This window comes from Pseudomonas anguilliseptica (assembly GCF_900105355.1).
GTDB lineage: Bacteria > Pseudomonadota > Gammaproteobacteria > Pseudomonadales > Pseudomonadaceae > Aquipseudomonas > Aquipseudomonas anguilliseptica.
On record NZ_FNSC01000001.1, the window covers coordinates 3454719 to 3511245 of the forward strand.

50 protein-coding genes, 3 tRNA genes and 7 pseudogenes (2 of these 60 only partly in view) are annotated in these 56527 nt (G+C 59.8%); 49 read left to right on the forward strand and 11 right to left on the reverse strand.

Translation table 11 applies throughout. The features are described 5' to 3' along the window. The 12 genes from gspE to BLW24_RS16930 form a co-directional block, all read left to right on the forward strand. A protein-coding gene (gene gspE, locus BLW24_RS16875; protein WP_090384453.1) for a type II secretion system ATPase GspE crosses the window boundary here: on the forward strand, positions 1-88 show its end. Its footprint begins 1400 nt before the window's first position; 88 of the gene's 1488 nt are visible here — the last part of the coding sequence; its start codon lies off the left edge, out of view; it ends in the stop codon at positions 86-88. A 13-nt stretch (positions 89-101) separates the two neighbouring features. Next, positions 102-1319: a GspF family T2SS innner membrane protein variant XcpS gene (gene xcpS, locus BLW24_RS16880; RefSeq protein WP_090384459.1), complete on the forward strand. Its 1218-nt coding sequence runs from the start codon at positions 102-104 to the stop codon at positions 1317-1319. Between the two features lie 4 nt (positions 1320-1323). Then, positions 1324-1749: a type II secretion system major pseudopilin GspG gene (gene gspG, locus BLW24_RS16885; RefSeq protein WP_090384467.1), complete on the forward strand. Its 426-nt coding sequence runs from the start codon at positions 1324-1326 to the stop codon at positions 1747-1749. A 5-nt stretch (positions 1750-1754) separates the two neighbouring features. After that, a complete protein-coding gene (gene gspH / locus BLW24_RS16890) occupies positions 1755-2297 on the forward strand; it encodes a type II secretion system minor pseudopilin GspH (protein ID WP_090384470.1) in 543 nt (180 codons plus the stop codon). Then, entirely contained in the window at positions 2294-2683 is a 390-nt protein-coding gene (gene gspI, locus BLW24_RS16895) for a type II secretion system minor pseudopilin GspI (RefSeq protein ID WP_090384473.1), read from the forward strand. The genes gspH and gspI overlap by 4 nt, the downstream gene beginning before the upstream one ends. Then, the gene (gene gspJ, locus BLW24_RS16900; RefSeq protein ID WP_090384476.1) at positions 2680-3375 is read left to right on the forward strand and encodes a type II secretion system minor pseudopilin GspJ; all 696 of its coding nucleotides are present in this window, start codon (positions 2680-2682) and stop codon (positions 3373-3375) included. The genes gspI and gspJ overlap by 4 nt, the downstream gene beginning before the upstream one ends. Continuing rightward, on the forward strand, positions 3372-4337 hold the full coding sequence (gene gspK, locus BLW24_RS16905) for a type II secretion system minor pseudopilin GspK (RefSeq protein WP_090384479.1): 966 nt from the start codon (positions 3372-3374) through the stop codon (positions 4335-4337). The genes gspJ and gspK overlap by 4 nt, the downstream gene beginning before the upstream one ends. Then, positions 4334-5470, forward strand: a complete 1137-nt coding sequence (gene gspL / locus BLW24_RS16910; RefSeq protein WP_090384484.1) for a type II secretion system protein GspL — start codon at positions 4334-4336, stop codon at positions 5468-5470. Before gspK ends, gspL begins: the two co-directional genes overlap by 4 nt. After that, positions 5467-5988 carry a type II secretion system protein M gene (locus BLW24_RS16915; RefSeq protein ID WP_090384488.1) on the forward strand — a complete coding sequence of 174 codons (522 nt, stop codon included), beginning with the start codon at positions 5467-5469 and terminating at the stop codon, positions 5986-5988. The genes gspL and BLW24_RS16915 overlap by 4 nt, the downstream gene beginning before the upstream one ends. A 125-nt stretch (positions 5989-6113) precedes the next feature. Beyond that, positions 6114-6189 (forward strand) — tRNA-Val (locus BLW24_RS16920). Between the two features lie 33 nt (positions 6190-6222). Next, positions 6223-6299: transfer RNA gene (locus BLW24_RS16925), tRNA-Asp, on the forward strand. Positions 6300-6398: 99 nt separating this feature from the next. Beyond that, positions 6399-6475, forward strand: a tRNA-Asp gene (locus BLW24_RS16930). A gap of 285 nt (positions 6476-6760) precedes the next feature. Here BLW24_RS16930 and BLW24_RS16935 read toward each other — a convergent pair. Further along, the gene (locus BLW24_RS16935) at positions 6761-7801 is read right to left on the reverse strand and encodes an AraC family transcriptional regulator (protein WP_420875002.1); all 1041 of its coding nucleotides are present in this window, start codon (positions 7799-7801) and stop codon (positions 6761-6763) included. A gap of 231 nt (positions 7802-8032) precedes the next feature. On the opposite strand from BLW24_RS16935, the gene BLW24_RS16940 reads away from it, so the two are divergent. From BLW24_RS16940 to BLW24_RS26015, 5 genes and pseudogenes are all read left to right on the forward strand, one after another. Beyond that, the gene (locus tag BLW24_RS16940; RefSeq protein ID WP_090384491.1) at positions 8033-10066 is read left to right on the forward strand and encodes an NADPH-dependent 2,4-dienoyl-CoA reductase; all 2034 of its coding nucleotides are present in this window, start codon (positions 8033-8035) and stop codon (positions 10064-10066) included. 128 nt (positions 10067-10194) lie between these two features. Further along, complete coding sequence (locus BLW24_RS16945; RefSeq protein ID WP_347507660.1) at positions 10195-10563, forward strand: nuclear transport factor 2-like protein; 369 nt, start codon at positions 10195-10197, stop codon at positions 10561-10563. Positions 10564-10825: 262 nt separating this feature from the next. Beyond that, positions 10826-12196: a chromosome partitioning protein ParA gene (locus BLW24_RS16950; RefSeq protein ID WP_090384494.1), complete on the forward strand. Its 1371-nt coding sequence runs from the start codon at positions 10826-10828 to the stop codon at positions 12194-12196. 2 nt (positions 12197-12198) lie between these two features. Continuing rightward, a pseudogene (locus tag BLW24_RS26610) lies at positions 12199-12873 on the forward strand (1-aminocyclopropane-1-carboxylate deaminase); the annotation flags it as partial. Then, a pseudogene (locus tag BLW24_RS26015) lies at positions 12861-13034 on the forward strand (cyclic nucleotide-binding domain-containing protein); the annotation flags it as partial. The pseudogenes BLW24_RS26610 and BLW24_RS26015, both read left to right, overlap by 13 nt. 1 nt (position 13035) lies before the next feature. Here BLW24_RS26015 and BLW24_RS16960 read toward each other — a convergent pair. Continuing rightward, positions 13036-13983, reverse strand: coding sequence for a DUF1853 family protein (locus tag BLW24_RS16960; protein ID WP_090384499.1), 948 nt, complete (start codon positions 13981-13983; stop codon positions 13036-13038). A gap of 184 nt (positions 13984-14167) precedes the next feature. Here BLW24_RS16960 and BLW24_RS16965 point away from each other — a divergent pair, with 184 nt between their 5' ends. The 12 genes from BLW24_RS16965 to tnpC all read left to right on the forward strand — a co-directional run bounded on the left by BLW24_RS16965 (position 14168) and on the right by tnpC (position 30530). Beyond that, positions 14168-15055 carry an NAD(+) kinase gene (locus BLW24_RS16965; protein WP_090384504.1) on the forward strand — a complete coding sequence of 296 codons (888 nt, stop codon included), beginning with the start codon at positions 14168-14170 and terminating at the stop codon, positions 15053-15055. Further along, positions 15055-16029: a metallophosphoesterase gene (locus tag BLW24_RS16970; protein ID WP_090384507.1), complete on the forward strand. Its 975-nt coding sequence runs from the start codon at positions 15055-15057 to the stop codon at positions 16027-16029. Before BLW24_RS16965 ends, BLW24_RS16970 begins: the two co-directional genes overlap by 1 nt. After that, entirely contained in the window at positions 16026-16895 is an 870-nt protein-coding gene (locus tag BLW24_RS16975; RefSeq protein WP_090384513.1) for a rhomboid family intramembrane serine protease, read from the forward strand. Before BLW24_RS16970 ends, BLW24_RS16975 begins: the two co-directional genes overlap by 4 nt. Positions 16896-16940: 45 nt before the next feature. Beyond that, complete coding sequence (locus BLW24_RS16980; protein ID WP_090384516.1) at positions 16941-17204, forward strand: YeaC family protein; 264 nt, start codon at positions 16941-16943, stop codon at positions 17202-17204. After that, on the forward strand, positions 17204-18040 hold the full coding sequence (locus tag BLW24_RS16985) for a DUF2797 domain-containing protein (protein ID WP_090384521.1): 837 nt from the start codon (positions 17204-17206) through the stop codon (positions 18038-18040). Before BLW24_RS16980 ends, BLW24_RS16985 begins: the two co-directional genes overlap by 1 nt. Before the next feature lie 55 nt (positions 18041-18095). Then, on the forward strand, positions 18096-20756 hold the full coding sequence (gene pepN / locus BLW24_RS16990; protein ID WP_090384525.1) for an aminopeptidase N: 2661 nt from the start codon (positions 18096-18098) through the stop codon (positions 20754-20756). Between the two features lie 637 nt (positions 20757-21393). Further along, positions 21394-23346, forward strand: coding sequence for a DUF1302 domain-containing protein (locus tag BLW24_RS16995; RefSeq protein ID WP_090384527.1), 1953 nt, complete (start codon positions 21394-21396; stop codon positions 23344-23346). Between the two features lie 66 nt (positions 23347-23412). Then, the gene (locus BLW24_RS17000) at positions 23413-24783 is read left to right on the forward strand and encodes a DUF1329 domain-containing protein (protein ID WP_090384529.1); all 1371 of its coding nucleotides are present in this window, start codon (positions 23413-23415) and stop codon (positions 24781-24783) included. A 195-nt stretch (positions 24784-24978) separates the two neighbouring features. Beyond that, positions 24979-26067: a WD40/YVTN/BNR-like repeat-containing protein gene (locus BLW24_RS17005; RefSeq protein WP_244161185.1), complete on the forward strand. Its 1089-nt coding sequence runs from the start codon at positions 24979-24981 to the stop codon at positions 26065-26067. 15 nt (positions 26068-26082) lie between these two features. Further along, on the forward strand, positions 26083-28437 hold the full coding sequence (locus tag BLW24_RS17010; protein ID WP_090384535.1) for an efflux RND transporter permease subunit: 2355 nt from the start codon (positions 26083-26085) through the stop codon (positions 28435-28437). A gap of 122 nt (positions 28438-28559) precedes the next feature. After that, the gene (tnpB, locus tag BLW24_RS17015) at positions 28560-28955 is read left to right on the forward strand and encodes an IS66 family insertion sequence element accessory protein TnpB (protein WP_244161054.1); all 396 of its coding nucleotides are present in this window, start codon (positions 28560-28562) and stop codon (positions 28953-28955) included. Between the two features lie 18 nt (positions 28956-28973). Continuing rightward, positions 28974-30530, forward strand: coding sequence for an IS66 family transposase (gene tnpC, locus BLW24_RS17020; RefSeq protein WP_090384538.1), 1557 nt, complete (start codon positions 28974-28976; stop codon positions 30528-30530). Between the two features lie 78 nt (positions 30531-30608). Here tnpC and BLW24_RS17025 read toward each other — a convergent pair whose 3' ends face one another. The 6 genes from BLW24_RS17025 to BLW24_RS17050 form a co-directional block, all read right to left on the reverse strand. After that, complete coding sequence (locus BLW24_RS17025; RefSeq protein ID WP_090384542.1) at positions 30609-31082, reverse strand: nuclear transport factor 2 family protein; 474 nt, start codon at positions 31080-31082, stop codon at positions 30609-30611. A 24-nt stretch (positions 31083-31106) separates the two neighbouring features. Further along, complete coding sequence (locus BLW24_RS17030) at positions 31107-31418, reverse strand: cupin domain-containing protein (protein WP_090384544.1); 312 nt, start codon at positions 31416-31418, stop codon at positions 31107-31109. An 11-nt stretch (positions 31419-31429) separates the two neighbouring features. After that, on the reverse strand, positions 31430-33493 hold the full coding sequence (locus BLW24_RS17035) for a pyridoxamine 5'-phosphate oxidase family protein (protein ID WP_090384545.1): 2064 nt from the start codon (positions 33491-33493) through the stop codon (positions 31430-31432). Between the two features lie 55 nt (positions 33494-33548). Beyond that, positions 33549-34178, reverse strand: a complete 630-nt coding sequence (locus BLW24_RS17040) for a glutathione S-transferase family protein (protein ID WP_090384552.1) — start codon at positions 34176-34178, stop codon at positions 33549-33551. Positions 34179-34318: 140 nt separating this feature from the next. Then, entirely contained in the window at positions 34319-35218 is a 900-nt protein-coding gene (locus BLW24_RS17045) for a LysR family transcriptional regulator (protein ID WP_090384557.1), read from the reverse strand. Between the two features lie 3 nt (positions 35219-35221). Then, on the reverse strand, positions 35222-36136 hold the full coding sequence (locus tag BLW24_RS17050) for a LysR family transcriptional regulator (RefSeq protein WP_090387777.1): 915 nt from the start codon (positions 36134-36136) through the stop codon (positions 35222-35224). Between the two features lie 176 nt (positions 36137-36312). On the opposite strand from BLW24_RS17050, the gene BLW24_RS17055 reads away from it, so the two are divergent. Genes BLW24_RS17055 through BLW24_RS17080 form a run of 6 tightly spaced genes read left to right on the forward strand, consistent with a single transcriptional unit; the run spans position 36313 to position 39822 of the window. Next, positions 36313-36813, forward strand: a complete 501-nt coding sequence (locus BLW24_RS17055; protein WP_090384559.1) for a YHS domain-containing (seleno)protein — start codon at positions 36313-36315, stop codon at positions 36811-36813. A 54-nt stretch (positions 36814-36867) separates the two neighbouring features. After that, positions 36868-37365 carry a DoxX family membrane protein gene (locus BLW24_RS17060; RefSeq protein WP_244161186.1) on the forward strand — a complete coding sequence of 166 codons (498 nt, stop codon included), beginning with the start codon at positions 36868-36870 and terminating at the stop codon, positions 37363-37365. Then, complete coding sequence (locus BLW24_RS17065; protein ID WP_090384565.1) at positions 37362-37910, forward strand: glutathione S-transferase family protein; 549 nt, start codon at positions 37362-37364, stop codon at positions 37908-37910. The genes BLW24_RS17060 and BLW24_RS17065 overlap by 4 nt, the downstream gene beginning before the upstream one ends. A 23-nt stretch (positions 37911-37933) precedes the next feature. Continuing rightward, a complete protein-coding gene (locus tag BLW24_RS17070) occupies positions 37934-38221 on the forward strand; it encodes a BufA1 family periplasmic bufferin-type metallophore (RefSeq protein ID WP_090384569.1) in 288 nt (95 codons plus the stop codon). Positions 38222-38224: 3 nt separating this feature from the next. Beyond that, complete coding sequence (bufB, locus tag BLW24_RS17075; RefSeq protein WP_090384573.1) at positions 38225-39094, forward strand: MNIO family bufferin maturase; 870 nt, start codon at positions 38225-38227, stop codon at positions 39092-39094. After that, positions 39091-39822: an HvfC/BufC family peptide modification chaperone gene (locus BLW24_RS17080; protein ID WP_090384580.1), complete on the forward strand. Its 732-nt coding sequence runs from the start codon at positions 39091-39093 to the stop codon at positions 39820-39822. Before bufB ends, BLW24_RS17080 begins: the two co-directional genes overlap by 4 nt. A 164-nt stretch (positions 39823-39986) precedes the next feature. Here the strand turns inward: BLW24_RS17080 and BLW24_RS17085 are convergent, their stop codons facing one another. Further along, a complete protein-coding gene (locus tag BLW24_RS17085; RefSeq protein WP_090384585.1) occupies positions 39987-40244 on the reverse strand; it encodes a hypothetical protein in 258 nt (85 codons plus the stop codon). Positions 40245-40367: 123 nt separating this feature from the next. Between BLW24_RS17085 and BLW24_RS17090 the strand changes: the two genes are divergently transcribed. The 4 genes and pseudogenes from BLW24_RS17090 (at position 40368) to BLW24_RS17105 (ending at position 43552) form a co-directional block, all read left to right on the forward strand. Further along, entirely contained in the window at positions 40368-41348 is a 981-nt protein-coding gene (locus tag BLW24_RS17090) for an IS5 family transposase (protein ID WP_090384589.1), read from the forward strand. 185 nt (positions 41349-41533) lie between these two features. Next, positions 41534-42288 (forward strand): annotated as a pseudogene (locus BLW24_RS17095) (radical SAM protein); the annotation flags it as partial. An 88-nt stretch (positions 42289-42376) separates the two neighbouring features. Beyond that, the gene (locus BLW24_RS17100; RefSeq protein ID WP_090384593.1) at positions 42377-42979 is read left to right on the forward strand and encodes a DUF4823 domain-containing protein; all 603 of its coding nucleotides are present in this window, start codon (positions 42377-42379) and stop codon (positions 42977-42979) included. A 3-nt stretch (positions 42980-42982) separates the two neighbouring features. Then, entirely contained in the window at positions 42983-43552 is a 570-nt protein-coding gene (locus BLW24_RS17105) for a DUF1285 domain-containing protein (RefSeq protein ID WP_090384597.1), read from the forward strand. 68 nt (positions 43553-43620) lie between these two features. On the opposite strand, the gene BLW24_RS17110 is transcribed toward BLW24_RS17105, so the two are convergent. After that, positions 43621-45285, reverse strand: a complete 1665-nt coding sequence (locus tag BLW24_RS17110) for an electron transfer flavoprotein-ubiquinone oxidoreductase (RefSeq protein ID WP_090384600.1) — start codon at positions 45283-45285, stop codon at positions 43621-43623. A 320-nt stretch (positions 45286-45605) separates the two neighbouring features. Here BLW24_RS17110 and BLW24_RS17115 point away from each other — a divergent pair, with 320 nt between their 5' ends. Continuing rightward, positions 45606-46355: an electron transfer flavoprotein subunit beta/FixA family protein gene (locus BLW24_RS17115; RefSeq protein ID WP_090384606.1), complete on the forward strand. Its 750-nt coding sequence runs from the start codon at positions 45606-45608 to the stop codon at positions 46353-46355. Continuing rightward, positions 46356-47285, forward strand: coding sequence for an electron transfer flavoprotein subunit alpha/FixB family protein (locus tag BLW24_RS17120; RefSeq protein WP_090384611.1), 930 nt, complete (start codon positions 46356-46358; stop codon positions 47283-47285). It abuts the gene before it with no gap. Positions 47286-47351: 66 nt separating this feature from the next. Here BLW24_RS17120 and BLW24_RS17125 read toward each other — a convergent pair whose 3' ends face one another. Continuing rightward, positions 47352-48281: an alpha/beta fold hydrolase gene (locus BLW24_RS17125; protein ID WP_090384616.1), complete on the reverse strand. Its 930-nt coding sequence runs from the start codon at positions 48279-48281 to the stop codon at positions 47352-47354. A gap of 112 nt (positions 48282-48393) precedes the next feature. Between BLW24_RS17125 and BLW24_RS17130 the strand changes: the two are divergent. The 8 genes and pseudogenes from BLW24_RS17130 to BLW24_RS17165 all read left to right on the forward strand — a co-directional run. Further along, positions 48394-49222 (forward strand): annotated as a pseudogene (locus BLW24_RS17130) (substrate-binding periplasmic protein). A 9-nt stretch (positions 49223-49231) separates the two neighbouring features. Beyond that, the gene (locus BLW24_RS17135; RefSeq protein ID WP_167360387.1) at positions 49232-49588 is read left to right on the forward strand and encodes a DUF4398 domain-containing protein; all 357 of its coding nucleotides are present in this window, start codon (positions 49232-49234) and stop codon (positions 49586-49588) included. Further along, a pseudogene (locus BLW24_RS17140) lies at positions 49585-50397 on the forward strand (OmpA family protein). Before BLW24_RS17135 ends, BLW24_RS17140 begins: the two are co-directional and overlap by 4 nt. Before the next feature lie 230 nt (positions 50398-50627). Further along, entirely contained in the window at positions 50628-52085 is a 1458-nt protein-coding gene (locus BLW24_RS17145) for an aminotransferase-like domain-containing protein (protein WP_090384622.1), read from the forward strand. A gap of 176 nt (positions 52086-52261) precedes the next feature. Next, a pseudogene (locus BLW24_RS17150) lies at positions 52262-53151 on the forward strand (ABC transporter transmembrane domain-containing protein); the annotation flags it as partial. Positions 53152-53217: 66 nt separating this feature from the next. Then, a complete protein-coding gene (locus BLW24_RS17155; RefSeq protein ID WP_090378610.1) occupies positions 53218-54198 on the forward strand; it encodes an IS5 family transposase in 981 nt (326 codons plus the stop codon). Between the two features lie 143 nt (positions 54199-54341). After that, a pseudogene (locus BLW24_RS17160) lies at positions 54342-55598 on the forward strand (ATP-binding cassette domain-containing protein); the annotation flags it as partial. Then, positions 55595-56527, forward strand: the 5' portion of a protein-coding gene (locus tag BLW24_RS17165; protein WP_090384625.1) for an HlyD family type I secretion periplasmic adaptor subunit. It continues 483 nt past the right edge of the window; only the first 933 of its 1416 coding nucleotides appear in the window; its start codon is at positions 55595-55597; its stop codon lies off the right edge, out of view. The pseudogene BLW24_RS17160 and the gene BLW24_RS17165, both read left to right, overlap by 4 nt.

A 56527-nucleotide genomic window follows, 5' to 3' on the forward strand; every position in this document is an offset into this window, starting at 1 on the left:
CCCGAGCATCCGTGAGGATGGTCGGCGCAAGGTGCTGGAAGGGGCGACCACGGTTGAGGAAGTATTGCGCGTGACTCGCGAAGAATGAGCGGGGAAGAATAATGGCCGCGTTCGAATACCTCGCCCTCGACGGTAAAGGGCGTCAGCAAAAAGGCGTGCTGGAAGCCGATAGCGCGCGCCAGGTGCGGCAGATTCTGCGTGATCGGCAACTGGCGCCGCTGGATGTCAAAGCCACGCGCACCCGTGAAAGTGCAGGAGCAGGCTCGCACTTCAGTTTTGCTCGGGGCATTTCCGCCCGTGATCTGGCGCTGATCACCCGTCAATTGGCGACCCTGGTGCAGGCCGCGCTACCGATTGAGGAAGCCCTGCGCGCGGCGGCCGCCCAGGCCAGTTCGCCGCGCATTCAAAGCATGCTGCTGGCCGTACGCGCACGGGTGCTGGAAGGTCATGACCTGGCCAGCAGCCTGAAAGAATTCCCCTCGGCTTTCCCTGAGCTGTATCGCGCCACCGTGGCGGCGGGTGAGCATGCCGGCCACCTCGGCCCGGTGCTGGAGCAGTTGGCCGACTACACAGAGCAACGCCAGCAGTCGCGGCAGAAAATTCAGCTGGCGCTGCTTTATCCGCTGATTCTGATGTGCGCATCCCTGCTGATCGTCGGTTTCCTGCTCGGTTATGTGGTGCCAGATGTGGTGCGGGTGTTTGTTGACTCCGGGCAAACCCTGCCGGCGCTCACGCGCGGTCTGATTGCCCTGAGTGACTGGGTCAAAGGCTGGGGCTGGCTGGCGGTGGTTGTCGCCATTCTGGGCGTGTTCGCCCTGCGCTGGGCACTGCGTGATGATGCAGTCAAAGCGCGTTGGCATGGTTTTCTACTGCGTATCCCGCTGGTAGGACGCTTGATTCGCGCCACCGACTGCGCACGCTTCGCCTCAACCCTGGCGATTCTGACCCGCAGCGGCGTGCCGCTGGTGGAAGCACTCGGCATCGGCGCGCAGGTGATCGCCAACCGGGTGATTCGCGCTGAGGTGGTGATTGCCGCACAAAAGGTGCGCGAGGGCGGCAGCCTGACCCGCGCCCTGGAGGCCAGCGGCCAATTCCCGCCGATGATGCTGCACATGATCGCCAGCGGCGAACGCTCGGGTGAGCTGGACCAGATGCTGTCGCGTACCGCGCGCAATCAGGAAAACGATTTGGGTGCCCAGGTGGCGCTGCTGGTAGGGCTGTTCGAGCCCTTTATGCTGGTCTTTATGGGGGCGGTGGTGCTGGTAATTGTACTGGCCATTCTGCTGCCGATTCTGTCTCTCAATCAGTTGGTGGGGTAAATAAGTGAATAAGCGTCAAGCAGGTTTCACGCTGATCGAAATCATGGTGGTGGTGGTGATCCTCGGCATCCTCGCCGCATTGGTGGTGCCGCAGGTGATGAGCCGGCCCGATCAGGCCAAGGTCACCGTGGCCAAGGGCGATATCAAGGCTGTAGCGGCCGCGCTGGATATGTACAAGTTGGATAACCATGCCTACCCGAGTACCCAGCAGGGTTTGGAAGCGCTGGTGAAAAAGCCTTCCGGCAATCCGCAGCCGAAGAACTGGAACCGCGACGGTTATCTCAAGCGCCTACCGGTCGATCCGTGGGGCAACGTTTATCAATACCTGGCGCCGGGCACCAAGGGTGCCTTCGACCTGTACTCCCTGGGTGCCGACGGCAAGGAAGGCGGCAGCGATCAGGATACCGATATCGGTAACTGGGACCTCTGATCCCCATGCGCCAGCAACCGAGACAGGCTGGGGGCTTTACCCTGATCGAACTGCTGGTGGTGCTGGTGATTCTCGGCAGCCTGATCGGTATTGCAGTGCTCGGTGTGGGGATCGCCGGGCCTGGGCGCGAGTTGCATAACGAAGCCGAACGGCTGGCCGGATTGATTGGCGTGCTGGCCGAGGAAGCGGTGCTGGATAACCAGGAGTACGGCCTGTTGCTCAGTCGCGAGGCCTATCAGGTACTGCGTTACGATTCGGCGAAACAGAGCTGGCAGGCCTTGTCGGCCAAACCGCATAAGCTGCCGGGCTGGGCCGAGCTGAGTGTCGAACTGGAAGGGGCGGCGCTGGAGCTACCGCTGCCAGAGGGCGAAGAACCCAGCAAAGGCGCACTGACGCCGCAATTGTTGCTGCTGTCGAGCGGGGAAATCAGTCCGTTTCGTTTGCGTCTGGCCGAGCGCCGCGCCGATGGTTTGCGCCTGCAATTGGCAAGCGATGGTTTCCAATTGCCCAAGGTTGAGAGCGAACAGCCGGCGGGGCGCAAACGATGAGGCGCACGGGCGGTTTTACCCTGCTTGAGGTGCTGGTTGCCCTGGCGATTTTCGCCCTGGTCGCCGCCAGCGTACTGACCGCCACCGCGCGGAGCCTGCAAACTGCCTCGCGGTTGGAGGAAAAGACCCTGGCCATGTGGATCGCCGACAATCAGCTGGCGGAGTTGCAGTTGTCGAAGGCCCCGGTCGCCGATGGCCGTGACCAGGGTGAGGTGACTTTCGCCGGGCGGCGCTGGCAGTGGCAAAGCGAGGTGCTGGCTACCAGCGAGGCGGATATGCGCCGCGTCACCCTATGGGTCGCGCCCGCAGAGCAGGGGCGTTTGGGCGGTGATGTACGTGAGCGCGCAGTGGTCAGCCTGACTGGTTTTCTCGGGGTGCTGCCATGAGGGCGGCGCGCGGCTTTACCCTGCTCGAGTTGCTGATTGCTATCGCGATCTTTGCCCTGCTGGGGCTGGGCACCTACCGCATGCTCGACAGCGTGCTGCAAACCGACAAGGTCACCCGTGCCCATGAGCTGCAGCAGCGTGAGCTGGTGCGCGCCATGGCCGCATTCGAACGCGATGTGTTGCAGGTGCAGGGCAGGCCCATGCGTGATCCCTTCGGCGATCCACGCGCTGCTTTGCTCGGAGAGGACCTGGATAGCCCAACTCTGGAACTGACCCGCAGCGGCTGGCGCAATCCGCTGGGGCAACCGCGCTCCGGCCTGCAGCGGGTGCGCTGGCAACTCAGTGGCGAGCAGTGGCAGCGCCACTACTGGACGGTGCTGGATCAGGCGCAGGACAGTCAGCCGCAAGTGCAGCAAGCGCTGGATGGGGTGACCCGACTGCAATTGCGCTATCTGGATCAGGAGGGCAGCTGGCAGACCAGTTGGCCGCCGCAGAGCAACAACCCGGACGATGCACTCAAGCTGTTGCCGCAGGCCGTTGAGCTGGTGCTGGAGCATCGCCGTTATGGCGAGTTGCGCCGTGTGCTGCGCCTGCCCGAAGGCTTGCCGGAGCGACTTAAACAAGCACCCGAGCCGAGCCCTGACGACCCCGCCGAGCCTGGTGGTGATATTCCTGAGGAGCCGCGCAGATGAGTCGGCAGCGTGGCATGGCGCTGATCACCGTCTTACTGGTGGTGGCGGTGGTGACGGTGGTCAGTGCCGGGATTATTGCCCGCCAGCAGCTGTCGATCCGCAGCAGCGCCAATCAGCTGCATGTACGCCAAGCCTGGCATTACGCCCTGGGTGGCGAGACCCTGGCCAAGGCCATTCTGCAGCGCGACCTGCGCGAAGGTGATCCGCGTGCCCCGGTGGATCATCCGGGTGAGGCCTGGGCCAAAGCCCGTGCGCCTTTTGCCCTGGATGAGGGCGGCGCCTTGCGTGTGCAGATCACCGATCTGACAGGGCGTTTCAACCTCAACAGCCTGCTGCGTCAGGGCCAGCCCAATGAGGCCGCCGTGGCGCAATTCCGCCGTCTGCTGCTGGGGCTGCAGATCGAAGCGCCTTACGCCGAGCGCCTGCTCGACTGGTTGGATGCCGATGATCAGCCCAGCGGCGGTTACGGCGCGGAAGACAATCAATACCTGCTGGCGCAGCCGCCTTATCGCGCGGGCAACCGGGAGTTGAAGGATGTCTCCGAGCTGTGCCTGTTGCTGGAAATGACCGAGGCGGATTACCAGCGCCTGTCGCCCTATATCAGCGCCTTGCCGGCGGATGCCACGCTTAACGTCAATACTGCCAGCGCGCGGGTGTTGGCCAGCGTGGCTGAAGGGCTGCCCCTGAGTACCGCCCAGGGTCTGGTCGCCGCGCGGGGCAGTGAGGGCTATCGTGACTTACCGAGCTTTACCGCGCAGCTCAGCGGCTTGCAGGTGCAAAGCCAGGGCCTGGCGGTCGGCAGTCAGTATTTTCAGGTGCTCAGCGAAGTCACAGTGGGTGAGCGCCGTCAGGTTTTACGCAGCACCTTGCAGCGCGCCAGTGATGGTCAGCTGTATGTTCTAGCCCGTGATTTGGGGCAGGGCGGTATGCCGCCGACGCCCGTTGAGGAAGTCGAACCATGAGTCAGACCTATGTATTTCTGCCACCCGCCGCCTGTACCGGCGCGCAGGCGGATCTACCCGTACAGTGGGTGGCCGACGGGGTAAGCGAAACCCTGGCGTTCGGCGAGGCGCAGACGCAGCTTGGTGCCAGCTGGACCCTGGTCCTGCCCGTTGAGGCGGTAACCTCCTGCGCGGTCAATCTGCCTACGCGCAAGGCCCGCTGGTTGCGCCAGGCGCTGCCGTTTGCGGTGGAAGAGCTGCTCGCCGAAGAGGTCGAGCTGATGCACCTGGCGTTGGGAGAGCAATTGGCCGATGGTCGTCATCGTGTGTTTGCCGTGCGCCGCAGCTGGCTGGCCGGCTGGCTGGCGCTGTGCGCTACAGCGCCGCAGGCGATTGTGGTGGATGCCGATCTGCTGCCAGGGCAGGGCACTGCGCTCTTGCCGCTGCACGGCCGCTGGTTGCTGGGCGGCGAGAATGTCACACGGATGGCACTGCAAGCGCAGGATTGGCCGCAGCTGAGCCCCTTGTGTGTGCAGCCGCAGGTTGCCTGGAGTGACCCGCAGCACCCGGCGCCGCAACCGGTGGATGAAAGCACGGAGGTGGCCGATCCCTATGTCTGGCTGGCCCAGCAACCGCTGCGCAACAACCTGGCTCAGGGCGAGTTCGCCGTGCAAAGCAGTAGCGGCCAGTGGCAGCGCTGGCGGCCATTGTTGGGGCTGGTCGGCATGTGGCTGGTGTTGCAGTGGGGCTTCAATCTAGCGCAGGGCTGGCACCTGCAGCGTCAGGCCGATGAATATGCCGCCGCCAGCGCAGCGTTGTACAAGGAGCTGTTCCCGCAAGACAGCAAGCTGGTCAACCTGCGTGCGCAGTTCGATCAGCATCTGCAGGCTGGGGCAGGCAGCGGACAAACCCGCTTGCTCGGCTTGCTTGCTCAGGTCAGCGGCGCGCTGGCTGCCGAGGGCGGGCAGGTGCAGATCAGTCAGGTGGATTTCAGTGAAGTACGTGGCGATCTGGCCATGCAGGTACAGGCTGCCGGCTTTGCCGAACTGGAGCGTCTGCGTGAGCGCTTGCAGGAAAATGGCCTGGCGGTGCAACTGGGCTCGGCCAGTCGGGAAGAGGCAGGCGTCAGCGCGCGTGTGGTGATCGGAGGATGAGTATGGTTTCGCAAGGCAAGGGCTTTACCGCGCAGTTGGATAATTCGCTGTTGCTGCAACGCTGGAGTGCTCTGGCGCCGCGTGAGCAGTTTTCGCTCGGCAGTCTCGGGGCGTTTCTGCTGTTGGTGCTGCTTTATCTGACGCTCTGGCAACCGGCGCAGGAGCGCCTGGCCGCAGCGCGCAGTGCGTTTGAAACGCAGCGCGAGTTGAATGCCTATCTGCATAGTCAGGAGCCGGCGGCGCGCAATGTGGCCAGCAGCCCGCAGCAGGCGATTGATCCGGAGCGCCTGCAAGGCATGGTCACGGCCACGGCCGCGACCCAGGGGCTGACCATTGAGCGCTTGGACAACTCTGGCGATGGCGCCGTGCAGCTCAATCTGCAACCAGCGCCTTTTGCTCAGTTGCTGCGTTGGTTCACTGTGCTGCAGGAGCAGGGTGTGCAAATCGCCGAAGCCGGGCTGGATCGCGCCGAAGACAATAAGGTGGCTGCTCGGCTCAGTCTGCGGGTGGCGCAATAATGGTGCGGAGTGCCCTGTGATAGCACCTGGCAAGGGCAGCGTTTTTTGCACTTTTTTAGAAAAACTTGAAGCAGCGTGTTGACTTAGGTGCGGCCCTTGCGTAAATTTCGCGCCTCGCAAGCAGCGGGTGATTAGCTCAGCTGGGAGAGCATCTGCCTTACAAGCAGAGGGTCGGCGGTTCGATCCCGTCATCACCCACCACTCTTGTGAAACCGGACGAAAGTCCACCGACGCGCAGCGGTAGTTCAGTCGGTTAGAATACCGGCCTGTCACGCCGGGGGTCGCGGGTTCGAGTCCCGTCCGCTGCGCCATATTTTCCAGCCTGGGTTCGCTCAAGTTGAGATGAAAAAGCCCTCAGGGTTGATTCATCAGATGAAGCAAGAGTTCTACGGACGTAAGTCCACCGACATGCAGCGGTAGTTCAGTCGGTTAGAATACCGGCCTGTCACGCCGGGGGGCGCGGGTTCGAGTCCCGTCCGCTGCGCCATATAGGAAGCCCGCTGATAGCAATATCAGCGGGTTTTTTATTGCCTGCCATCTAGGTCTTCACTCCGAAGATGCGCTACGCGACAAACTGTCATCTTGCGTTCATCTGCCTGCTCTAGCTTGATTGGCATGCTCTTTGTTTATGCAATGAGCGGTTGCTGACTTATCGAGTGGGAGGAACAGGCAATGGATGATTATCAGGAAGAGCTGCTGGAAGCGCGCCACTGAGCAGGATGTACCGGAGCGTGACGAAGACGCCACCGAGCTCTGATCCGCTTTAGAACTGTTAGAGCGTCCGGCGCTGTTCGCGGCGATATTCCCCTGGGGTTTGCTGGTTCCAGCGTTTGAACGCACGCTGGAAAGCTTCGGCCGAGGCAAAGCCGAGCAAGTAGGCGATTTCGCCAAAAGCCAGCTCGGTGTCGCGAATATAGGCCATCGCCAGGTCGCGGCGGGTGTCGTTGAGGATGCTGCGAAACTGCGTGCCTTCCTCGGCCAGCTTGCGCCGCAGGGTCCAGGTCGGCAGCTGCAGACGTGCAGCAACTTCCGCTAGGTCGGGCTCGCGGCCATGCAGCAACGGGCCGAGCAGCTGAGTAATGCGCTCGCGCAGGTTGCGGGTGCGAGTCAGCTGCGTCAGTTCCCGTTCACAGATTTCCAGTAGGTGTCGCCAGGTGCTCGGGCAGTGCTCGGGGTTGCGCAGGTTCAGGCTCTGCTGGCTCAGGCGCAACTGGTTATGCTCGCTGGCAAACTCCACCGGGCAGGCAAACAATTCGCCGTACTGCGCCGCGTAATCTGGCGCGGGAAATTCAATCTGCACTTTCTCCACGGGTAGGTTCTGTTGCGCCAGCTTGCTCAGTTGTTGTGTCCAGCTGGCCAGTACCGAGTCGACCACGAAGCGGTTGTAAGCGTTGTACGGGCTGATCGAATAGAAGCGTAGCCAGGCGCCCCGACTGTCTTCGTGCAGGCTCGACTGGCCGCGGTAATTGCTGGCATACAGCGGTTCGAAGCGAATCAGCGCGCGCGCCGCCTCGCGTACTGTTGGTGCCTGTGCCGCAGTAACGCCGGCCAGGCCAACCTGGCTCAGGCGGCTGGTTTGCCCCATCAGCAGGCCCAGGCCAGGCTCACCGCATTGCTGAATGGCGCTATGACCCAAGCGCATATAGCGTGGGATCGACAGCCGCGCGCGTGGTTCGGCCAGGCGCGCGGCATCCAGGCCGTAACTGTCGAGCAGTGGTTGCGGGTCCTGGGCGCAATGGCGCATGGCATCGGCCAGGCTGTCGACAAAACCCACCGACAGATCACCCAGTTTCACCCGTGTGCTTTTCAGCATTGCGTCGTTATCCCCTCTGCGCCCATTCAATGTCTGGCATTTAGATAGGGTCGTCAGGGTAGGTAGGTGTGTGGGTTTTGCCAAGCGTCACTGCTCTTTTTGGTCATTAGGTTGTTACTTTAGGTCATTGAGCTGTTTGGCGCGGCTGATTATCGTCTAGACCATATTCGACCGCGACCCGCTAAGAGGTTGCGGCATCCGTGAAAGCCAACACCCGATGTGGAGATGTCCATGACTGCTCAGTACCCCCACCTGCTGGCCCCGCTTGATCTGGGCTTCACCACCCTGAAGAACCGCACCCTGATGGGTTCGATGCACACCGGGCTGGAAGAAAAACCCAATGGCTTTGAGCGCATGGCAGCCTACTTTGCCGAGCGTGCCCGTGGTGGCGTTGGCCTGATGGTGACGGGCGGTATCGGCCCGAACGATGAGGGTGGCGTGTATTCCGGCGCAGCCAAGCTGACCACACCGGAAGAGGCGGAAAAGCACAAGATCGTCACCCGTGCGGTGCATGAAGCGGACGGAAAAATCTGCATGCAGATCCTGCACGCTGGCCGCTATGCCTACAGCCCGAAATCGGTAGCGCCGAGCGCTATCCAGGCGCCGATCAACCCGTTCAAGCCGAAAGAGCTGGACGAGGAAGGTATCGAGAAGCAGATCCAGGATTTCATCAACTGCTCCGTACTGGCTCAGCAGGCTGAATACGACGGCGTCGAGATTATGGGCTCGGAAGGTTATTTCATTAACCAGTTCCTCGCCGCCCACACCAACCATCGCACCGACCGTTGGGGTGGCAGCTACGAGAACCGCATGCGTCTGCCGGTGGAAATCGTCCGCCGCGTGCGTGAGGCCGTCGGCCCGAATTTCATCATCATCTACCGCCTATCGATGCTCGATCTGGTCGAAGGCGGCAGCACTTGGGACGAGATCGTCCTGCTGGCCAAGGCCATTGAGAAGGCTGGCGCCACGCTGATCAACACCGGTATCGGCTGGCACGAGGCGCGTATCCCGACCATCGCCACCAAGGTGCCGCGTGCGGCTTTCACCAAGGTCACCGCCAAGCTGCGTGGCGAGGTGAGCATTCCGCTGATCACCACTAACCGCATCAATACCCCGGAAGTTGCCGAGCAGGTGCTGGGCGAGGGCGACGCTGACATGGTCTCCATGGCCCGTCCGTTCCTTGCCGACCCGGACTTCGTCAACAAGGCCGCAGAAGGCCGTAGCGATGAAATCAACACCTGCATCGGCTGCAACCAGGCCTGCCTGGATCACACCTTCGGCGGCAAGCTGACCAGCTGCCTGGTCAACCCGCGTGCCTGCCACGAGACCGAGCTGAACTACATTCCGACCACCGCCGTGAAGAAGATCGCCGTGATCGGCGCCGGCCCTGCTGGCCTGTCCGCCGCTACGGTCGCTGCGGAACGCGGTCACAGCGTGACCCTGTTCGATTCGGCCAGCGAGATCGGCGGCCAGTTCAACGTGGCCAAGCGCGTGCCGGGCAAGGAAGAGTTCTTTGAAACCCTGCGCTACTTCAAGCGCAAGCTGGAAACCACCGGTGTCGACCTGCGCCTGAACACCCGTGTGTCGGCTGACGATCTGGCCAAGGGCGGTTATGACGAGATCATCCTGGCCACCGGTATCGCCCCACGTACCCCGGCCATCGAAGGCATCGAACACGCCAAGGTGATCAGCTACCTGGACGCCATCCTGCAGCGCAAGCCGGTCGGCCAGAAGGTTGCGGTGATTGGTGCCGGCGGCATCGGTTTCGACGTCTCCGAGTTCATCACCCACCAGGGCGAAGCGACCAGCCTCAACCGCGAGGAATTCTGGAAGGAGTGGGGCATCGACACCGCTCTGGAGGCTCGCGGTGGCGTGGCGGGCGTGCAGGCCCATTCGCACCCGGCGGCGCGCGAGGTGTTCCTGCTGCAGCGCAAGAAATCCAAGGTCGGCGACGGCTTGGGTAAGACCACTGGCTGGATTCACCGCACCGGCCTGAAGAACAAGAATGTGCAGATGCTCAACTCGGTCGAGTACCTCAAGGTCGACGACGCCGGCCTGCACATCCGCATCGCCGAGGGCGAGCCGCAGGTGCTGCCGGTGGATACCGTGATCGTCTGCGCCGGCCAGGATCCTCTGCGCGAGCTGCAGGACGGCCTGGAAAGCGCTGGGCAGAACGTGCATCTGATCGGTGGTGCAGACGTGGCCGCCGAGCTGGACGCCAAGCGTGCGATCAATCAGGGCTCGCGCCTCGCTGCCGAACTCTAAAGCAACCAGCGCCCCGCCTAGTGCGGGGCGTTTTGTATGTGGCTGACAACAATAAGGAAAAGCCCGTGTCCGAGATCCCTCAACTACAGGCGGCCGCCGCCGCTACGCTCGCGCAATGGCATGCTCTGATGCAAAACAACGACCTGCTCAGCCTGCCGGAATTGCTGCACCCGCAGGCGGTGTTCCGTTCGCCCATGGCGTACAAACCTTATGCTGGGGCGCCCATGGTGTCGCTGATTCTCAATACCGTAAGCAAGGTGTTTGTCGACTTTGCCTATCACCGTGAGTTGGTCAGCGCCGATGGTCTCAATGTGGTGCTGGAATTCAGCGCCAAAGTGGGCGAGCGCGAGCTCAAGGGCATCGACATGATCCGCTTTGATGAAACCGGCAAGATTGTCGATTTTGAAGTGATGGTTCGCCCCATGAGCGGCCTGCAGGCCTTGGGTGAGGAAATGGGTCGACGTCTGGCTCCATTTCTGGCGTCTGCAAAGGCCTGAAGCGTTGCACCAAATCCATCACAGTTTCGCCCTGTGGGCCGGTTTTTAGCGGCTGGCTGGCAGGTTGACAGCCAACCCAGTCACATTGCTGGGCTTGGTTTTTCCCCTAGACTTGCCTGAACAAGGGTATAGCGCCTGCAGCATGGGCCTTGCTTAACCCGTCAGAATGTTGGCAGTCTTGCTATGTGCGCCATTTTTTGCGCAGCATAAACAAGATGAGTCACCGCTGAGCGGAGTCCCGTTTCGGCCTAGAGGAAAAGCGATGAGCATGCAGAACAAGCCGCAGATGGTCGAGGCCGTACTGTTCTTCAGTGAGCGCGGCGGCATATGCAAGCAAATGTTTTTCCCCGAGTTCGAAGCCTTGCTCGACGGCGTGGTGAATATGCCGGAGTTCGCCGACGAGCAGATGCGTGTGGCGTACGTACTGATAAACCCGCGCTTGCTGATCAAGGCGCTGGTGTTTTTCTACCTGGACTTCGACGAAAAGGGCGCGCCGGATTCCGGCTGGAATATTCCTTTGCAGGCCTTGGCCGAGCGGGCTGGGCGCGGGCCTGATCTGGGTGCAGGGCCAATTCGACTGGCGTGCCGCAGTCAATGCCCGGTGTCCTGGCACCAGATGCATCTCTGGGACCCTAGCCTGACTCCCGGCAATAACGATCTGGCGCTGCTGCGTGATGTGGTCAAGCGCAACAGCCTGGGTTTGCTGGCCGAAGACGAGAATGCCCAGGCGGTTGCGCCCGAGCGGCTGCAGATGGCCTCGGAGGATAAGTGGTACGCCCCGGATCCTGCTCAGGAAGAAGCTGCCAAAGCCACGGAAAAGCTTGATCAGGAACAGCGCCTGAAAGCCGCGCAACTGATCAAACAGCAGCGCTTGCGCATCAGCAGCCTGACCCAGCAACACGAAGAAGAACTGGCCAAGTTCAAGTTGGCCAGCGATGAGCAGAGCAAGAACCTGCAGGCGCAAATTCATGGCCTGCATCAGGCCTTGCGTCAGCAAGAAGAACACAACGCTGCGTTGAAGGCGCAGCTGGCGGCTCAGGCGGCGAGTTTCCAGGCCTCCCGTGAGGAGATGACCGAGCAGCTGCGCGCGCTTGAGCATGATGGTCGCAGTGAGAGTGACAGCCTGCGTGTGCAGTTTGAAAGCGAGATGCAGGCCAAGATCGCCTCGGCAGTGGCTGAATACAAAGAGCAGATTGCTATTCGCGATGTCGAGCTGGCTTATCGCGGCGAGCAGGACACGCAAGCGCTGCAGGAGATCAATCGCCTCAAACGTGCTTACGCCGATCTGGCCAGTCAGGGGGGGGATCAGATTCTCGAGCGCCTGGCCAAGCTCGGTGTGGTGTTTGTGGTCTATCACCCCGGAGCGGGTCACCTGACCATCCCGCTGCAGGATATCGCCTCGTATCAGGACAATCCGCTGGCCTATGCCGCGGCCAAGTGCTTTGTCAGCGAAGAGCAGTACCGTCATTGGCTGGCGCATTATCAGCAGCCAAGCTGTGAAGCCTCACTGCCCAGCGGTGAGCGCTGCGCCATCCCAATCGACCGTATTGACACGCCCAGTCGTTTTACCCTGGGCGAGTCCAATTGCTGTGCACGGCACAAGGCCAGTAGCCGTTTGCGTACTGTCAGTTAGCCTTGTCTGTTGCCCTGCCTGACTGGGCGCCCTGTGCCCCTTTGCAGCATCTTTCGCTGGACTGGTCTGCCGTCGCCGGGGTTGAACTGGCGGTATTGCGCCTGGATCTGCTTGACCCGCTGATCAGCGGCAATAAATGGTTCAAACTCTCCGAGCACCTACGCGCCGCAGAAGCCTGTGCTGCCACTGGCGTGATCAGCCTGGGCGGCGCACATTCCAATCATCTGCATGCCCTGGCCGCTGCCGGCAAGCGCTTCAATTTCCAGACCGTTGGGCTTCTGCGTGGCCATCCGCAGCAGACTCAGACGGTGGATGACTTGCTGGCTTTTGGCATGCACCTGCACTGGCTGGGTTATGCGGGCTACCGGGCTCGGCATGCGGCCGACTTCTGGTTGCCCTGGCAGGCGCACTATCCGGGCTTTTATTCGCTGCCCGAGGGTGGTGGTGGCCTACCGGGCGCGCTGGGCTGTATGAGCCTGGTGCAGCAGGTTCGCCAGCAGCTGCCAAACCTCGGTTGGACCGATTACGACGCCTGGTGGCTGGCGGCAGGGACGGGCACCACTCTGGCAGGCCTGTTGCTTGGTGAGGCTGCCGCGCATCCTGTGTATGCAGCGTTGGCGGTACCGGCTGACCATGGTGTCGAGCAGCAGGTGCAGGCGATTGTTCAAACTGCCGGTATGCCAGTGCGGTGTTTCTCCTCTCGCAGCTCGACTACAGCGCCTACGCATTGCGTGATGGTGTGGATGCCTTGCCGGCGATCCAGCGTGATGCGCTGCTGTGTGAAAGTGGCTCGGGCTATCTGGCGCGCTCGGGCGGGCGCACCGAACGCAGCCTGTGAGTTAGCTGGCCGGTTGCGCCGGCCAGTGATCATTCACCAGAAATACCCGCTCGGCTTCCAGCCAGTCATTCTGCGGGCCTTCAATCAGGCGTACGAGCAACTGCGTGTTAGCATCGTTCGGCAGTGCCCTGAGCCATTGATTGAATTGCTCACGCGACCACAAATGCTCCTTCTCAGTCCGCGCTGACGCTAGCCAGGCGTGCCGGGCTAAGGGCTGCCAGTGACCTGGGTTGTGCGTGGCAAAGCGCGTCCAGTCAGTGCGATGCAGCCAGCGCCCACGCAGATGCGCAGAGTTGCCATGTTGCGGGGCGGCATAGGAGGGCTGCAGCCAGGGATAGAACAGATAACCGCCCAGCCACAACGCCGCCTGAGGTTGCTGAATAGCCAGCTCGGTCAACCGCTGCTGGGCTTGAGCGCGGGTGGATAGCGGCAGCTGATGTTGGCCCAGGTGCGCCAGTTTGATATCCAGGCGATCATGGCTGCCCGGGCCGAGCCAGTGTGCCAGCTCTGCGCCACTACAATCCTGTTGGCCGAGGTACAGCTTGATCGCCAGTTCCAGGTGATGCACGCCTTCCTCATCGCGCAGCAGCATATCCAGCTCACCCAGGGTATGCCCCTGCTGCCGGATGGGCAGGTTGGCAGCCGGCACCTCGATACCAGGCGCGGCATGCAGGGCAAATTGCCAGAGGCGTTCGTAGTACAACCCCAGGCGGCGCACTGAGCTTTGGCTTAACCACTGCTGTAGGGCATGGCTGTCGGCATCCAGACTCAGCAGCCAGTCAGCCAGTGCTTCGGGTTGCTGGCTCCAGTTGCTGGCCTTGAGAGGGTGACGCTGTGGCCAGGGTGTCTGCGTCAGCAACGGCGGCGAGAGCAGTGCCCAAGCCAGGTCGCGCACGGCGGGCTGGCGCAACTGCGAGGGCAGGTCGGTGAGTGAGGGGAAGGGCATCATGCTGCGAGCATAGCGCTTCGCGGCTATTTGCGAGCTGCTGCGCGTCGGCCCCTCTGGGTTAAAAGTGATCCCGCAGCTCTTCAATAAACGCTTAAACGCTGTCATGGCAGGTCAGCGGTTTGCCGCTGCCATGGGCTTTCGCCCATAATCCGAGCCACTAGATCCAGAGCCTGGCGGGAGCACCATGGAGCAGTTTCGTAATATCGGCATCATCGGTCGACTGGGCAGCACCCAGGTTCTCGACACCATTCGCCGGCTGAAGAAATTTCTGCTCGCTCGTCACCTGCATGTGATCCTCGAAGACACCATCGCTGAAGTGCTGCCGGGTCATGGCTTGCAGACCTCATCGCGCAAAATTCTCGGCGAAGTATGCGACTTGGTGATCGTGGTCGGCGGTGATGGCAGCATGCTCGGCGCCGCCCGTGCATTGGCGCGGCATAAGGTGCCGGTGCTGGGCGTCAACCGTGGCAGCCTGGGCTTTCTCACCGATATTCGCCCAGATGAGTTGGAAGTGAAGGTGGCCCAGGTGCTCGAAGGGCATTACCTGACCGAAAACCGCTTTCTGCTGGAGGCCGAAGTACGCCGCAATGGCGAGGCCATCGGTCAGGGTGATGCGCTCAACGATGTGGTGCTGCATCCGGGTAAGTCCACGCGGATGATCGAGTTCGAACTGTTTATCAATGGCCAGTTCGTCTGTAGCCAGAAGGCCGACGGCCTGATCGTGGCCACGCCGACCGGCTCTACGGCCTATGCGCTGTCCGCTGGCGGGCCGATCATGCATCCCAAGTTGGATGCCATCGTGATCGTGCCGATGTACCCGCATACGCTGTCCAGTCGGCCGATTGTGGTGGATGGCAACAGCGAGCTGAAAATCGTCGTATCCAAGGATCTGCAGCTGTATCCGCAGGTTTCCTGTGACGGACAGAATCACTTCACCTGTGCCCCCGGCGACACGGTCACCGTGGCCAAGCGGCCGCAGAAGCTGCGCCTGATTCACCCGCTGGACCACAACTATTACGAAGTTTGTCGCAACAAGTTGGGCTGGGGTAGCCGGCTCGGCGGGGGGGCTTGATGCGCCTCGATCCTGCTCGCGGTTACGACCTGATCGGCGACATCCATGGCTGCGCGAAAACCCTGGAGCATCTGCTCAGCACCCTGGGCTATCGCCAGCAGGGTGGTGTGTGGCAGCACCCTAAGCGTATGGCGATCTTTCTGGGTGATCTGGTCGATCGTGGCCCGCGCATCCGTGAAGCATTGCACCTGGTGCGCGATATGGTCGTGGCCGGCCAGGCGCTGTGCATCATGGGTAACCATGAGTTCAATGCGCTGGCCTGGAGCACGCCGGCAGCGCCAGGCAGCGGTAGGCAGTTTGTTCGTGAGCACACGCCACGGCATGCGCGGCTGATCAAGGAAACCCTGGAGCAGTTCGATGCCTATCCGGCGGAGTGGCAGGGATTTCTCGACTGGTTCTACGAGTTGCCGCTGTTTATTGATGCCGGGCATTTCCGCGTGGTGCATGCCTGCTGGGATGCAAGTCTGATTGAACCGCTGCGTGCGCAGTTTGCCGATGGCTGCATCGACGAGCATTTTCTCCAGGCCGCGGCCGTGCACGGCAGCTTTGCCAATACCGCGCTGGATCGACTGTTGCGCGGCACTGATATGCGTCTGCCGCACGGTATGACCCTGACCAGCGATGACGGTTTTACCCGCGCGCATTTCCGTACCAAATTCTGGGAAGAAGACCCGCAAACCTACGGCGACATCGTCTTTCAGCCCGATGCCCTGCCGGAGCTGGCAGCGCAGATACCGCTCAGCGAGATGCAGAAAACCGAATTGCTCAAATACGGTGCCGATCAGCCGCTGTTGTTTGTCGGCCACTACTGGCGCAGCGGCAAACCTGCACCGATTCGCAGCAACCTGGCCTGTCTGGATTACAGCGCCGTCTTGAACGGCAAACTGGTGGCCTATCGGCTTGATCAGGAGACGCGCCTGGATGCCCACAAGTTTGTCTGGGTCGATGTTGAAAGCCCGGAGGCGCGGCCATGAGTGCTGTCGCGGCAATGCGTTTGCCTGAGCATGTCGACCTGAGCGGTTTTATCAGTCTGCTGCAGCGTTTGCAGGTGCCGCACCGGGTTGCGGAAGAGGCGGGTGAGCAGGTGCTCTGGGTGCCCGGCGAGCAATTGGCCGATCAGGTGCGTGAACTCTATGGCCGTTACCCACAAGGCGATACCAAGGTGGGAGTTGAGTCGCTACAGGCTTCAGTCGATGCGGCTCCAAGTTTTGTCCAGCAGTTGAACAGCAGTCGCATGACCGCTGTTGTTCTGGCGCTAAGCTTTATTGCCGCGGCCATCACCTTGCTGGGTGACAATCTGACGGCGGTGAGCTGGCTGAGTTTTGTCGACTACCGCGTGCAGGGCGATTACATCTACTTCAGCTACCTCAGCGACACACTGGCCAGCGGTCAGTGGTGGCGGTTACTGGCGCCGATGCTGATCCATTTCGGTATTCTCCATCTGGCGATGAACAGTCTGTGGTACTGGGAGCTGGGTCGGCGGATCGAGGCGCGTCAGGGTGCCGTGATGCTCTTGGGGCTGACGCTACTGTTTAGCCTCGCGGCCAATTTCGCCCAATACCTGCATGCTGGCCCATCGCTGTTTGGCGGCCTGTCCGGGGTGCTGTATGGCTTACTTGGGCATTGCTGGATCTTCCAGCGCCTGGCACCGACACCCGCCTATAGGCTGCCGCCTGGTGTATTGGTGATGATGCTGGCGTGGCTGCTGATCTGCATGACCGGCGTCTTTGAGCTGCTGCAATTCGGCGCTATTGCCAACGCGGCGCATGTCGGCGGTCTGTTGGCTGGTTGTCTGACCGGACTGCTGGGTGGCGTGCTGGCGCGTCGGCGACACAGTTAGTTGTTGTTCAGGCTGGTAAACTGCCACTTTGCATTTGGAGGCGCCATGTCGTCCTTTCTCGAAGCGATTGAAAACATCACCCCTGAGATCTACCAGAGCCTCAAGCTGGCCGTGGAAATCGGTAAATGGCCCGATGGCCGCAAGCTGACCCAGGAGCAGAAGGAGCTGACCTTGCAGGCGCTGATTGCCTGGGAGATCCACAACCTGCCGGAAGAAGAGCGTATCGGCTATATGGGCCCGCAGGAGTGCAGCTCCAAGTCAGAGCCGATCCCCAATCTGTTGTTCAAGTCCTCGGATACCCTGCACTGATGAGCGAGTTGGCCCGTGGTGCCCTGAGCAAAATGGCGGCGCAGCTGGATGCGCCTGTGCAATACAGCTTTCGCCTAGGCGATGAGTTGTTGCCGGTCAACCCGCTGATCGGCAAGACCCTGCGCCTGGAGTTCCTCTGCGCCATTCACTGCACGCATTGCGGGCGCAAAACCAAGAGCAGCTTCAGTCAGGGCTATTGCTACCCCTGCATGCAGAAGCTGGCGCAGTGCGATGTCTGCATCATGAGCCCCGAGCGTTGCCACTATGAGGCCGGCACCTGTCGCGAGCCGAGCTGGGGCGAGCAGTTCTGCATGACCGATCATGTGGTCTACCTGGCCAACTCCAGCGGTGTCAAAGTCGGCATCACCCGCGCCACGCAGATTCCTACACGCTGGATCGACCAGGGCGCAACCCAGGCGCTGCCGATTCTGCGGGTGGCCACACGCCAGCAGTCCGGCTTTGTTGAAGACCTGCTGCGTAGCCAGGTGGCGGATAAAACCAACTGGCGTGCGCTGCTCAAGGGTGATGCCGCACCGGTCGACCTGCTCACTGTGCGCGATCAGCTGTTTGCCAGTTGCAGCAGCGGGCTCACCGAGTTGCAGCGGCGCTTCGGCATCCAGGCCATTCAGTCGCTCAGCGATCAGCCGGTGGTGCAGATCAGCTATCCGATTGAGGCTTATCCGGCGAAGATCACCAGCTTCAACCTGGACAAGAACCCGCTGGCCGAAGGCACCTTGCTGGGCATCAAGGGCCAGTACCTGATGTTCGACACCGGCGTGATTAATATCCGCAAATACACCGCTTACCAGCTGGCCGTCCACGAACTGGCCGCCTGAGTTACTTATTCGCGAACCCGGCGCCCGCGCGCCGCAGAAAAAAGGGCCACAAGCCATGCGCACCGAACAGCCGAAGATGATCTACCTCAAGGACTACCAGGCCCCGGATTATCTGATTGATGAAACGCACCTGACCTTCGAGTTGTTCGAGGATCACACCCTGGTGCATGCGCAACTGGTGATGCGCCGCAATCCGGCTGCCGGCAGCGGCTTGCCGCCGCTGGTGCTGGATGGTCAGCAGTTGGAGCTGCTCAGTGTGGCGCTGGATGACCGCGAACTGAGTGCCGGCGATTACCAGCTGAGCGACAGTCATCTGACCTTGCAGCCAATCGCGGCCAGCTTTGTGATCGACAGCAGCGTGCGCATCCACCCGGAAAGCAACACCGCGCTGGAAGGGTTGTACAAGTCCAGCGGCATGTTCTGCACTCAGTGCGAGGCCGAGGGCTTCCGCAAGATCACCTACTACCTTGACCGCCCGGATGTGATGAGCAAGTTCACCACCACCCTGAGCGCGGCGCAGCATGACTACCCTGTTTTGCTGTCCAACGGGAACCTGATTGCTAGCGGCAGTGAAGAGGGTGGCCGGCACTGGGCGGCCTGGGAAGATCCGTTTATGAAACCGGCCTACCTGTTCGCCTTGGTCGCCGGTGACCTCTGGTGTGTGGAAGATAGCTTCACCACTATGAGCAACCGCGACGTGGCGCTGCGCATCTATGTCGAGCCGGAAAACATCGACAAATGCCAGCACGCCATGGACAGCCTAAAGAAATCCATGAGGTGGGACGAGGAGGTGTACGGTCGCGAATACGACCTGGACATCTTTATGATCGTCGCGGTCAACGACTTCAACATGGGCGCCATGGAAAACAAGGGCCTGAATATCTTCAACTCCAGCTGCGTGCTGGCCAAGGCCGAAACCGCTACCGACGCTGCGCACCAGCGCGTCGAAGCGGTTGTCGCTCACGAATACTTCCACAATTGGTCGGGCAACCGCGTGACCTGTCGCGACTGGTTCCAGCTGTCGCTCAAGGAAGGCTTTACCGTGTTCCGCGATGCCGAGTTCAGCGCCGATATGCACTCGCGTACGGTCAAGCGCATCGAGGACGTAGCCTATCTGCGCACCCATCAGTTCGCCGAAGATGCGGGTCCGATGGCCCACCCCGTGCGCCCGGATGCCTTTATGGAGATTTCCAACTTCTACACCCTGACGGTGTACGAGAAAGGCTCGGAAGTGGTGCGCATGATTCGCACTCTGGTCGGTGCCGAGGGCTTCCGTAAAGGTAGCGATCTGTACTTTGAGCGCCATGATGGTCAGGCCGTGACCTGTGATGACTTTATCCGCGCGATGGAAGAGGCCGATGGTATCGACCTGACCCAGTTCAAACGTTGGTACAGCCAAGCTGGTACACCGCGCGTGGAGGTCAGTGAAAGTTACGACGCCGCTGCCAACAGCTATCGCCTGCACTTTCGCCAGAGCTGTCCGGCCACGCCAGGGCAGGCTGAGAAGCAGTCGTTTGTCATTCCGGTCGAACTGGCTTTGCTCGACGCTCAGGGGCATGAACTGCCGCTGCAATTGGTCAGTGAAGACTCCGCAGTGGGTACCTCTCGTGTGCTGCAGATAACCGAAGCGGAGCAGGCGTTTACCTTTGTCAAACTGGCGGAAAAGCCGCTGCCGTCCTTGCTGCGTGGGTTCTCGGCACCGATCAAGCTGAGCTTTCCCTACAGTCGTGATCAATTGATGTTCCTAATGCAGCACGACAGTGACGGCTTCAACCGCTGGGAGGCGGGGCAGCAATTGTCGGTGCAGGTGCTGCAGGAGATGATTGGCCAGCATCAGCGTGGCGAGTCGTTGGTGCTCGATCAACGCTTGGTCGAGGCCTGCCGCACGCTGCTGGCCGACGATTCGCTGGATCAGGCCATGGTCGCCGAAATGCTCTCGTTGCCCGGCGAGGCCTATCTGACTGAAATCAGCGAAGTGGCCGATGTCGAAGCCATCCATGCCGCCCGTGAATTTGCGCGCATGCAACTGTCGGATGCGCTGTTCGATTTGCTGTGGCAGCGCTATCAACGTAACCGCGAGGTGTCCCGCGCTAGCGCCTATGTGGCAGAGGCCGAACACTTTGCCCGGCGCAGCCTGCAGAACATCGCGTTGTCCTACCTGATGCTCAGTGGCAAGGCCGAGGTATTGGCGGCTTGCCTGGAGCAGTTCGAGAGCGCCGACAATATGACCGAGCGTTTGACTGCGTTGGCGGTTCTGGTCAATTCACCGTTCGAGGCCGAAAAGGCCACGGCCCTGGCCAGTTTTGCCGATTTCTTCAAGGACAACCCGCTGGTTATGGATCAGTGGTTCAGCGTGCAAGCAGCTTGCGCCTTGCCTGGTGCGCTACAGCGTGTTGAACAGCTGATGCAACATCCGGCGTTTACCCTGAAGAACCCGAATAAGGCTCGTTCCTTGATCGGTGCGTTTGCTGGGCAGAACCTGCTGGGTTTTCATCAGGCTGATGGCAGCGGCTACCGTTTTCTGGCCGACCAGGTGATTACCCTGAATGCCCTCAACCCACAGATCGCGTCGCGTTTGCTGGCGCCGCTGACTCGCTGGGCCAAATACGGCAGTGCTCGTCAGGCTCAGATGAAAGCGCAACTACAGCGCATTCTGGCCTCGGGTGAATTGTCCAGTGATGTCTATGAGGTGGTCAGCAAGAGCTTGGCTGGTTAATTAGTGATCGGTAACAACCTAGGGTGGCAGCGCCACCCTATATAAAAAGCTCAATACATTTGAGTGTTTTTTGATCGATGCATTAACTCTAAAGGTCGATCCTGCCTATCTATGCGCAATGCATAGGGTTACAGGTGCTTCACGCAGCCCTTTTTATCCTCACTAAAGTGTTACCTGGCTTAATGGGGTAACACTTTTTGTGTTACCCCATTAAATGTAAGCAGAGTTTGCGCTATATGAATTGAGCTTCTTGGCTTGACGTTGGCTGATTTGTTTGAAGCGTCTAGGCGTACAAAAAGCAGCAGGGTGACTGATCGCGCCAGATGGTAGGACAAAATAGGAAGAATCTGTCACAGTATGAGCTTATCTGGCTTGTGAATGATCAGTCACAAAATGGCTTAATAGTTTATCCGTGTGTTGCGCTAGATTTTTTATACGCCCGTTTGAATTGGCACTATGGTTGCAGGGAGCTAAATCGATTTGACCTCGTCATGGTGCACGCCAAACAGTGAGGTGCGTGTAAGCGCGTTGGGGGCTTGCCTTCCAATCAACATTTAAGGCCGTCATCAGTACGGCCATAACGTGCCCCAGCGGTTGGGGTACAAAAAAGATGATCTGTCCACGGAGTAATGTTTCGATGGAAATTAAGTCCCGTAAGCCCGTATTGCGTTTCGCACCTGCCAAGGCAGGTTTTGCTTTTGTCGGTCTTCTTCCTTTGCTGGTAGCTGCTCATGCCCAGGCAGTGGAATTCAGCTTCGCCGACGATGAAATCAGCGGCTCCATCGATACCACTGTGTCCTACGGCCAACTCTGGCGCGTACAGGGCCATGACAAAACCAACAACGATATCAACACCAACGACGGTAACCGTAATTTCAATACCGGCTTGGTATCTGAGGTATTCAAGATCACGACCGATATGGAAGTGACTTATCAGAACTACGGCGCCTTTGTGCGCGGTACTGCGTTCTATGACACTCAGATCATGGATAAGCGCAACGACTACTACGACACCAGCCTGGCTTATCAGCCAAGCCAGAATGTGCCGAAAGATGACAGTTTTACCCGTGGTACTCGTCATTCGGCTGGTCGTAATGCAGAAATCCTTGATGCCTATGTTTACGGCAACTGGGATATCGCTGATATGCCGGTGGGTGTGCGTTTTGGTAAGCAGGTATTTAACTGGGGTGAGGGTCTGTTCTACCGCGGTGGTGTGAACACCACTAACCCGGTGGACGCCGGCAAGTTCCGTCTGCCAGGTGCAGAAGTGAAAGAAGTGCTGGTTCCGGTTGAGGCGCTGAGCTTTAGCGTTGGCCTGACTGACAATATCTCCATGGATGCCTTCTACCAGTTCAACTGGAAAGAGTCGGCGATTGATCCGGTTGGTACTTTCTTCTCTGAGACTGATCTGTTTGGAGAGGGTGGTAATACGGCTTATAACGACTTTACTGGCTCTATTTTAGCTCCTGCAATCACTGGCTATAATGCTGTGGCCGCAGGCGCTTTAGGTCCTGGTGCACTTGCTGTCGCTCGTGCTACGGGCATTTATCAGAATGGTCTCAATACGTCGTGCGGAGATATTCTTAAAGTTGCAGATGTGACCAGTGATCTGAATGCGAAAGATGATGGACAGTACGGTCTATCATTTAAGTATATTGCAGAAGAGCTGAATTCTACTGAGTTTGGTGTTTATCTTGTAAATTATCATGCTAAAGAGCCTACTATTTATGCTGATTTGAATGGTTACCGAGGGGTTGATTTAGCAACTCTCACAGGTGCCTTGGGTGCTAGCACAGCTGTTGGTTTGGCTACTGTTGATCTTTTGGGGGCAGCTCAAGCAAAGCGTGAATATGCTGAAGATATTCGTATGTATGGCTTCAGCTTCAATACTACGCTGAACGAAACTTCGGTGTTTGGTGAGCTTGCATATCGTCCGAACCTGCCGGTAGGTATCTCTGCTACGAATGACCTGTTGGGTGACATTGTTCTGCAGGGTGGTTCTCTGGCTAATAATTCTAATGGCAGTCTCGGCAGTGGATTGATTTCGGGGCAGCAAGTTAATCGTAATTCACAGGTCAGCAACTATCGTCGTGTTGAAGCGTTTAACGCGTCTATTGGTGCTATCCATAACTTTGGTAATGTGCTGAGCTTTGACTCGCTCTTTGGTGTCGCTGAGTTGGCATCTGAGCATCTTCGTGGCGATAGCCTGAACTATCGTGCTGTCAATGGCGAGCGTTGCATTGCTGGTCGAGCTAACACCTCTTACTCCACTGATGCGGCTATGGCCAAACAAGACTGCGCCTCCAGTGATGCCTATGGTTATACATTGCTGCTTTCGGGTACTTGGAACGATGTTTATGCAGGTGTAAATCTGTCACCGTTCGGTGTCTTCAAGCATGACTTCCAGGGCAATGGTCACCAGACGGGTAATTTCATTGAAGACCGTAAGGCTTACACCGTTGGTCTGCGCGCCAGCTACCTGAACAGCCTGGAAGCTGAAATTCAATACACCGAGTTTATGGGTGCAGGTCAGAGTAACTCCGGTCGCGACCGCGACAATATCGGCCTGAACGTCAAATATTCCTTCTAAACATAACTAGAAAATATCGAGTGCCCGCGGGCACTCGGTTGCTGACTTATTTCACGGAGAATCAAGATGCTGAAAAAGCACACGCTGATTGGTGCTGCCATTGCGCTGGCACTGTCCGCTGGTAGCGCGTTTGCTGCAGTTTCGCCTGCGGAAGCGGCCAAGCTGGGCGCAAGCCTCACCCCGTTCGGTGCCGAGAAAGCCGGCAACGCGGCAGGTACCATCCCTGAGTGGACCGGTGGTATCACCCAGGCTCCGGCGGCTTACAAAACTCCAGGCCAGCACCACGTAGATCCGTTTGCTGATGACAAGCCGCTGTTCACCATCACCAAAGCCAACTTGGATCAGTACAAAGACAACCTGACCCCAGGTCAGATTGCGATGTTCAACACCTACCCGAACAGCTACCAGATGCCGGTCTATCAGACCCGTCGTTCCGGTTCTGCGCCGCAGTGGGTGTATGACAACACCATCAAGAACGCCAGTACGGCCAAGTTGCTTGATGGCGGCAACGGTTTCTCCGACGCTTACGGCGGCATCCCGTTCCCGATCCCGCAAAATGGCGTAGAAGCGCTGTGGAACCACATCGCACGCTACCGTGGTACCTACATTGTGCGTCGTGCTTCGGAAGTGGCCGTGCAGCGTAACGGCAGCTACTCCCTGGTGACCTCGCAGCAGGAAGCCATGTTCAAGTTCTACAACCCGAAAGGGACTGCAGCTGACCTGAACAACATCATGTTCTACTACCTGTCCTTCACCAAGAGCCCGGCGCGTCTGGCCGGTGGTGCGGTACTGGTACACGAAACTCTGGATCAGGTAAAAGAGCCACGTCAGGCTTGGGGCTATAACGCTGGTCAGCGCCGCGTACGTCGTGCGCCGAACCTGGCCTACGACACCCCGATCGCTGCCGCTGACGGCCTGCGCACTGCAGACGACACCGACATGATCAACGGTTCGCCGGATCGTTATGACTGGAAGCTGGTAGGCAAAAAGGAAATCTACATTCCTTACAACAGCTACAAAGTCACCAGCCCGGACGTCAAGTACAAGGACCTGCTGCAAGTTGGTCACTTGAACCCAGCCTTTACTCGCAACGAGCTGCACCGTGTGTGGGTAGTCGAGGGTACGCTGAAGTCGGGTTCGCGTCACATCTACTCCAAACGTACCCTGTTCCTCGATGAGGACAGCTGGCAAGCGGCAGTGGTTGATCAGTACGACGGTCGTGGCGAGCTGTGGCGCGTCTCGATTGCATATCTGAAAAACTACTACGACCTGCCGACCACCTGGTCTGCGCTGGATACCTTCCACGATCTGCAAGCACGCCGTTACCACGTGCAGAACCTGGATAACGAAGAGCCAAGTACCATCGACTTCAGCCAGGCTGTGCCGGATGACGGTTACTTCAAGCCAGCTGCTCTGCGTCGCCGCGGTACGCGTTAATCCGCGTGTAGGTTTGAGCAAAAGGCCGCTACTGTTGTAGCGGCCTTTTGCTATTTGTCAGTCCAGCAGGGCATGGTAGACGGGCGGGTTTAACAAAACATAACGTCGCGCCGATTGTCAGGCCTTTTGAAAGCTCAGTAGGATAGGTGCACTGCTATAAGGGTAGTGCTACCTATAAGAATAAGGGGAAGGTATATGAGTGAGCCCGTCATGCGGCGCACCCAGGCCGGTCGTGTTGTGGGGTTGTCCCGCGCACCGGCGCTCCGCGTCCACTCACCGATAGCCAAAGCGCTGTCGCTGTGTAGTGTGCTATCCGTGCTGATGTTTACCAGTGCACCATTGCAGGCTGCCAGCGATGACGCCAGTCATTACTCGGTCTCTTCTGCCAAAGCTCATCACAGCCTGTTATTGGATGTCGCCAGCCTGGGCAAGCGCCTGGTCACCGTGGGTGATCGTGGGCATATCCTCTATTCCGACGACAACGGCGCAAACTGGGTTCAGGCCAAGGTGCCTACCAAGCAGATGCTCACTGCCGTGTTCTTTATCGACGACAGCCATGGCTGGGCTGTTGGCCACGATGCACAGATTCTCGCCAGCACCGATGGCGGCGCTACCTGGGTCAAACAGTTTGAAGACCTTGAGCGTGAAGCGCCGCTGCTGGATGTCTGGTTCAAGGACCGTAACAACGGTTATGCCGTGGGCGCTTACGGTGCCTTGTTGGAGACCACCGATGGTGGTGCCAACTGGGAAGATGTCAGCGACCGAATGGACAACGAAGACGCCTACCACCTCAACGCGATTGTCGAAGTCAAAGACTCCGGCCTGTTTATTGTGGGCGAGCAGGGCGCGATATTCCGTTCTCCAGATTGGGGGCAGACTTGGGAAACCCTGGAAGGCCCTTATGAGGGTTCGCTATTCGGTGCTTTAGGCACTGATGAGGCCGGTGCACTGCTGGTTTATGGCCTGCGTGGGCACCTGTTCCGTTCGGCAGACTTCGGTACGACCTGGCAGGCGATCAGCCTGAACACGGCCAACAATGGTCCTCTGGAGTTTGGTCTGGCTGACGGTAATCGTCTGGCTGATGGCTCCATCGTGGTGGTTGGGCATGGAGGTACCGTACTCAAGAGCACCGACAACGGCCGCAATTTCAGTGTGACCAATCGTGCCGACCGGCTTTCGCTGGCAGGCGTTGCAGCAATGGAAAACGGCAATCTGATTCTGGTAGGGCAGGGTGGCGTTCATGCTGCTGCGCCTACTGGCGCCGATCTGGGCCAACAACAATAAGCCGGGAGCCTTTGCATGAGTAAGCATCAACAACAACCTGCCTCCTTCCTGGAGCGGTTGATCTTCAACAATCGCCCGGCCGTGATTTTGCTGTGCCTGTTGATCAGTCTGTTTCTGTTCTTCCAGGCGGCGCAGGTGCGTCCGCAGACCAGCTTCGAGAAGATGATTCCGCTGGGGCACCCCTATATTCAGAAGATGCTCGAGCACCGCAATGACCTGGCGAACCTGGGCAACACCGTGCGCATCTCGGTGGAAGCGGTAGATGGCGATATCTTCAGCAAGGAGTACATGGAGACGCTGCGTCAGATCAACGACGAAGCCTTCTATATTCCGGGTGTCGATCGTTCCGGCCTGAAGTCGCTGTGGAGTCCAAGCGTACGCTGGACCGAAGTGACTGAAGAAGGTTTTGCCGGCGGTGAAGTGATTCCGCAAACCTACGACGGTTCTGCGGAAAGCCTCGAAGAGCTGCGCAGCAATATCCTCAAGTCCGGGCAGATTGGCCGTCTGGTGGCCAACAACTTCAAGTCGAGCATCGTCGACTTGCCGTTGCTGGAGACCTATGCCGACCCGAACGATCAGAGCAAGCAGATCCCGCTGGATTACCAGAAGTTCTCCCACGAGCTGGAAGAGAAGATCCGCGAGAAGTACCAGGCACAGAACCCCAACGTCAAAATCCACATCATTGGTTTCGCCAAGAAAGTCGGCGATCTGATTGATGGCCTGATTGGCGTGGCCTTGTTCTTTGCCGTGGCAATTGGCATCACCTTCGTTCTGCTGCTGTGGTTCACCCATTGCTTCAAGAGCACCTTGGCGGTGGTTCTGACCACACTGATTGCGGTGGTCTGGCAGCTGGGTTTGCTGCATACCCTGGGCTTCGGGCTTGATCCGTATTCGATGTTGGTGCCATTCCTGGTCTTTGCCATCGGTATTTCCCATGGCGTGCAGAAGATCAACGGCATTGCCATGGCATCGGGCGAGGCGACTGACTCGCTGTCCGCTGCACGTATGGCTTTCCGTCAGCTGTTTATCCCGGGGCTGGTGGCGCTGCTGTCGGATGCGGTGGGTTTTATCACCCTGCTGCTGATCGATATTGGCGTGATCCGTGAGCTGGCCATCGGTGCATCCATGGGCGTGGCGGTCATCATTCTGACCAATTTGATCCTGCTGCCGGTGATGATTTCCTATGTAGGTATCAGCAAAAAGGCAATCAAGATCAGCCGTGAAGAAGCGGAAAAAGAACATCCGTTTTGGCGCTTTCTGTCCAAGTGTGCGCACCCGATGGTGGCCCCGCTCTCTGTGGTTGTGGCAATCGTGGCACTGGCAGGCGGTGTGTGGTACGGGCAGAACCTGAAGATCGGTGACCTCGATCAGGGCGCGCCTGAGCTGCACCCGGATTCGCGCTACAACCTGGACAACGATTTCGTTATCCGCAACTACTCCACCAGCTCCGACGTTCTGGTGATCATGGTCAAGACGGCAGCTGAAGGCTGTTCGACTTATCCGACGCTGTCGGCTATGGATGAGTTGATGTGGAAGATGGAGAACACCGAAGGCGTGCAGTCGGCCATTTCCATGGTCACCGTGTCGCGTCAGGTGATCAAGGGCATGAACGAGGGCAACCTGAAATGGGAAACCCTGTCGCGTAACCAGGACGTGCTGAACAACTCCATTGCCCGGGCTGACGGTCTGTACAACGGTGATTGTTCGGTGGCACCGGTGTTGGTATTCCTCACCGACCACAAGGCGGAAACCTTGAGCCGCGTGGTTGATGTCGCCGAAGACTTTGCCAAGCAGAACAACAAAGACGGCCTGGAGTTCATCCTGGCAGCGGGTAACGCCGGGATCGAAGCGGCCACCAATGAGGTGATCGCAGCGTCCGAAACTACGATGCTGATCGCGGTGTATGCGGCCGTGAGCATCATGTGTCTGCTGACCTTCCGTTCGCTGGCGGCGACTCTTTGCGTGATCCTGCCGCTGGTGCTGACCTCGGTACTGGGTAACGCGCTGATGGCCTATATGGGCATCGGTGTGAAGGTTGCCACTCTGCCGGTAATTGCCCTGGGTGTGGGTATTGGTGTCGACTACGGCATCTATATCTACAGTCGTCTGGAGACCTACCTGCGTCAGGGGCTGTCGCTGCAGGATGCCTACTACGAGACCCTCAAGTCGACCGGTAAGGCCGTGTTGTTCACCGGTGTCTGCCTGGCGATCGGTGTAGCAACCTGGATCTTCTCGGCGATCAAGTTCCAGGCCGACATGGGCCTGATGCTGACCTTTATGTTCCTCTGGAACATGATCGGCGCGATCTGGCTGCTGCCTGCCCTGGCACGCTTCCTGATCAACCCAGAGAAGTTGCGCAACAAGGCCTAAGCCTGACACGCAGTCGCAATACTAAAAAACCGCGGCCCTTGGGCCGCGGTTTTTTATTGTCTATGCATTAGCTCGGTAAGCGCTCCATAAACCTCATCTACAAATGATCCGCAGGCCAGCCAATGCTGAGCTCCAATTTCTTTCTGGAGCCAGCCGTCATGATGCGCCCCGACGCCAAAGTCGAAAAAGTCTATCTATACCCCAAGCCGGTGGATTTCCGAAAATCCATCGATGGCCTGGCCGCCCTGGTCGAGCTGGATATCAAGGTGGCGGTGTTCGACCCGGTGCTGTTCGTCTTCCTCAACCGCGCGCGCAGCCGGGTGAAGATTTTGTATTGGGAGCGCAACGGCTTTTGCCTGTGGCTCAAGCGATTGGAGGCTGAACGCTTCAAGTCGCATCCGGAACCTGGCGAAGATGCGATCGTGCTGACGGCCCAGGAGTTGAACTGGTTGTTGGACGGTATCGACCTGTGGCGCAACCGGCCGCACCAGGTTTTGACCCCTAGGTTCGTCACCTGAGCCGGTATAATCCACGGCATGATTTCTGTGCCCGAAACCCTTCCTGATGACCCCGCCGCGCTCAAGCAATTGCTCGCTGAGGTGTTGTCGTCGGCGCAGGAATTGGCCAAGGACAAGGATGGGCAGATCGAGCGCCTGCGCGAACAAAACGCGCTGTTGATCCAGCGCCTGTTCGGCCGTAAATCCGAGCAGAGCAGCGACCCGGATTCACCGCAGCTAGAGATGTTCAACGAAGCGGAAAGCCTGGCCGAAGCGGCGGCTGAAGCTCCGGCCGCTGAGGTCGAGGAAGAAGTCGTTGCGCCGACCAAGTGCCGCGGCAAGCGCAAGCCGTTACCGGCCGAACTACCGCGTGTCGAGGTCATCCACGAACTGCCCGAACACGAACTGACCTGCGAATGCGGTTGCCGCAAGCAGGCCATCGGCGAAGAAACCAGCGAGCAGCTGGAAATCATCCCGATGCAGGTTCAGGTGATCCGCCACGTTCGCAAGACCTATGCCTGCAAGGCCTGCGAAAGCGCGCCGGTCACCGCTGACAAACCGGCCCAACTGATCGAGAAAAGGCTGGCCAGCCCGAGCGTGCTGGCGATGCTGCTGACCAGCAAATACGCCGACGGCATCCCACTGTATCGCTTCGAAAAGATGCTCAGTCGCCATGGCATCGACATCCCCCGGCAGACCCTGGCGCGCTGGGTGATCCAGTGCGGCGAACTGCTACAACCGTTGCTCAACCTGATGCGCGACAGGCTGCTGGACAGTCCGGTGATCCACTGCGATGAAACCCGCGTGCAGGTGCTCAAGGAGCCTGGGCGCGATCCGAGCAGCCACTCCTGGATGTGGGTGCAGACCGGTGGCCCGCCTGGCAAACCGGTGATCCTCTTCGACTACACAACCAGCCGCGCGCAGGAGGTGCCGCTGCGCCTGCTCGACGGTTATCGCGGCTACCTGATGACCGACGATTACGCCGGCTACAACGCCGTGGCCGCACAACAAGGTGTTGAGCGCCTGGCCTGCTGGGCGCATGCGCGGCGCAAGTTCGTCGAAGCGCAAAAGGTGCAACCGAAGGGCAAAACCGGGCGTGCCGACATCGCGTTGGGGATGATCAACAAGCTCTACGGCATCGAGCGCGAACTTAAGGATGCCAGCGATGAACAGCGCTACCGGGGCCGCCAGCAGCACAGCCTACCGCTCCTCGATCAGCTCAAGACCTGGCTGGAGAAAACCCAGCCGCAGGTCACGGCGCAGAATGCCCTGGGCAAAGCAGTGAACTACCTGGCGAGCAACTGGAGCCGACTCGAACGCTACATCGAGGCTGGCCACCTGCCGATCGATAACAACGCTGCCGAGCGCGCGATCCGGCCCTTCGTCATAGGTCGCAAGAACTGGCTGTTCAGCGACACGCCGAAAGGCGCGACCGCCAGCGCCCAACTCTACAGCCTGGTGGAAACCGCCAAGACCAATGGCCAGGAGCCCTACGCCTGGCTGCGCCATGTCCTCGAACGCCTGCCGCTGGCCAACAGCGTTGAAGCCTACGAAGCGCTGCTGCCTTGGAACTGCCAACCAACGACGCCACTGTAAAACGCAAAACCTCTCCAGAGGGAGGTGGGGTCTATGGAGCGCTTACTTTTTACAGAGGCAGATAGTGCGCTGAATCATTCAGAGACCGAGCTGGCTCAGGCCGGGATGCTCGTCGGGGCGGCGCCCCTGTGGCCAGTGGAGCAGCCGCTCGTCCTCGCAGATCGGCAGATCATTGATGCTGGCATGGCGCACCTGCATCAGCCCGTGCTCGTCGAACTCCCAGTTCTCGTTGCCGTAGGAGCGGTACCACTGACCGTGTTCGTCATGCCATTCGTAGGCGAAGCGCACGGCAATGCGGTTGCCGTCATGGGCCCAGAGTTCCTTGATCAGGCGGTACTGCTGTTCACGCTGCCATTTGCGGGTAAGGAAGTCGCGGATCTGCTCGCGGCCGCGCGGGAACTCGCTGCGGTTGCGCCACTGGCTGTCGGCGGTATAGGCCAGCGCCACCCGCTCGGGGTCGCGGCTGTTCCAGCCATCCTCGGCCATGCGCACTTTCTGCGCGGCGGTTTCACGGGTAAAGGGCGGAAAGGGCGGACGGGCTTCGGGGTTCATGGGCGGTTCCTTGTGGAGTTGAGGTTAAACGCTGCCGGCGGTTTCGATGACCAGCACCCGCGCCACCCCGACCGGGTGGGCGACATGCTCGGTGCCGCGACTGGCATAGAAGATGTCGCCACAGTCGAGCAGGCACTCAAGCTCCTGCCCATCCTGGCGGTAGTGCATGCGCACCTGGCCATCGAGCACGACAAAGACTTCCTCGCCGTCGTTGATGTGCCAGCGGTAGGGCTGGTCGGTCCAGTGCAGGCGGGTGGTGATGGCGTTCATGCTGGCGATGTCGAGCGCGCCCCAGGCATGCTCGACGGTGAATTCCCTGCTGCGGATGATCTTCATGGGCGATATTCCTAGAGGTCGAGGACCAGTGGTTGCGTTCCGTCCTTACCAGCGGCGGGCACGGCGCAGCAGATCAGTGCCTCACCCTCGACCGGCAGGTTGGCCGGCGGCTGCGGGTAGGTCACCTGACCGCTGACGATGCGTGTGCTGCAGGTGCCACAGGTGCCGCCCCGGCAGCTGAACTCCGGGGTCAGGCCGCGGCTCTCGGCCAGCTCCAGCAGGCTGCCGCTGCCGGGCAGCCAGCGGGCTTCCTTGGCCGAGTGCTCGAACAGCACGGGCACCGGGATGCTGGCTGCCGGTGGCCAGTCCTGTGTCGGACCGGCCTTATCCGGGCGCCGCTTGAGGCTGGAGGGACCGAAGGTTTCGGCATGCAGGCGGCTGTCGCTGATGTTCAGCTCGCGCAGGCCGTCATACAGGTCCTGAGTAAAAGCGGACGGCCCGCACAGCACGAAGTCATAGTCGTCGAAGGGCAGCACGGTCTTGAGCAGCGTCACATCGATGCGCCCGTGCAGGTCGAAGTCCAGTCCCTCCTGCAGCCCGGTCTCGGGCTGGCTGAGCACCCGCAGCCAGTGCAATGTCTCGCCGTTCTCCTGCTCAAGCTCCTGCAACTCGCGGCTGAAGGCCAGCTCCGCCTGCTGGCGGGAGCTCTGGATCAGCCAGACCCTGCGGTGCCGGCGCAACCGTCGATTCTGGTAAGCCACCTCGCGCAGCATGCTCAGCAGCGGGGTGATCCCAACCCCGGCCGCCAGTAGCACCAGTGGCCGGCGCTGCTCGGGGTCGAGCACGAACTGGCCCTGTGGCGCCTTGGCCTCCAGCAGGCTGCCGACTGTCACCTGATCATGCAGGTAGCTGGACGCCAGTCCGTCGCGCTTCACACTGATGCGCAGAAAGCCATCGGACGGCGCACTGGACAGGCTGTAGGTGCGGATGACCGGGTGTGCCTGCCCGGGAATCGTCAGGCGCAGGGGCAGATGCTGCCCCGCCGAGAACGCCGGCCAGCCCCCGGCATCGGCCGGCTGCAGATAAAACGAGCGAATGCTGGCGCTTTCGTCGATCACGCGGGCCACCCGCAGGGGCCGCCACTGATCGCGCAGCGCCTGCGCCTGCAGTCGGGCCTCGGCCTGCTCCCAGCTGCCGGTCATCAGGCTGTTGGGCGAGTAACTCTGGAAATCCCAGCGCAGCGCCAGCGCGCCGCGTCGGCGGACTACCTGCTCGACCTCCACATGCCAGAGGCGCTCGGCGCCCTGGAAGGCACGAATTTCATCACCCTCCAGGGTCAGCTCGGTGCGCCCGCTGAGTTGCAGCATATCTCCCGTGGCGAAGTCGATGAACAGCAGGCCGGCCTGCGGGTTGAGCAGCAGGTTGCCGAGGGTGTTGAAGTGCAGGTTGCCGGCAAAGTCCGGGATGCTCAGGCGGTTGCCCTGCACCCGCACGAAGCCGGCCTGGCCACCACGGTGGGAAACGTCCACCGCCAGCCGGCCATCCTCCAGGGTGACGTAGCTGGCGACAAAGAAAGTGTCGGCGCCGGCAATCATCTGCTGCGCCGACTCATCCAGATGATCCAGTTGCTCGGCCACTACAGCCGGCAGTTGCTGGCTGACGGGCAGCAGGTGCTGGCGCAGCTGGATGTACTGCGGACAGTTGCCGAACGCCTGATCCACGGCGATGCCAAGACCCTGGGCGTCACGCCCGACCACCTGGCCGTTCAGGCGATTGCGCCTGCGGGTATGCAGCTCGATGCCGAGCAGGCCGACGGCTGCGCCTTCTTGCAGCGCCTGCGCCGCCGGGTCGCCCGCGCCGAGCGGGCTATCCAGCCGCAGCAGACGTGGCTCCGGCGAATGCGCAAAACCGGCCGGGCCCTCGAGGATGCTGGCCCAGGGTCGCCCCTCGGCATCAACCGAGCCCAGCAGCACGAACGGCAGTTGCCGATAGAAATCGCGGTGCTGGTCGGGCATGTGGTCGCGGATCACCCGGCGGCCGAATACTTCCATGCGCTCGGCCACGCCTGCACGTTCCTGCAGCTGCTTTTCCCCAGGGTGCCAGGGAGATGAATCGGGCGGCAGTGGACTGGTCATGGCGGGCTCCGCTGAATGAAAAGGCCGGCGCGGCTGGTGGCCGCGCCGGGGTGACTCAGGCGCTTTGCAGGCCGACGGCGGTGCGCTGCATCGGCACGAAGCCCGGCAGTGCTTCGATACGGGCCAGCCAGGCGCGCACCTGCGGGTAGTCGGCCAGCGACACATTGCCCTCCGGCGCGTGGGCGATATAGGTATAGCTGGCGACATCGGCCAGAGTCGGCAGGTTGCCGGTCAGGTACGGGCGGCTGGCCAGTTCCTGCTCGACCACCTTGAGCAGGGCATGGGAGCGGGCAATGGTCGATTCGGCGTCATAGGGCGCGCCGAACACGGTGATCAGGCGGGCGGTAGCCGGGCCCGAGGCAATCTGTCCGGCGGCGACGGACAACCAGCGCTGTACCTGCGCACCTGCCAGCGGCTCCTTGGGCAGCCACTGGCCGCTGGTGTCGTACTTCTTCGCCAGGTACACCAGGATGGCGTTGGAGTCACTCAGCACCACACCGTTGTCATCGATGACCGGCACCTGGCCGAAGGGGTTCATGGCCAGGAATTCGGCCGACTTGTGCGCGCCCTTGGCCAGATCGACGAACACCAGTTCGGTCGGCACATTCAGCAGCGAGAGGAACAGCTCGACGCGGTGTGCGTGGCCGGAGAGGGGATGACGGAAGAGTTTGATCGGCTTGGACATGGTGGACTCCGCAGTTGGCTAGGTGAAACAGTGGCACCGGGTGTGCCGTGCTGTGGGAGCCATACTGAGTCAAAGAGCTGAATCGCAGAATCGCCAGATCTGGCAATCCATTGTTGCGCGAAATGAAATGAACGCCTGACTCAGGCCAGTGCCGGGTGTTCGCGCAAACGACCCACCGCAAAGTCGACAAAGCTGCGCACCCGCGCTGCGGCGCGCCGCCCTTCGCGGTAGACCACGTGTACGGGCAACTCAGGCAAGCCGAACCCCTGCAGCACCTCGACCAGCTCGCCGCGTTGCAGGCGCTCATGCACCTGATAGCTCATGCAGCGTGTCAGGCCGCCATCGCGGCAGGCGGCCTGAATAGCGCTCTGGTTGGTGGTGCAGCTCAAACGGGGATGTAGCGAAAAATGCCTGATCGCGCCATCGACCTGAAAACGCCACTCGGTCAGCCGCGCATCGGCGCTGGAATGGATAATCTGATGATCCCCCAGCTCATTGGGGTGTTGCGGGGTGCCATGCCGGCTGAGGTAGGCCGGGCTGGCACAGACCACGCGACGGATCTGTCCGGCCTTGAGGGCAAACAGTGAGGAGTCAGGCAGCGCGCCGGCGAGGATGGCCACATCCACGCCTTCCTCATGCAGGTTCGGCTGACGGTCCAGATAGCGCACATACAGCTGCACCTCGGGATACTGCTGCAGGTAATCAAGGAGGATGGCCGGCATCAGTTCCTGACCGAACAGCAGGGGCACGCTGACCGTCAGATGCCCGCGCGGCTGGCTGTGCAGGCCGCTGGCCGAGGCTTCGGCCTCCTGGACCTCGGCGAGAATGCGCTGGCAGTCGGCGGCAAAGCGCTCACCCGCCTCGGTGAGCAGCACGCCGCGGGTACTGCGTTGCAGCAGGGCCAGGTTCAACCGTGCTTCCAGTGCGTCGATGGCGCGGGTCACGGTCGGCGCGGAGAGTTCCAGCTGGCGTGCGGCGGCGGCCAGGCTCAGGGTCTGGCTGACCGCGAGGAACACCTGCATCTGCTGCTGGCGGTCCATGGCTCAGTGCTGCCTGTGCGGATTGAGCGCCGGGTCCTGGCTCAGGCGCTGCTCGCAGAAGTCGACAAAGGCGCGCACCTTGGCCGCCACCTTGCGCCCGCCCTGATACACCACATGCACGGGCAACGGTGGCTGCTCGAAGTCCTGCAGAACGATTTCCAGCTCGCCACTGGCCACTTTGGACGCCACCTGATAACTCAGCACCCGGGTCAGCCCCCAGCCCAATGCGGCGGCGTTGATGGCCGCCTGGTTGGCGGTGACCACCAGCCTTGGTTGCAGGCGCACGCTGAGCGGGCTGCCGTTGTCCTCGAACTGCCAGTCGCTGAGCAGCGGGCTGCTGGCCGAGGCCACCACCTGCAACTGCTGCAATTGTTCAGGATGAGTCGGCCGGCCATGGGCATCGAGAAACGCCGGAGACGCGCAGATCACCCGGCGTACTTCACCGACGCGCACGGCATTCAGGCCGCTGTCCGGCAGGTTGCCGATCCGCACGGCCACATCGATGCCTTCATCGACCATGCTCACCACCCGGTCTACCAGTAGCGCGCGGATCTGCACGGCCGGATGCTGCTCCAGGAACCCGACCATCAATGGGGTGACAAAGAGTTCGCCAAACAACACGGGCGCCGTGAGCGTCAGTTGGCCCCGGGGCATGGCATGGCTGCCGGCGGCGGACTCTTCGGCCTCTTCCAGTTCGGCGAGGATACGCCGGCAGTCCTCGGCATAACGCTGGCCGGCCTCGGTGATGTACACGCTGCGGGTGGTGCGGTTCAGCAGCAGGGTGCCGATGCGTTCTTCCAGTGCGGCGACGGCGCGGGTGACGCTGGGCGGCGACATGCTCAGGCGGCGGGCCGCCGCAGCAAATCCCTGTTCCTCGGCAACCGCCAGAAACACCTGCATTTCCTGAAAGCGATCAATGTCGGCCTCCTGATGTGAGGGCACAGTCTGCGTGGTTAATTGCAGATTCTGCAATAGAGCTTTGTCAACTTGGGCTGTTCTTGTTCTTTCTGTGAGTTTTTACAGTTCGCTCACGTCGGACTCAACGGGTTCTGACGTTCACCCACTGCTCAACTGATCCAGTAAGGAAAACCACGATGAACCTGAAGAACTCCTTTATTGCCACCTCCCTCGCCGTTGCTCTGGCCTCCGGCGGTGCCGCTCTGCTGACCGCCACCAGCAGCTTTGCCTACGACGAAGCCTCGACCGCCTCGATCAACGTCGAAGCCGGTCAGGTGATCCTCAAGGGTTACGACACCGTGTCCTATTTCCAGGGCAAGCCGGCCCTGGGCGACAAGCGTTTTGCCGTGAAGCATGAAGGTGCCACCTATTACTTCGCCTCGGCCGAGAACATGAAGACCTTCCAGGGCGATGCCGCGCACTACGTGCCGCAGTTCGGCGGCTTCTGTGCCATGGGCGCGGCGCTGGGCAAGAAGCTCGATGTCGATCCGAGCCAGTACAAGGTGGTCGACGGCAAGCTGTACCTGAACGTCAACGCGGACGTGTTCAAGAAGTGGTCCGAGGACGTGCCGGGCAACATTGCCAAGGCCAACGCCAACTGGCCGTCCATCAAGGACAAGGCCCCGAGCAGCCTGTAACCCGCCTGCCCCTGTTGGCGAATGCCGCCGACAGGGGCTTTCCGGAGAGATGACATGACTGTCCAAACCCTATCCGCTCGCTGGCAGGCATTGGGCCATGATGCCCTGTTGCTGCTGGCCCGTATTACCCCAGGGGCGGTGTTCTGGCAATCCGGCCGGACCAAGGTCGATGGCTGGCAGCTCAGGGATTCGGTGCTCTACCTGTTTCAGGAGGAATACCGCCTGCCGCTGATCGATCCGGCGCTGGCCGCCGGGCTCGCCGCCTTTGCCGAACATCTGTTGCCGATCCTCTTGTTGCTTGGGCTGGGCACGCGCCTGGCGGCTGCCGGCCTGTTGGGCATGACGCTGGTGATTCAGCTCTTGGTCTACCCCGATGCCTGGGCGACCCACGGTACCTGGGCGGTGGCTTTGCTGCTGTTGATCGGGCAGGGCGGCGGACGTCTGTCGCTGGATCACGGACTGCAACGACTGTGGCAACGCCACAACGGCGTCAGCCAGAACCCCTGTGCCGGTCATGCCGATCCGGAGCAATGCCTGAGGGCACCGCAATGATTGAACTCTACAGTGCCAACACGCCCAACGGCCTCAAGGTGCCGATCGCTCTGGAAGAGCTGGATGTCGAATACCGGCTGATCAAGGTCGATCTCGCCGGCCCTGGCGCAAAGCCGCTCAACCTGGCCGAGTCCGGCGCCATCCTGCTGTACCTGGCGCAGAAGCACGGCGCGCTGTTGCCGCAGGACCCTGTTGAGTACCAACGGGCGATGGAATACCTGTTCCTGCAGGTGGCCAGCATCGGGCCGATGTTCGGCCAAGCCGGCTGGTTCCTGCGCTCGGCACCCGAGCCGGTGCCGCTGGCCATCGAGCGTTACCGCAACGAGTCGCTGCGCCTGACCACTCTTCTGGACGAGCGTCTGGCCGAGGTGCCCTGGCTCGCCGGCAGCAGCTACTCGATCGCCGACATCATGCACTTCAGCTGGCTGCGCATTGCTGACTATGCCGGCGTCGATCTGGACAAGTTCCCCCATGTCCGCGCCTGGGTTGAGCGCATCAGTGCCCGGCCTGCCGTGCAGCGGGCATTGGCCCGGCTGCAAAACTGACCTTCTCTGAGGAGTAGTACCTTATGCAAACGCTCAACACCTGCCTGGCCCTGTCGCTGGCCAGTGCCTTGCTCGCCGCTACCCAGTCGGCCAGCGCCGCCGATGCTCCGGTCAATGCCGGCAAGGAAAAATGCTACGGGGTCTCGCTCGCCGGGCAGAACGACTGCGCCGCCGGCCCCGGCACCTCCTGCGCGGGCACCTCGAAGATCGACTATCAGGGCAACGCTTGGAAGCTGGTCCCGGCAGGTACCTGTCTGCAGATCGAAACACCCTTCGGCAAGGGCTCGCTTGAGCCCGTGCAGCGGCCCTGATCCATGAGCAGTCTCGCGCTCCGTGGCGGTGCTGGTGTGGCGTTCAAGCCGGTGCATTTCGATGCGCTGCTGGCCAACCCGGGGCGCGTCGACTTTATCGAGGTGCATGCGGAAAACTATTTCGGCGAGGGCGGCCTGCTGCATGCCCAACTCGCCGAGTTGCGCCGGCATCTGCCACTGTCGGTGCATGGTGTGGGGCTTTCGCTGGGCGGCGTTGACCCGCTGGATGCGCAGCATCTGCAACGCCTGCGCCGGCTGTGCGAGCGTTACGAACCCCGGCTGGTTTCCGAGCACCTGGCCTGGTCCGGGCATGCCGGCCAGTACCTGGGCGATCTGCTGCCGCTGGCCTACAGCGCCGCCACGCTGCAGCGGGTGAGTTCGCGTATACAGCAGGTGCAGGAGGCGCTGGGGCGCACGATCCTGATCGAGAATCCGGCCGTTTACCTGCGTCTGGATGAGTCCGACATGAGCGAAGTGGAGTTTCTCCGCCAGCTTAGTCGGGATACCGACTGCGGCCTGCTGCTGGATCTGAATAACCTGCTGGTCAGCTGCCACAACTGCGGCGGCAGCCCGGATACTTACCTCAAAGCCTTGCCGGCTGAACGGGTAGGGGAGCTGCACCTGGCTGGCCACACCCGCATGGCGATTGGCGACGGCACGCTGCTGATCGACGATCACGCCAGTGCGGTGGCCGACGACACCTGGGCCTTGTATGTGCAGTGGCTGCTGCTGGCCGGCCCGCGCCCCAGCCTGATCGAGTGGGACCGCGAGTTGCCGGCCTGGAACACCCTGGCGGCCGAAGTCGATTGCGCTCGTACCCTGCAGCAAAGTCCCTACATGCCGCCCTGTGCCTCCCGGGAGAAACACGCATGACGCCCATTGCACTGGAAGAATTTTCCCAGGCAGTACATAACGCCGATGCCGTGCCACTGCATCTTGGCGAGTGTGGTGAAAGTGCCTTTGCCCAGCGTTTTGCCATTTACCGCAACAACGTTAGAGCCTCCCGCACGGAGGCCCTGCGTCAGGGCTTTCCGGTGCTGGAACGGCTACTGGGTGCGGACTATTTCACCGCCCTGGCTGCGGTGTTTATCCAGCAGCATCCGCCACGCTCGGCCGCGCTGCATGAGTATGGTGCCGAGCTGGCGGGCTTTATCGCCCGATTCCAGCCGCTGAGCGGGCTGAGCTATCTGACAGACATTGCCCGTCTGGAGTGGGCCCGACTGTGTGCCTTCCATGCGCCAGATACGCCTGTGCTAAGTATTGCGGAGATGGACTTGGTGACCCTAACCGACAGAATCGGGCAGCCCCTGCGCTGGCATCCCTCGGTGACACTACTGCGCTCGGATCATCCGCTGTACCGTTTGTGGGCCAGTCAGCAAGGGGGCGCACCAGCACCTACCGCCCAGAACTGGTCGGAGGAAAATGTACTGGTCTGGCGACATGGGTTACTGCTTCGCACCGAGCCGCTCGATGCGGTTAGCTGTGAGCTGCTGCAGATGGCTACCCAGCCAAACCGTTTGCCAGCAGCACTGGCCGAACATCCGGAGTGGCTTAGCCGGCTGATACAGCTGTTGCACTGGCAGGTGTTCTTGGCCGAATGAGCGGATCACGGATTATGCTGGGGAGCAGGCCCGGTCGTGCGCGGGCTAGCAGATCGTCCATCAGTGCTTGCGGATAGAGGGCTGTCGTTTCAGACCTGAAATTGATCCCACAAATAAAAAGCCCCTGAGCGGGTTTCCGCTCAGGGGCTTGTGGTTGGCCAGGCTCAGGCTTTGCGTATCAGTTGTACGCGGTCGGCACCACCTTCAGCCACATCGATATGACGTTCAAACCAGTAGCTGCGGCTGCGTTCGCTGCCATCTTCGGCCAGTTTTTGCAGTTTATTGACGCTGGTATGAGACGGGGTGTGCTGCAGGCGTTCACTGCCGTCGGCCGCAAAAGACTGGCCGCTGCCGAGGTTTACGAGGCTGCCGAACAGCAAGGCCGTGGCGAAGAGTCGATGCTTACGATGAAGGTTATGCATGATGAGTTCCTCAGGTAGGGTGCCGTTATCGGCAGTGAGGAAATTCTCTCAGCTCTAGGGAAACTCTGAAGAAGACTTCCTGATTTTGGCAAAATACCCGGATTCCACCCGTCGAGTTTTCCGATGAAGCAGATGACCTTCGCCGACGCCGAGTACGCAGGCAAGCGCAAGCAGACCCGCAAAGAGTTGTTCCTGATCGAGATGGATCGAGTAGTGCCGTGGAAAGGATTGGTCACCCTGATCGATCCGCACTACCCGAAGGGCGAAGGTGGCAGGCCCGCCTATGCGCTGATGGCGATGCTGCGTGTGCATCTGATGCAAAACTGGTTCGGTTACAGCGATCCGGCGATGGAGGAAACGCTGTACGAGACCACCATCCTGCGCCAGTTCGCCGGCTTAAGCCTGGAACGCATTCCCGATGAAACCACCATCCTCAACTTCCGTCGCTTGCTGGAGAAACACGAGCTGGCTGCAGGCATCTTGGCTGTGATTAACGGCTATCTGGGCGACCGTGGTCTGTCACTGCGCCAGGGCACCATCGTTGATGCCACGTTGATCAATGCGCCGAGTTCGACCAAGAACAAGGACCGTAAGCGCGATCCGGAAATGCACCAAACAAAGAAGGGCAACCAGTACTACTTCGGCATGAAGGCGCACATCGGCGTGGATGACGAGTCGGGTCTGGTGCACAGCGTAGTAGGCACGGCAGCCAACGTGGCGGATGTCACCCAGGTAGACAAACTGCTGCACGGCGACGAAAACGTGGTGTGTACTGACGCAGGTTACACCGGTGTCGAAAAGCGTCCGGAGCATGAAGGTCGGAAGGTAATCTGGCAGGTGGCGGCACGCCGCAGCACCTACAGGAAGCTCGATAAGCGCAGCGGGTTATACAAAGCCAAGCGCAAGATCGAGAAGGCCAAAGCCCAAGTGCGCGCCAAGGTCGAGCATCCGTTTCGCGTGTTCAAGCGCCAGTTCGGTTATGTGAAGACGCGCTTCCGTGGCCTGGCCAAAAACACCGCACAACTGGTAACGCTGTTCGCCCTGTCGAACCTGTGGATGGCCCGTCGACATTTACTGACGAATGCAGGAGAGGTGCGCCTGTAATGTGGGAAATGGTTGCGGCGAGGTTATCGCAGCGACCAGAAACACTGAAATGAGCGGACGATTTGATCGTTTTTGATCAGTTTTCCGCTTTCAAAATCAGCGGAGGCTGAAGTTGACCGGAAATACAGGGCTACTTCAGACCATCCTTAGTAACTATTTAGGATGATATGTGGGTAACTACCCGGCAAATGTACACTCAGGAACAGAAGAAATTCCGCGCCCGTGATGAAGCGCAGGTGCTCGAAGAGATTCGCCTGACCGGCGAGCGGATGATCGTGCAGCGGGTGTTTCTCGCCGATGGTGACGCTCTGGTGCTGCCGACGCGGCGTTTGCTGACCATCTTGCAGGCGATCCGCGAGCACATGTCGGAGGTTGAGCGGGTATCGAGTTACTGCCTGCCGCGCAACTTGCGCAAGAAGTCGGTGGATGAGCTCAAGGAGCTGGCTGACGCATGGCCTATGTCGGTTGCGAATCCGGTGATGACGAGGTGCTGGCGCGGGTTAACAAGGGTGAGACCTATGAGTCCAGCCTGAGCGCGCTGGAAAAGCTCGGCCAGGCGGGTATCACCCGCTCGGTGATGATCCTCAATGGTCTGGGTGGCACGGTCTTGAGCGAGCAGCATGCGGATAATTCGGCGCGCCTGATGAATGAGTCGCAGCCGGAATTTCTCTCGACTCTGGTGGTGAGTTTTCCTATGGGGGAGGCGCGGTTTCGTCAGGGTTTTGCCGACTTTCAACCGCTCAACCAGCAGCAGCTATTTGTCGAGGTGGAGCGTTTGCTAAGTGGCCTTGAGCTGCGCGATACGGTTTTTCGCAGTGATCATGCCTCCAACTATCTGGTGCTCAAGGGTAACCTGGGCGCGGACAAGGCGCGTTTGTTGGCTCAGGTACGACAGGCAATCGAGCAGCCACAGCAGGCTCGGCTACGCCAGGAGTGGTAGCGCGGCCTTTGATTGGCAGTGGGTGGCGTGAAATATGCATCTAGGCGCTATCCGCCGGTTTTCTGTCACCGGCAGCGGGAGAGGCATGATGCGTAGTCTGTTGTTGATAATGAGTGTGTTGCTGCTGGGCGGCTGCATGAAGGCCAGTGATCTGGCAGATGAGGCAATTTATCAATTGCGCGATGTCGGCGTGCTTGACCATAGCCAGACGCGCCGCTCCAGCCCGTGGCGTTTGCAAGCCGACTCTTTCATCTATATCGCTCAGGGGCATTTCGTGCCGCCAGGTGGTGCTTATCCGCGGCCCAATGTGGTGGCTGAAGAGGCCTACAAGGGCTTTATCGAGTATTTCCCCATGGTGCGCCGCGCCAAGGCGCCGCTAGGCCTGGAAGAGTCGTTGGCGCAGGCGCGCGAGGCGGGTGCGCATTACCTGCTGTACAGCCGCTTCGCATATGCCGATGACCGTATCGGCACCGTGGAGGAATGGGAAGATCAGGAGGCGCTGGACCGTCTGGGTACTGATCACGGGGTGATTCAGTTGATGCTGATCGAGACCAACACCCGCTATTTGGTCGATACGGCGCGCATTCGTAGCCGTGGAGGCTTCCTGACGCTTTATGATGCCAAGCCGGAGGACCTGATCGGTCCGGCGCTGCAGGATTACGCGCGGCGTTTGTTGGGCTTGGGGCATTGAGTGATGACTGATACAGGCAAGGCCGGCGACCTGCTGGCGCAGATACCCAAAGGCGAGGGCAAGGGTTTGCCACCGGTGCACCTGTGGCACCCGGAGTTCTGTGGCGATATCGACATGCGCATCGCCCGCGATGGCACCTGGTATTACATGGGGACGCTGATTGGTCGCAAGCCAATGGTCAAATTGTTTTCCACCATTATTCGCCGTGATGGCAATAAATACGTGCTGGTGACGCCGGTGGAGATGGTCGGCATTCAGGTGGATGACGCGCCCTTTGTCGCGGTCAGTCTGCAGGTGGAGGGCGAGGGTGAGGCGCAGGTGCTGCGTTTTGTCACCAATGTCGAGGATGAGGTGGTCGCCGGCAGCGAACATCCGCTGCGGGTCGAACTCGACGCTCTGACTGAAGAGCCGGCGCCCTATGTGTATGTGCGCAGCAATCTTGAGGCGTTGATCCACCGCAATGTGTTTTATCAGCTGGTTGAGTTGGCGGTGACGCGCGAAGTTGATGGCAAGGCCTGGCTTGGCGTGTGGAGCAGTGGTGAGTTCTTCACTATCGGCCCGCAGCCGGACTGATTAGCTCCGCCGCTAGTCGTTGAATTCAACGCAATAAAAAAGGCTCCCGAAGGAGCCTTTTTTACATCTTACATGTTGGGGTAGTTGGGCCCGCCTGTGCCTTCAGGGGCCACCCAGTTGATGTTCTGGGCCGGATCCTTGATGTCACAGGTTTTGCAGTGCACGCAGTTCTGCGCGTTGATCTGGAACTTCTGCTCGCCGTCTTCCTTGGTCACCACCTCGTATACGCCGGCCGGGCAGTAGCGCTGCGCCGGTTCGTCGTACATTGGCAGGTTCTTGCTCAGCGGAATGCTCGGATCGGTGAGCTTCAGGTGGCAGGGTTGTTCCTCTTCATGGTTGGTGTTGGAGAGGAATACCGAGCTGAGCTTGTCGAAGCTGAGTTTGCCGTCGGGTTTTGGGTAGCTGATCTTCTGTGTCTCTGCAGCCGGCTTCAAGCAGGCGTAATCCGGCTTGGTGTCGTGCAGGGTAAAGGGCAGTTTGCCGCCGAAGATGTTCTGATCCAGCCAGTTGAAGCCTGCCCCCATCAATGGGCCGAACTTGTGCATCGCTGGAGCGAAGTTACGGGTGCGGAACAGTTCGTCGTACAGCCAGCTGGCCTTGAATGCGTCGACATAGCCGGTCAGCTGATCGCCGCCTTCCTTGCCAGCAAACAGTGCGTCAGCTACCGCTTCAGCAGCTAGCATGCCGGACTTCATGGCGGTGTGGCTGCCCTTGATCTTGGCCACGTTCATGGTGCCGAGGTCGCAACCGATCAGGGCGCCGCCGTTAAAGACCATCTTCGGCAGCGAGTTGATGCCGCCTTTAGCCAGAGCGCGAGCACCATAGGCTACGCGCTTGCCGCCTTCCAGGTACTGGGCAATCACCGGGTGGTGCTTGTAGCGCTGGAACTCATCGAACGGCGACAGGTGCGGGTTGCTGTACGACAGGTCGACGATCAGGCCAACCACTACCTGGTTGTTTTCCAGGTGATAGAGGAAGGAGCCGCCAGTGTTTTCTTTGGCGACAATATCAAGCGGCCAGCCAGCGGTGTGCACCACCAAGCCTTGTTCGTGCTTGGCTGGGTCGATGTCCCAGATTTCCTTGATGCCGATGCCGTAATGCTGGGCGTCGGCTTCGGAGTCGAGGTTGAATTTCTTGATCAGCTGCTTGCCGATATGGCCACGGCAGCCTTCGGCGAATAGGGTGTACTTGGCGCGCAGTTCCATGCCTGGGGTGTAGTAACCCTCTTTCGGGTGACCTTCGCGGTCAACACCCAGATCGCCGGTGAGAATGCCGTAGACCGAGCCTTCTTCATTGATCAGTGCTTCCTGAGCGGCGAAGCCTGGGTAGATTTCTACGCCGAGGTTTTCCGCCTGCTGCGCCAGCCAGCGGCACAGGTTGCCCAGGGAGATGATGTAGTTGCCATGGTTGTGCATGGTCTTGGGCACGAAGAAGTCCGGAACCTTGGTGGCCTTCTCGGCATTGCTGAGCACGTAGATGTCGTCGCGCTTGACCGGTGTGTTCAGCGGGGCACCGAGCTCTTTCCAATCAGGGAACAGTTCATTCAAGGCGCGCGGCTCGAACACCGCACCGGAAAGAATGTGTGCGCCAACTTCGGAGCCTTTTTCGACCACGCAGACGCTGATTTCTTTGCCGGCTTCGGCGGCTTTCTGCTTCAGTCGGCAGGCGGCGGACAAACCAGCAGGGCCGGCGCCGACGATGACGACGTCGAATTCCATAAATTCGCGTTCCACAGGCAATCTCCTACTCAGGGCTCTCTAATTTTATTTGGCGATCGAGCTCGTTCCATGAGCGATGCTGGCGCATTATATCCAGACCCTTCGGATGGGCCAATACAAACGTTTGTTTGAATTTTCTGTAGGGCTGTTAGAATCTTACTACATCGCTGACGATTGGCCGCTTCGTTGTATTGACCAGTCTAGGTCGTGCGGTCAAGATACGGGCGGTTTTGTGTCTGCCGTTATTGGTCGACTCCCGGTTCCGGCCGGTCTGCAGTTCCCGCCATGTTCGCTTCTGGCGACATTCTTATTCACCGGAGAGTAACGAGGAATCCATGAAGGTTCTTGTAGCTGTCAAACGAGTGGTCGACTACAACGTCAAGGTTCGTGTCAAAGCGGACAACAGCGGCGTTGATCTTGCCAACGTCAAGATGTCGATGAACCCTTTCTGCGAAATCGCCGTGGAAGAAGCTGTACGCCTGAAAGAGAAAGGCGTGGCGAGCGAGATCGTTGTCGTAACCATCGGCCCGGCCACTGCTCAAGAGCAGCTGCGTACCGCGCTGGCGCTGGGTGCTGACCGTGCCATCCTGGTTGAGTCGGCCGACGAGCTGAACTCGCTGGCTGTGGCCAAACTGCTCAAGGCAGTGGTCGACAAAGAGCAGCCTCAGCTGGTGATCATGGGCAAACAAGCCATCGACAGCGACAACAACCAGACTGGCCAGATGCTGGGCGCGCTGACTGGTTTCGGCCAGGGCACCTTCGCTTCCAAAGTGGAAGTGGCGGGCGACAAGGTCAACGTAACCCGTGAAATCGACGGCGGCCTGCAGACTGTTGCACTGAACCTGCCAGCTATCGTGACCACCGACCTGCGTCTGAACGAGCCGCGCTACGCGTCGCTGCCGAACATCATGAAAGCCAAGAAGAAGCCGCTGGAAACTGTTAGCCCGGCTGATCTGGGCGTTTCCACCGCTTCCACCGTGAAGACTCTGAAAGTTGAAGCACCTGCGACCCGCAGTGCTGGCATCAAGGTCAAGTCCGTGGCTGAACTGGTCGAGAAACTGAAGAACGAGGCGAAGGTAATCTAAATGACTATCCTGGTTATCGCTGAACACACCAACGCTGCCCTGGCTGCAGCCACCCTGAACACTGTTGCTGCTGCTGCGAAAATCGGTGGTGACATCCACGTTCTGGTTGCAGGCTCTGCTTGCGGCGCTGCTGCCGAAGCCGCTGGCAAAATTGCTGGCGTGGCCAAGGTACTGGTTGCTGACAACGCTGCTTTCGCTCACCAGTTGCCAGAAAACGTTGCGCCGCTGGTTGCCGAACTGGGCAAGGGCTACAGCCACATCCTGGCTGCTGCCACCAGCAATGGTAAAAATATCCTGCCGCGCGTTGCTGCTGCGCTGGACGTTGATCAGATCTCGGAAATCATCGCCGTTGAAAGCGCTGATACCTTCAAGCGTCCGATCTACGCCGGTAACGCCATTGCTACCGTGCAGTCCTCTGCTGCTATCAAAGTCATCACTGTACGTGCCACCGGTTTCGACCCGGTTGCAGCCGAAGGCGGCAGCGCTGCCGTTGAAGCTGTGGCTGTTGGCGGTGACGCTGGCAAATCGGCTTTCGTTGGCGAAGAGCTGGCCAAGTCCGATCGTCCGGAACTGACCGCTGCCAAGATCGTCGTTTCCGGCGGTCGTGGCATGCAGAACGGTGACAACTTCAAGCACCTGTACGCCCTGGCCGACAAGCTGGGCGCTGCCGTCGGTGCTTCGCGCGCCGCCGTTGACGCTGGCTTCGTACCGAACGACATGCAGGTCGGTCAGACCGGCAAGATCGTTGCACCGCAGCTGTACATCGCCGTCGGTATTTCCGGCGCGATCCAGCACCTGGCCGGCATGAAAGACTCCAAAGTGATCGTTGCGATCAACAAGGATGAAGAAGCGCCGATCTTCCAGGTAGCTGATTACGGCCTGGTCGCTGACCTGTTCGAAGCTGTACCTGAGCTGGAAAAACTGGTTTAAGCCGGTCTTCTCCGCCCAGAAAAAACCCGCTCACTGAGCGGGTTTTTTCTTGCCTGGATTTTTGCGCTAATCCACCAATGCTTGGAGAAAGGCCTGGTAGTGCTGTGCGGTCAGTTCCGCCCGTTCAATCATCGGCGCATGACCGGTGTCGGCCATGATAACCACGCTGGGTTTGCGCAGCAGCGGTTGCATTACCTCGACGCTGGATACATGCAATGCCCGATCCTCTGTGCCCCAGATGATCAGCGTTGGCGCTTGGATCTTCGGTAGCTCAGGTTCCAGCGGGATATAGCGTTCGATCAGATGGGCAAATACCTGGTCATAGTGGGCGCTGTTGGCGGTGGCCTGCTCGGCGAAATAGCCCTTAAGCGATTCCGTCAGGTAGGGTGGTTGCACGAAGATAAAGTCCAGCAGGCGCTGAAAGTCTTCGGGGCTTTTCACCACCAGCGGATTGGGCTCGCCGCGCTGCAGTCGTTGCATCAGTTCGCTGGGTTGCGGCGAAGTAATGCCTGCGTTGTCGAGTAACGCCAGAGAACGGGTTCTATGTGGATAGCGCGCGGCATACAGCGCGCTGATATGCCCGCCCATGGAATTACCGATCAGGTGCGACTGCTCAATTCCCAATGCATCAATCACGCTGGCCAGGCGTTCGGTCTGGGTGCCTACATCGTAGCTTCCGGCCGGTTTGTCGCTAGCGCCGAAACCCGGTAGATCGAGGGCTATAACCCGGTAGTCCTGGCTGAGGTGGCGAGCGAAACGCAGCCAGTTGTCCTTGTTGGCAGCAAAGCCGTGCGCCATCAGGATGGTTTGTGCGCTGCTTGGGCCGCCCTCGTAGTAATGAATGCTAAGATCGCCCACGCTGATCTGTTTGAGACTCAGCCCGGCACGTTGTCGCTCCACCAGCTGTATGCTTGTCAACAAGGCGGCGGGTGACAGGTAGAGCAGGGTAGCAGCAGAGGTGAGCAGTAGCATCAAGGCTGCGATCAGTTTTTTCATGGCTAGTCTTTATCGCGAATTCGTATGGATGCGTATTAAGCTAGCATGATTACAGATGTCTCCCGATGTGTGGCCGCTGGCGCCCATCCAAGGTTAAGTCGAGAAGTCGCCAATGCTTGAGCGTGGTTTTTATAGGTTGTTTCTCCTGCTATTCGTTGTACTGCTGATGCCGGCGTTTGCCGTTGCCGCAGGCAAGTGCGAGCGCCTAGTGGCGACCGGTAACCCGGAGTACCCGCCATACCTTTGGCGCGACCCGCAGAATCCTCAGAAGCTGATCGGAGCCAACGCCGATCTGCTGCAGCACTTGGCCAAAGAGCTTGGTGTAGTGGTGGATATCATCTATACCGGGCCCTGGTCACGGGCGCAGGATGAAGTGCGCACCGGTCGTGTCGACCTGATTGCCGGGGCGTTTCTGACTCTGCCGCGTCTGGACGTGATGGATTACGTGCATCCGGCGTTCTACTTCACCCCCTAGTGTGGTGTGGGTGCATCGGGGTGCAGAGTTCCCCTATGCCGGCTGGGATGATTTGCGCAATCGCACTGGCGATACCTTGGTCAACAACAGTTTTGGCCAGACCTTTGATGCCTACGCCAAGGACAACCTGACCCTGGAAGGCGTTGCCAGTCTGACCCAGGCATTTCAGAAACTTTTGCTGGGGCGTACCGACTATGTACTGTACGAGCGTTATCCCGGGCAGGCTCTAGCCGATAGCCTGGGCATGCAGGAGGATCTGCTGGTGCTCGATCCACCGATTTCCAGTGAAGGCCTGTACCTGACGTTGTCGCACAACTCAGCCTGCAATGATGCGTGGCTACGCGGCATGTTGGCGAAGAAAATGAACGAGGCAATTGCCAGCGGTTTGCCGGATGTTCTGCTGCAACGCAATCTGCAGCGCTGGAAAGATCAACAGCTCACACCCAGCGGTGACGCTGAACAGTAGGGAAATTCTGTGATTTATCGACGTATCTGTGCGGCGTTGCTGCCGCTCATGCTCAGTGCCTGTGCATCCGATCCTGCGCCTAATGAGCAACTGCGCCTGACCGAACAGGCGCTCAGTCAGGCCAAGGCTCTGGGTATTTCCGCCGAGCAGTCTGCTGCGCTGCGCCTGGCCGAGGAAAAACTTGTCCTGGCGCAAGCAGCCATGCAGGACGAAGACTACAAGCAAGCGCGGGTGTATGCCGAACAGGCCGAGCTGGATGCGCGGCTGGCCGAAGCTGAGCACTTGACCGAGAAAAGCCAGCAGCAACTGGCCGAGCTGAGTAATGCCATCAATCGCTTGCGCAAACAGCTGGGGGGCTTGCAATGAAGCCGACTCGGCTAAGCCTACTGGCGATTTTCGCGGCTGTGTTACTGGCGGGCTGTGCTTCATCGCACAGCACCAGTGAACAGGCACTACAGGACGCGCACGCGGCCTTCCAGCAGGTCAGAGAAGATGCCGATGTGCTACGCAGCGCACCTAAAGATTTGATTCGTGCGGGCGAGTCGCTGGCCAAGGCTGATCGTCTGTCGAACTACTGGGGCAGCGCCGATGATGTCAGCCACTATGCCTATCTCAGCCAGCAGTACAGTGCGGTTGCCGGGCAGAAGAGCGCGCTTAATCTGAATCAGGAACGCGCGGTCAAACTGGAACTGGAGCGCCAACGTCTGCAGTTGGCCTTGCGTGAGGCCAAGCTGCTCAGTGTGCAGGATCAGAGCAGTTGGCTTGAAGAGCAGATGGTCAGCCTGGCCACCAGCCAGAGTGAGCGTGGCCTGGTGATGACCTTGGGTGATGTGCTGTTCGACGCTGGCCACACTGACCTCAAGGCTTCAGCCAACCGTACGGTGCTGAAGCTGGTGCAGTTCCTTCAGCTCAACCCCCGGCGCGTCGTGCGCATCGAGGGCTATACCGACAGTCGCGGCGATGCTCAGGAAAACCTCGAACTGTCCCGTGCTCGCGCTCAGGCAGTGGCCGATGTACTGGTCGATCTGGGTATTGATGGCAAACGCATTGAAGTACAGGGCCATGGCGAAAGCTTCCCGGTCACCGAAAATGCCTCGGCCAAAGGCTGAGCGCAGAATCGTCGGGTAGAGATCGTGTTCTCTGATGAGCAAGGCAATTTAGGCTCGTCACGCTGAGCCTTCTGCCGTTAAAAGCCTCGGTTATCCGGGGCTTTTTATTGCCTGCATTCAGGCTGCGCAGCCTGCGGGTAGTTGCCTGGTGTCGCCGCACAATCCGAATGGCCATCGATTGAACCGTTACAGTCCTGGCAGGTTGGCACTGTATCGCCCACAATTCAGTGAGCTGTACCGGTGCAATTATAAGAGGCCGGTTTACTGTTACGGTTCAGTCAAGCAGGAACGCGGTCATGACCAATCTGTTGCTTTATCAGCGCATTGCCCAGCAACTGGCGGAAGACATCCGCCGCGGCGTCTACCAGCCCGGTGAGCGGGTGCCTTCGGTGCGCAAGATGAGTGCGCAGCTCAGTGTCAGCCACGCCACGGTGTTGCAGGCGTATGCCAACCTGGAAGACCAGGGCCTGATTCGCGCCCGCCCGCAATCCGGCTTCTACGTGCACCAGACTCCAGCCCTGACCGCGCCCACTCCCGATATCGCCCGCGTAGAACGCCCTGGCCTGGTGACGCGCAGCAGCATCATCAATCAGGTGCTCACCGAGTCGCGCCGCGAGGGGGTGTTCCCCCTTGGTGCTGCCGTGCCGCATGTGGATTACCTACCGGTGCGCGCGTTGCACCAGCAACTAGCCAAGGTGACCCGTTTTCACAGTGCACGAGCCTTCAGCTACATGTTCAGCCCGGGCTTTGAGCCACTGCGGCGCCAGGTGGCGATCCGCATGCGTGATGCCGGCGTGGTAGTCGACCCGACCGAGGTGGTGATCACCCACGGCTGCGTGGATGCCCTGCAGATGAGCCTGCGTGTGCTGACCAAGCCGGGCGATCTGATCGCCGCCGAGTCGCCGACTTATTACGGGCTGCTGCAACTGGCTGATCTGCTTGGCCTGAAAGTCATCGAAATTCCCAGTGACCCGACCACCGGCATCAGCCTGGAAGCCCTGCAACTGGCGGCCAACCAATGGCCGATCAAGGCGCTGGTGCTGACCGCGCGGTTGAGCAATCCGCTGGGCGGCACCATTCCCGAGGAGCGTCAGCGCCAGTTGCTGCGTCTGGCCGGTGATTACGATATCCAGATCATCGAAGACGATATCTATGGCGAGCTGATGTTCGAGCAGGGCCCGACCAAGGCGCTCAAGTCCCATGACCGCGAAGGACGAGTGGTGTATTGCTCGAGCTTCTCCAAGACGCTCTCTCCCGGTGTACGCATCGGCTGGATTGTTGCTGGCAAGTATCAGGATGAAATCCAGCGCCTGCAGACCTTCAGCACCCACTCGGCGTGCAGCGTGACGCAGATGGCGGTAGCGGCCTATCTGGAGAATGGCGGTTACGACCGGCATCTGCGCTTTATCCGCCAGGAGTACCGCAAGAACCTCAGCGCCTTTCAGCTGGCGGTGCAGCAGTATTTCCCCGAAGGCACGCAGATGAGTCGGCCCAAGGGCGGTTTTATTCTCTGGGTCAGCCTGCCGGCGCGGGTCAATACCAAGGACCTGCACGTACGTGCGTTGCAGCAGGGCATCAGCATCGCACCGGGGTTGATCTTCAGTAATACCGAGCAGTTCAACCACTGTATTCGCCTGAACTGCGGCATTCCGTGGAACCGTGAAGCCGAGCGTGCGCTAATGACCCTGGGCATGCTGGCCGGGCAGCTGTGTCAGGAAGGCGGTGATGGAGGGGATGCCCGTCGCCATGTTTAGGTTCGATAGCTGACCTGGATCGCTTTTTCTCCAAGTCCATTTGACTGGTATCTCTCGAATAAGTATAAGGCGCGCTCAAAATTTAATGCCGAGGGCTATTCTCGGTACAAATCATGGATAGAGCCGGTAGTGGTAGTACTGGCTGCAATGAACTTTTGCACAGTGCAGGGATGTAGATGCCAGACGTTTTATCCGAGCCAGCCCCGCTCGACACGGGCCTTGCCTGCTTGGTAATGCTTGCACGTTTCCATAACGTTGCTGCCTCCCCCGAACAACTCACTCACGAATTTGCAGAAGACGGCCGCCTGTTTGGCCGTGCCGAGATGCTGTTGGCGTCTAAGAAGTTGGGTCTCAAAGCCAAGTCTGCACGCAGCTCTCTTTCCCGTCTTAGTCATACACCGCTGCCAGCGATTGCCACTGACAGTGATGGGCGCTTCTTTATCATTGCGCGCCTGGATGATGGCAAAGCACTGATCCACGACCCACAGTCACAGCGCCCTGAAGTACTGAGTTTCGGAGAGTTGGAAGCTCGCTGGACCGGCGAGTTGATCCTCATTCGTTCGGAGTCCTCGCTCGCCGGTGACCTGGCGCGCTTCGACTTCAGCTGGTTTATTCCGGCGATCGTTAAGTACCGCAAGCTACTTGGTGAAGTGCTGCTGGTGTCTTCGTGCTCAATATTTTCGCCCTGCTCACGCCGCTTTTTTTCCAGGTGGTGATGGACAAGGTGCTGGTGCACCGCGGCCTTACCACGTTGGATGTAATCGCCATCGGCCTGCTCGGCATCATGATCTTCGAGACGCTGCTCAGTGGTTTGCGCAGTTATGTGTTTGCTCACACGGCCAGCCGCATCGACGTGGAGCTGGGCTCTCGTTTGTTCCGCCATCTGGTAACCCTGCCGTTGGCCTATTTCCAGGCAAGACGGGTAGGCGATTCAGTCGCACGCGTGCGCGAGCTAGAAAACATCCGCAGCTTCCTCACCGGCAACAGCATCACCCTGATTCTGGATGTGCTGTTCTCGGTGGTGTTTATCGCCGTGATGTTTATGTACAGCGGTTGGCTGACCCTAGGGAAACCCTGAAGAAGACTTCCTGAATTTGGCAAAATACCTGAACTCCACCCGCCGAGTTTTCCGATGAAGCAGATGACCTTCGCCGACGCCGAGTACGCCGGCAAGCGCAAGCAAACCCGCAAAGAGCTGTTCCTGATCGAGATGGATCAGGTTGTGCCGTGGAAGGGTTTGATTGCCTTGATCGAACCGCATTACCCCAAGGGTGAAGGCGGACGTCCAGCCTATCCGCTGATGGCGATGTTACGGGTTCATTTGATGCAGAACTGGTTCGGCTACAGCGACCCGGCGATGGAGGAGTCTCTGTACGAGACCACCATCCTGCGCCAGTTTGCGGGTCTGAGCCTGGAGCGCATTCCCGACGAAACCACCATCCTCAACTTCCGCCGATTGCTGGAGAAACACGAACTGGCTGCGGGCATCTTGGCCGTCATCAATGGCTATTTGGGTGACCGCGGTTTGTCATTGCGCCAAGGCACCATCGTCGATGCCACGCTGATCAATGCGCCGAGTTCGACCAAGAACAAGGACGGTAAGCGTGACCCGGAAATGCACCAGACCAAGAAGGGAAACCAGTATTACTTCGGCATGAAGGCGCACATCGGCGTCGATGACGAGTCGGGTTTAGTGCATAGCGTGGTCGGCACGGCAGCCAATGTTGCAGACGTTACTCAGGTCGACAAGCTGCTACACGGCAAAGAAAACATGGTGGGTGCCGACGCGGGTTACACCGGCGTAGAGAAGCGGCCAGAACATGAAGGCCGTGAAGTGATCTGGCAGATCGCAGCCCGCCGCAGTACGTACAACACGTTGAGTAAGCGCAGCGCGCTGTACAAAGCCAAGCGCAAGATCGAGAAGGCCAAGGCGCAAGTTCGCGCCAAGGTCGAGCACCCGTTCCGGGTGATCAAGCGTCAGTTCGGTTATGTGAAGACGCGTTTCCGTGGCCTGGCCAAAAACACCGCACAACTGGTAACGCTGTTCGCCCTGTCGAACCTGTGGATGGCCCGTCGACATTTGCTGACGAATGCAGGAGAGGTGCGCCTGTAATGTGGGAAATGACCGCTGCGAGGTGCTCGCGGCGGCCAGAAACACCGAAATGAGCGGATGACCTGATCGTTTTTGATCAGTTTTCCGCTTTCAAAATCAGCGGAGGCTGAAGTTGACCGGAAATACAGGGCTACTTCAGACCATCCCTAGTGGTGATTTTGTCGCTGCCGCTTTACTTCATCGTATCTCTACTGATCACCCCGGTGTTGCGTGCCCGGTTGAACGAAAGCTTTACCCGTGGTGCGGAGAACCAGGCCTTTCTGGTTGAGACGGTCAATGGTATCGACACCCTGAAGTCGATGGCAGTTGAACCGCAGATAAACCGCAAATGGGACAACCAGCTGGCGGGCTATGTGGCTGCCAGCTTCAAAACCCCAACCCTTTCGACCATCGCTAATGAGAGTGTTGGTTTCATCGGTAAGCTGGTGACCGTCACGACCCTCTGGCTGGGCGCGCGCTTGGTGGTTGAGGGTGATCTGAGTGTCGGTCAGTTAATCGCCTTTAACATGCTCGCTGGCCGGGTATCGCAGCCGATCATGCGCCTGGCCCAGTTGTGGACCAACTTCCAGCAGACCGGCGTTTCTGTACAGCGCTTGGGCGACATTCTCAATACCCGTACTGAACTGTCCCAGGACTCGCGTAGCGCATTGCCGCCGCTCAGGGGCGATGTCGAGTTCGACCAAGTGCACTTCCGCTATCGTCCGGATGGCTCCGAAGTGCTGCGCGGTATCAGCCTGACCATCCAGGCTGGCGAAGTAATTGGCGTAGTGGGGCGCTCCGGATCAGGTAAAAGTACCCTGACAAGACTGCTGCAACGCCTCTACACCCCCGAGCGCGGCCGCGTGCTGGTCGACGGTATGGACCTAGCTCTGGCCGATGTTTCCTCTCTTCGCCGGCAGATCGGCGTGGTACTGCAGGACAACATGCTGTTCGCCCGTAGCATTCGCGAGAACATCGCCCTAGTTGATCCGGGTACTCCTATCGAAGCGGTGATGCATGCCGCCAAGATGGCCGGCGCCCACGACTTTATCCTCGAACTGCCAGAAGGCTACGACACCGTGGTTGGTGAACATGGCGCCTCACTCTCGGGCGGCCAGCGTCAACGCATCGCCATCGCCCGCGCGCTGATCGGTAACCCGCGCATCTTGATCTTCGACGAAGCGACCAGTGCTCTGGACTATGAGTCCGAACGCATTATTCAGCAGAACATGCAGGCCATCTGCAAAGGTCGCACGGTGATCATCATCGCTCACCGACTGTCTGCCGTACGCGATGCCAACCGTATCTTGGTTATGGACCGCGGTCAGATCGTCGAGCAGGGCAGCCATACCGAACTGCTGACCCACCAGGCTGGCCATTACTCACGTTTACATCGCCTGCAGCAAGGCGGTGCGGCATGAGCGCCAAACGCGACTTGATCAACCGCTACCGTCAGGCCTGGCGACACTCCTGGCAGAACCGCAAAGCCATGGATGCACCGGCGCGGCTAAACCACGAGGTGCAATTCCTGCCGGCTGCTTTGGCTTTGCAAGAACAGCCGGTGCATCCAGCGCCACGTTATACCCAATGGACCATTATGGCTTTTGCCGCCTTAACTCTGTTATGGGCCTGTGTGGGCGAAATCGATGTGGTCGCCACAGCCAGCGGCAAGATTGTGCCCAGCGGTAAGAGCAAGGTTATCCAGCCCAGCGAAGTAGCGGTGGTCAAAGCCATTCATGTATACGACGGGCAACAGGTCAAAGTCGGTGACCTACTGATTGAACTGGACACCAGCATGACCGGTGCCGATGTCGAGCGCCTGAACAGCGACCTGCTCGCCGCCCAGGTCGACAGCGCACGCGCCCAAGCACTGCTCGATGCCATTCAGCACAACAGAGCCCCGGCAAGCTTGGCGCAACTAATCCCCCAGGCCAGCGCTGAACAGCAACTGGCGGCGCAACGCTGGCTACAGGGCCAGTACTTGGAACTGCAAAGCACGCTGGAGCAAAGCGCGGCTGCCATCGAACAGCGCAGTGCGGAGATCCAGGCCGCACAAAGCACGGTGGCTTCACTTGAGTTAAGTCTGCCGATCACCCGTGAGCTCGCTGCTGACTACAAGCGTCTGCTCGACAAACAGTTTGTCGCAAAACACGCCTACCTTGAAAAGGAACAAATCCGCCTCGACCAGGAGCGTGAGTTGAGCATCCAGCAGTCACGAGTACGCGAGCTCAGTGCTGCGAAAAAAGCTGCGCAGAGCCAGCAGAATAGCGTGATCGCCCAGACCCGCCGCGCCATGCTCGACTTGCAACATGAATCTCAACAACGCGCCGCTGCACTCACCCAAGAACTG

Excerpts from the sequence above, each read along its gene's own strand:
- BLW24_RS17060 (WP_244161186.1), top strand. The coding sequence starts at position 36,868 with ATGACTGTCCAAACCCTATCCGCTCGCTGGCAGGCATTGGGCCATGAT.
- BLW24_RS17025 (WP_090384542.1), bottom strand. The coding sequence starts at position 31,082 with ATGAACCCCGAAGCCCGTCCGCCCTTTCCGCCCTTTACCCGTGAAACC.
- BLW24_RS16970 (WP_090384507.1), top strand. The coding sequence starts at position 15,055 with ATGCGCCTCGATCCTGCTCGCGGTTACGACCTGATCGGCGACATCCAT.
- BLW24_RS17155 (WP_090378610.1), top strand. The coding sequence starts at position 53,218 with ATGAAGCAGATGACCTTCGCCGACGCCGAGTACGCCGGCAAGCGCAAG.
- BLW24_RS17035 (WP_090384545.1), bottom strand. The coding sequence starts at position 33,493 with ATGACCAGTCCACTGCCGCCCGATTCATCTCCCTGGCACCCTGGGGAA.
- pepN (WP_090384525.1), top strand. The coding sequence starts at position 18,096 with ATGCGCACCGAACAGCCGAAGATGATCTACCTCAAGGACTACCAGGCC.
- BLW24_RS16965 (WP_090384504.1), top strand. The coding sequence starts at position 14,168 with ATGGAGCAGTTTCGTAATATCGGCATCATCGGTCGACTGGGCAGCACC.
- BLW24_RS17090 (WP_090384589.1), top strand. The coding sequence starts at position 40,368 with ATGAAGCAGATGACCTTCGCCGACGCCGAGTACGCAGGCAAGCGCAAG.
- BLW24_RS17030 (WP_090384544.1), bottom strand. The coding sequence starts at position 31,418 with ATGAAGATCATCCGCAGCAGGGAATTCACCGTCGAGCATGCCTGGGGC.
- BLW24_RS16935 (WP_420875002.1), bottom strand. The coding sequence starts at position 7,801 with ATGCTGAAAAGCACACGGGTGAAACTGGGTGATCTGTCGGTGGGTTTT.
- bufB (WP_090384573.1), top strand. The coding sequence starts at position 38,225 with ATGAGCAGTCTCGCGCTCCGTGGCGGTGCTGGTGTGGCGTTCAAGCCG.
- BLW24_RS16960 (WP_090384499.1), bottom strand. The coding sequence starts at position 13,983 with ATGATGCCCTTCCCCTCACTCACCGACCTGCCCTCGCAGTTGCGCCAG.
- gspL (WP_090384484.1), top strand. The coding sequence starts at position 4,334 with ATGAGTCAGACCTATGTATTTCTGCCACCCGCCGCCTGTACCGGCGCG.
- tnpC (WP_090384538.1), top strand. The coding sequence starts at position 28,974 with ATGATTTCTGTGCCCGAAACCCTTCCTGATGACCCCGCCGCGCTCAAG.
- BLW24_RS17085 (WP_090384585.1), bottom strand. The coding sequence starts at position 40,244 with ATGCATAACCTTCATCGTAAGCATCGACTCTTCGCCACGGCCTTGCTG.
- BLW24_RS16975 (WP_090384513.1), top strand. The coding sequence starts at position 16,026 with ATGAGTGCTGTCGCGGCAATGCGTTTGCCTGAGCATGTCGACCTGAGC.
- gspI (WP_090384473.1), top strand. The coding sequence starts at position 2,294 with ATGAGGCGCACGGGCGGTTTTACCCTGCTTGAGGTGCTGGTTGCCCTG.
- BLW24_RS16940 (WP_090384491.1), top strand. The coding sequence starts at position 8,033 with ATGACTGCTCAGTACCCCCACCTGCTGGCCCCGCTTGATCTGGGCTTC.
- BLW24_RS17005 (WP_244161185.1), top strand. The coding sequence starts at position 24,979 with ATGAGTGAGCCCGTCATGCGGCGCACCCAGGCCGGTCGTGTTGTGGGG.
- BLW24_RS16915 (WP_090384488.1), top strand. The coding sequence starts at position 5,467 with ATGAGTATGGTTTCGCAAGGCAAGGGCTTTACCGCGCAGTTGGATAAT.
- BLW24_RS17070 (WP_090384569.1), top strand. The coding sequence starts at position 37,934 with ATGCAAACGCTCAACACCTGCCTGGCCCTGTCGCTGGCCAGTGCCTTG.
- BLW24_RS17080 (WP_090384580.1), top strand. The coding sequence starts at position 39,091 with ATGACGCCCATTGCACTGGAAGAATTTTCCCAGGCAGTACATAACGCC.
- BLW24_RS17105 (WP_090384597.1), top strand. The coding sequence starts at position 42,983 with ATGACTGATACAGGCAAGGCCGGCGACCTGCTGGCGCAGATACCCAAA.
- BLW24_RS16985 (WP_090384521.1), top strand. The coding sequence starts at position 17,204 with ATGAGCGAGTTGGCCCGTGGTGCCCTGAGCAAAATGGCGGCGCAGCTG.
- BLW24_RS16980 (WP_090384516.1), top strand. The coding sequence starts at position 16,941 with ATGTCGTCCTTTCTCGAAGCGATTGAAAACATCACCCCTGAGATCTAC.
- BLW24_RS17065 (WP_090384565.1), top strand. The coding sequence starts at position 37,362 with ATGATTGAACTCTACAGTGCCAACACGCCCAACGGCCTCAAGGTGCCG.
- BLW24_RS17145 (WP_090384622.1), top strand. The coding sequence starts at position 50,628 with ATGACCAATCTGTTGCTTTATCAGCGCATTGCCCAGCAACTGGCGGAA.
- BLW24_RS16950 (WP_090384494.1), top strand. The coding sequence starts at position 10,826 with ATGAGCATGCAGAACAAGCCGCAGATGGTCGAGGCCGTACTGTTCTTC.
- BLW24_RS17040 (WP_090384552.1), bottom strand. The coding sequence starts at position 34,178 with ATGTCCAAGCCGATCAAACTCTTCCGTCATCCCCTCTCCGGCCACGCA.
- BLW24_RS17055 (WP_090384559.1), top strand. The coding sequence starts at position 36,313 with ATGAACCTGAAGAACTCCTTTATTGCCACCTCCCTCGCCGTTGCTCTG.
- BLW24_RS17120 (WP_090384611.1), top strand. The coding sequence starts at position 46,356 with ATGACTATCCTGGTTATCGCTGAACACACCAACGCTGCCCTGGCTGCA.
- xcpS (WP_090384459.1), top strand. The coding sequence starts at position 102 with ATGGCCGCGTTCGAATACCTCGCCCTCGACGGTAAAGGGCGTCAGCAA.
- BLW24_RS17010 (WP_090384535.1), top strand. The coding sequence starts at position 26,083 with ATGAGTAAGCATCAACAACAACCTGCCTCCTTCCTGGAGCGGTTGATC.
- BLW24_RS17000 (WP_090384529.1), top strand. The coding sequence starts at position 23,413 with ATGCTGAAAAAGCACACGCTGATTGGTGCTGCCATTGCGCTGGCACTG.
- BLW24_RS16945 (WP_347507660.1), top strand. The coding sequence starts at position 10,195 with ATGCAAAACAACGACCTGCTCAGCCTGCCGGAATTGCTGCACCCGCAG.
- BLW24_RS17045 (WP_090384557.1), bottom strand. The coding sequence starts at position 35,218 with ATGGACCGCCAGCAGCAGATGCAGGTGTTCCTCGCGGTCAGCCAGACC.
- gspK (WP_090384479.1), top strand. The coding sequence starts at position 3,372 with ATGAGTCGGCAGCGTGGCATGGCGCTGATCACCGTCTTACTGGTGGTG.
- BLW24_RS17125 (WP_090384616.1), bottom strand. The coding sequence starts at position 48,281 with ATGAAAAAACTGATCGCAGCCTTGATGCTACTGCTCACCTCTGCTGCT.
- BLW24_RS17115 (WP_090384606.1), top strand. The coding sequence starts at position 45,606 with ATGAAGGTTCTTGTAGCTGTCAAACGAGTGGTCGACTACAACGTCAAG.
- BLW24_RS17100 (WP_090384593.1), top strand. The coding sequence starts at position 42,377 with ATGCGTAGTCTGTTGTTGATAATGAGTGTGTTGCTGCTGGGCGGCTGC.
- tnpB (WP_244161054.1), top strand. The coding sequence starts at position 28,560 with ATGCTGAGCTCCAATTTCTTTCTGGAGCCAGCCGTCATGATGCGCCCC.
- gspH (WP_090384470.1), top strand. The coding sequence starts at position 1,755 with ATGCGCCAGCAACCGAGACAGGCTGGGGGCTTTACCCTGATCGAACTG.
- gspJ (WP_090384476.1), top strand. The coding sequence starts at position 2,680 with ATGAGGGCGGCGCGCGGCTTTACCCTGCTCGAGTTGCTGATTGCTATC.
- BLW24_RS16995 (WP_090384527.1), top strand. The coding sequence starts at position 21,394 with ATGGAAATTAAGTCCCGTAAGCCCGTATTGCGTTTCGCACCTGCCAAG.